This is a genomic window from Burkholderia sp. WP42, from assembly GCF_000745665.1.
In the GTDB taxonomy this organism is placed as follows: domain Bacteria; phylum Pseudomonadota; class Gammaproteobacteria; order Burkholderiales; family Burkholderiaceae; genus Burkholderia; species Burkholderia vietnamiensis.
Map to the genome: position 1 here is coordinate 170,533 of NZ_JQJT01000003.1, position 41,925 is coordinate 212,457.

41 protein-coding genes and 1 pseudogene (1 of these 42 only partly in view) are annotated in these 41,925 nt (G+C 69.3%); 23 read left to right on the forward strand and 19 right to left on the reverse strand.

Annotation, left to right across the window (positions count from 1 at the left end; translation table 11 throughout):
- The 6 genes in view from EX20_RS00785 to fliF are tightly spaced (at most 31 nt apart) and all read right to left on the reverse strand, a layout consistent with a single transcriptional unit that may run on beyond the window.
- Positions 1 to 560, reverse strand: the start of a protein-coding gene (locus EX20_RS00785) for a flagellar hook-length control protein FliK (protein WP_034192473.1). Its footprint begins 859 nt before the window's first position; only the first 560 of its 1,419 coding nucleotides appear in the window; it begins with the start codon at positions 558 to 560; the stop codon falls past the left edge of the window.
- A gap of 31 nt (positions 561 to 591) precedes the next feature.
- Entirely contained in the window at positions 592 to 1,050 is a 459-nt protein-coding gene (fliJ, locus tag EX20_RS00790; protein ID WP_034192474.1) for a flagellar export protein FliJ, read from the reverse strand.
- Positions 1,051 to 1,055: 5 nt separating this feature from the next.
- Positions 1,056 to 2,585: a flagellar protein export ATPase FliI gene (fliI, locus tag EX20_RS00795; RefSeq protein ID WP_034192475.1), complete on the reverse strand. Its 1,530-nt coding sequence runs from the start codon at positions 2,583 to 2,585 to the stop codon at positions 1,056 to 1,058.
- On the reverse strand, positions 2,579 to 3,259 hold the full coding sequence (fliH, locus tag EX20_RS00800) for a flagellar assembly protein FliH (RefSeq protein ID WP_011886304.1): 681 nt from the start codon (positions 3,257 to 3,259) through the stop codon (positions 2,579 to 2,581). The genes fliI and fliH overlap by 7 nt, the downstream gene beginning before the upstream one ends.
- A complete protein-coding gene (fliG, locus tag EX20_RS00805; protein WP_011886303.1) occupies positions 3,252 to 4,247 on the reverse strand; it encodes a flagellar motor switch protein FliG in 996 nt (331 codons plus the stop codon). Before fliG ends, fliH begins: the two co-directional genes overlap by 8 nt.
- Positions 4,237 to 6,000, reverse strand: a complete 1,764-nt coding sequence (gene fliF / locus EX20_RS00810; RefSeq protein ID WP_034192476.1) for a flagellar basal-body MS-ring/collar protein FliF — start codon at positions 5,998 to 6,000, stop codon at positions 4,237 to 4,239. The genes fliG and fliF overlap by 11 nt, the downstream gene beginning before the upstream one ends.
- A gap of 248 nt (positions 6,001 to 6,248) precedes the next feature.
- Here fliF and fliE point away from each other — a divergent pair, with 248 nt between their 5' ends.
- The 6 genes from fliE (at position 6,249) to EX20_RS00840 (ending at position 10,303) form a co-directional block, all read left to right on the forward strand.
- Positions 6,249 to 6,593: a flagellar hook-basal body complex protein FliE gene (gene fliE, locus EX20_RS00815; protein ID WP_011886301.1), complete on the forward strand. Its 345-nt coding sequence runs from the start codon at positions 6,249 to 6,251 to the stop codon at positions 6,591 to 6,593.
- A gap of 133 nt (positions 6,594 to 6,726) precedes the next feature.
- Positions 6,727 to 7,161: a flagellar export chaperone FliS gene (fliS, locus tag EX20_RS00820; protein ID WP_011886300.1), complete on the forward strand. Its 435-nt coding sequence runs from the start codon at positions 6,727 to 6,729 to the stop codon at positions 7,159 to 7,161.
- On the forward strand, positions 7,158 to 7,490 hold the full coding sequence (locus EX20_RS00825; RefSeq protein WP_011886299.1) for a flagellar protein FliT: 333 nt from the start codon (positions 7,158 to 7,160) through the stop codon (positions 7,488 to 7,490). Before fliS ends, EX20_RS00825 begins: the two co-directional genes overlap by 4 nt.
- An 82-nt stretch (positions 7,491 to 7,572) precedes the next feature.
- Positions 7,573 to 8,961: a flagellar hook-length control protein FliK gene (locus tag EX20_RS00830; protein WP_034192477.1), complete on the forward strand. Its 1,389-nt coding sequence runs from the start codon at positions 7,573 to 7,575 to the stop codon at positions 8,959 to 8,961.
- The gene (locus EX20_RS00835) at positions 8,958 to 9,281 is read left to right on the forward strand and encodes an EscU/YscU/HrcU family type III secretion system export apparatus switch protein (RefSeq protein WP_014723834.1); all 324 of its coding nucleotides are present in this window, start codon (positions 8,958 to 8,960) and stop codon (positions 9,279 to 9,281) included. The genes EX20_RS00830 and EX20_RS00835 overlap by 4 nt, the downstream gene beginning before the upstream one ends.
- 287 nt (positions 9,282 to 9,568) lie before the next feature.
- Positions 9,569 to 10,303: a PepSY-associated TM helix domain-containing protein gene (locus EX20_RS00840; protein ID WP_034192478.1), complete on the forward strand. Its 735-nt coding sequence runs from the start codon at positions 9,569 to 9,571 to the stop codon at positions 10,301 to 10,303.
- Positions 10,304 to 10,361: 58 nt separating this feature from the next.
- Here the strand turns inward: EX20_RS00840 and EX20_RS00845 are convergent, their stop codons facing one another.
- The 4 genes from EX20_RS00845 to rqpS form a co-directional block, all read right to left on the reverse strand.
- Entirely contained in the window at positions 10,362 to 11,387 is a 1,026-nt protein-coding gene (locus EX20_RS00845; RefSeq protein ID WP_014723832.1) for an XdhC family protein, read from the reverse strand.
- A gap of 319 nt (positions 11,388 to 11,706) precedes the next feature.
- Positions 11,707 to 13,113, reverse strand: a complete 1,407-nt coding sequence (locus EX20_RS00850; RefSeq protein WP_011886294.1) for an amino acid permease — start codon at positions 13,111 to 13,113, stop codon at positions 11,707 to 11,709.
- A gap of 301 nt (positions 13,114 to 13,414) precedes the next feature.
- Positions 13,415 to 14,071 (reverse strand): response regulator transcription factor RqpR, encoded by a 657-nt coding sequence (gene rqpR, locus EX20_RS00855; RefSeq protein ID WP_011886293.1) that lies wholly within the window; start codon positions 14,069 to 14,071, stop codon positions 13,415 to 13,417.
- Positions 14,072 to 14,078: 7 nt separating this feature from the next.
- Positions 14,079 to 14,894: a quorum system sensor histidine kinase RqpS gene (rqpS, locus tag EX20_RS00860; protein WP_034192479.1), complete on the reverse strand. Its 816-nt coding sequence runs from the start codon at positions 14,892 to 14,894 to the stop codon at positions 14,079 to 14,081.
- Here rqpS and EX20_RS32410 point away from each other — a divergent pair.
- Entirely contained in the window at positions 14,878 to 15,141 is a 264-nt protein-coding gene (locus EX20_RS32410) for a hypothetical protein (protein WP_131753889.1), read from the forward strand. The genes rqpS and EX20_RS32410 overlap by 17 nt on opposite strands.
- Before the next feature lie 169 nt (positions 15,142 to 15,310).
- Here the strand turns inward: EX20_RS32410 and EX20_RS00865 are convergent, their stop codons facing one another.
- The 4 genes from EX20_RS00865 to EX20_RS00880 all read right to left on the reverse strand — a co-directional run bounded on the left by EX20_RS00865 (position 15,311) and on the right by EX20_RS00880 (position 18,554).
- Positions 15,311 to 16,081, reverse strand: coding sequence for a ferredoxin--NADP reductase (locus EX20_RS00865; RefSeq protein ID WP_011886291.1), 771 nt, complete (start codon positions 16,079 to 16,081; stop codon positions 15,311 to 15,313).
- Positions 16,082 to 16,370: 289 nt separating this feature from the next.
- Positions 16,371 to 17,186, reverse strand: a complete 816-nt coding sequence (locus tag EX20_RS00870; RefSeq protein WP_011886290.1) for an endonuclease/exonuclease/phosphatase family protein — start codon at positions 17,184 to 17,186, stop codon at positions 16,371 to 16,373.
- A gap of 5 nt (positions 17,187 to 17,191) precedes the next feature.
- Positions 17,192 to 17,680 carry a hypothetical protein gene (locus tag EX20_RS00875; protein WP_034192480.1) on the reverse strand — a complete coding sequence of 163 codons (489 nt, stop codon included), beginning with the start codon at positions 17,678 to 17,680 and terminating at the stop codon, positions 17,192 to 17,194.
- Between the two features lie 145 nt (positions 17,681 to 17,825).
- The gene (locus EX20_RS00880) at positions 17,826 to 18,554 is read right to left on the reverse strand and encodes a nitroreductase (protein WP_034192481.1); all 729 of its coding nucleotides are present in this window, start codon (positions 18,552 to 18,554) and stop codon (positions 17,826 to 17,828) included.
- Between the two features lie 236 nt (positions 18,555 to 18,790).
- On the opposite strand from EX20_RS00880, the gene EX20_RS00885 reads away from it, so the two are divergent.
- The 10 genes from EX20_RS00885 (at position 18,791) to EX20_RS00930 (ending at position 30,294) form a co-directional block, all read left to right on the forward strand.
- Positions 18,791 to 19,771, forward strand: a complete 981-nt coding sequence (locus tag EX20_RS00885) for an AAA family ATPase (RefSeq protein ID WP_011886287.1) — start codon at positions 18,791 to 18,793, stop codon at positions 19,769 to 19,771.
- Between the two features lie 109 nt (positions 19,772 to 19,880).
- Positions 19,881 to 20,990 (forward strand): NAD(P)/FAD-dependent oxidoreductase, encoded by a 1,110-nt coding sequence (locus EX20_RS00890; protein ID WP_011886286.1) that lies wholly within the window; start codon positions 19,881 to 19,883, stop codon positions 20,988 to 20,990.
- Positions 20,991 to 21,174: 184 nt separating this feature from the next.
- The gene (locus EX20_RS00895) at positions 21,175 to 21,486 is read left to right on the forward strand and encodes a high-potential iron-sulfur protein (RefSeq protein ID WP_011886285.1); all 312 of its coding nucleotides are present in this window, start codon (positions 21,175 to 21,177) and stop codon (positions 21,484 to 21,486) included.
- 194 nt (positions 21,487 to 21,680) lie between these two features.
- The gene (locus tag EX20_RS00900; RefSeq protein WP_034192482.1) at positions 21,681 to 22,988 is read left to right on the forward strand and encodes an MFS transporter; all 1,308 of its coding nucleotides are present in this window, start codon (positions 21,681 to 21,683) and stop codon (positions 22,986 to 22,988) included.
- 343 nt (positions 22,989 to 23,331) lie between these two features.
- Positions 23,332 to 24,960, forward strand: a complete 1,629-nt coding sequence (locus tag EX20_RS00905; protein WP_034192483.1) for an ABC transporter substrate-binding protein — start codon at positions 23,332 to 23,334, stop codon at positions 24,958 to 24,960.
- A 119-nt stretch (positions 24,961 to 25,079) separates the two neighbouring features.
- On the forward strand, positions 25,080 to 26,090 hold the full coding sequence (locus EX20_RS00910; protein ID WP_011886282.1) for an ABC transporter permease subunit: 1,011 nt from the start codon (positions 25,080 to 25,082) through the stop codon (positions 26,088 to 26,090).
- A 4-nt stretch (positions 26,091 to 26,094) separates the two neighbouring features.
- Entirely contained in the window at positions 26,095 to 27,012 is a 918-nt protein-coding gene (locus tag EX20_RS00915) for an ABC transporter permease subunit (RefSeq protein WP_011886281.1), read from the forward strand.
- A gap of 132 nt (positions 27,013 to 27,144) precedes the next feature.
- On the forward strand, positions 27,145 to 28,143 hold the full coding sequence (locus tag EX20_RS00920; RefSeq protein WP_034192484.1) for an ABC transporter ATP-binding protein: 999 nt from the start codon (positions 27,145 to 27,147) through the stop codon (positions 28,141 to 28,143).
- On the forward strand, positions 28,140 to 29,156 hold the full coding sequence (locus tag EX20_RS00925; RefSeq protein ID WP_034192485.1) for a peptide ABC transporter ATP-binding protein: 1,017 nt from the start codon (positions 28,140 to 28,142) through the stop codon (positions 29,154 to 29,156). Before EX20_RS00920 ends, EX20_RS00925 begins: the two co-directional genes overlap by 4 nt.
- On the forward strand, positions 29,149 to 30,294 hold the full coding sequence (locus tag EX20_RS00930) for a TraB/GumN family protein (protein ID WP_011886278.1): 1,146 nt from the start codon (positions 29,149 to 29,151) through the stop codon (positions 30,292 to 30,294). Before EX20_RS00925 ends, EX20_RS00930 begins: the two co-directional genes overlap by 8 nt.
- Positions 30,295 to 30,864: 570 nt before the next feature.
- Here EX20_RS00930 and pxpA read toward each other — a convergent pair.
- From pxpA to pxpB, 3 genes are read right to left on the reverse strand one after another with little or no spacing between them, the layout of a single operon-like run.
- Entirely contained in the window at positions 30,865 to 31,629 is a 765-nt protein-coding gene (gene pxpA, locus EX20_RS00935; RefSeq protein WP_011886277.1) for a 5-oxoprolinase subunit PxpA, read from the reverse strand.
- A gap of 55 nt (positions 31,630 to 31,684) precedes the next feature.
- Positions 31,685 to 32,752, reverse strand: coding sequence for a 5-oxoprolinase subunit C family protein (locus tag EX20_RS00940; RefSeq protein ID WP_034192486.1), 1,068 nt, complete (start codon positions 32,750 to 32,752; stop codon positions 31,685 to 31,687).
- Positions 32,749 to 33,405, reverse strand: a complete 657-nt coding sequence (gene pxpB, locus EX20_RS00945; RefSeq protein WP_011886275.1) for a 5-oxoprolinase subunit PxpB — start codon at positions 33,403 to 33,405, stop codon at positions 32,749 to 32,751. Before pxpB ends, EX20_RS00940 begins: the two co-directional genes overlap by 4 nt.
- 148 nt (positions 33,406 to 33,553) lie before the next feature.
- Between pxpB and EX20_RS00950 the strand changes: the two genes are divergently transcribed.
- Positions 33,554 to 34,066, forward strand: a complete 513-nt coding sequence (locus EX20_RS00950) for a winged helix DNA-binding protein (protein WP_014723821.1) — start codon at positions 33,554 to 33,556, stop codon at positions 34,064 to 34,066.
- Positions 34,067 to 34,131: 65 nt separating this feature from the next.
- Here EX20_RS00950 and EX20_RS00955 read toward each other — a convergent pair whose 3' ends face one another.
- Positions 34,132 to 34,740: a 5-formyltetrahydrofolate cyclo-ligase gene (locus EX20_RS00955; protein ID WP_046423598.1), complete on the reverse strand. Its 609-nt coding sequence runs from the start codon at positions 34,738 to 34,740 to the stop codon at positions 34,132 to 34,134.
- An 8-nt stretch (positions 34,741 to 34,748) separates the two neighbouring features.
- On the opposite strand from EX20_RS00955, the gene EX20_RS00960 reads away from it, so the two are divergent.
- From EX20_RS00960 to EX20_RS00975, 4 genes are all read left to right on the forward strand, one after another.
- Positions 34,749 to 36,701, forward strand: a complete 1,953-nt coding sequence (locus EX20_RS00960) for a lytic transglycosylase domain-containing protein (RefSeq protein WP_034192487.1) — start codon at positions 34,749 to 34,751, stop codon at positions 36,699 to 36,701.
- Positions 36,702 to 36,862: 161 nt separating this feature from the next.
- Positions 36,863 to 37,822: a complex I NDUFA9 subunit family protein gene (locus tag EX20_RS00965; protein ID WP_034192488.1), complete on the forward strand. Its 960-nt coding sequence runs from the start codon at positions 36,863 to 36,865 to the stop codon at positions 37,820 to 37,822.
- A gap of 55 nt (positions 37,823 to 37,877) precedes the next feature.
- Positions 37,878 to 38,525, forward strand: a complete 648-nt coding sequence (locus EX20_RS00970; protein WP_011886270.1) for a glutathione S-transferase family protein — start codon at positions 37,878 to 37,880, stop codon at positions 38,523 to 38,525.
- The gene (locus tag EX20_RS00975; protein ID WP_034192489.1) at positions 38,522 to 39,763 is read left to right on the forward strand and encodes a multifunctional CCA addition/repair protein; all 1,242 of its coding nucleotides are present in this window, start codon (positions 38,522 to 38,524) and stop codon (positions 39,761 to 39,763) included. Before EX20_RS00970 ends, EX20_RS00975 begins: the two co-directional genes overlap by 4 nt.
- Positions 39,764 to 40,081: 318 nt before the next feature.
- On the opposite strand, the gene EX20_RS00980 is transcribed toward EX20_RS00975, so the two are convergent.
- A complete protein-coding gene (locus EX20_RS00980; protein ID WP_034192490.1) occupies positions 40,082 to 40,882 on the reverse strand; it encodes a helix-turn-helix domain-containing protein in 801 nt (266 codons plus the stop codon).
- Positions 40,883 to 41,228: 346 nt separating this feature from the next.
- Between EX20_RS00980 and EX20_RS33230 the strand changes: the two are divergent.
- Positions 41,229 to 41,882: pseudogene (locus EX20_RS33230) on the forward strand (aminopeptidase P family N-terminal domain-containing protein); the annotation flags it as partial.
- Between the last annotated feature and the right edge of the window lie 43 nt (positions 41,883 to 41,925).

Here is a 41,925-nt window from a genome sequence, read left to right on the forward strand (position 1 = left end):
GCTGCGGGCGCGACCGGCGTGGCGGCGGCATCGGTGCCGGCCTGATGTGCGAGCGCGGCCGTCGCGTCGGGCTGGCCCGCTGCGACCGCCGTGCCGGCGAGCGCGGCGGCGCCGGCAGCCGTCGCCGCGGCATCCGCTGCGGCCGCCGCCGGATTGTCCACGCGCGCCTGCAACTGCGCCTGCATGGCGACGGCCGCGGCCAGCGCGGCCGCATCCGGGTTCGGCGTCGCGTTCGCGTCGTCGGTGGACTTGTCGTCGTGGTTGCCGGACGGCTTCGACGGGTTCGTGCCGGCGGCCGAGGTCGACGAATTCGGCGCCGACGTCGACGCGGCCGATGAAGTCGCGCCATCCGACGTGTCGCCGCTGGCGGCGTCGTGGCGGCTGGCGACGCTTTGCTTGAGCGTCTGCGCGAACGGCACGGCGGCCGGGCCGCTGGCGGAATCGTTGCCGGCCGACGCGGCCGGCGTGGCGGATGCGGCCGACGAGCCCGAGTTGCGAACGGCCTTGATGGCGGCGCCGGCGGTGTCGATCAGGGCGCCGAGCAGGGGAAGAGGGAGCATGACGATTCTCTGGTTCGAAAGCGTTGAGCGGTTAGGCCGAACGGGCCGCGTCGGCCCGCATGCGCAGAATCTTCGCGGCGTGTTCGTCGGCGTCGCGCTGTTCGCGCTTCGCGGCGCGCTGCGCGTCCTGCGCGACGCCGCGCGCCTGCAGGATCTCGTACGAGCCGACGGTGCGCTTCTTCTGCTGCCAGTTCGGGCGTGCCTCGTCGATGCGCACTTCGGCCGCGGCCAGCACGCCGCGCTGCTGCGCGATCGCCGCGTCGAGCGTATCGATGAACGCCTGGAAATTGCGCCAGTTGCCGGCCGGCATGCCGTGCTGCGCCGACTGCGAGAAGCGCGCGTGGTATTCGTCCCGATAGCGCAGCAGCGCGTCGAGCTGTTCGGCGGCCGCGCTGCGATCGCGCTGCGCGGTGCCGAGCTGCTTGGCCGCGGCGTCGAGGTCTTCCTGCGCGCGGTCGAGCAGCAGTTGCAACGGAAATCCATGTGCCATCGGCGTCAGCCTCCGTATTCGTCGAACAGCGCATCGAGCGCGGCGAGGCTCGATGCGAACGGCGCGCATTCGCGAAAGCCCTGCTGCAGGAACGCTTCGATGCGCGGGTAGAGCGCGATCGCGCGGTCGAGCTGCGCGTCGCGGCCCGGTGCATAGGCGCCCACCGCGATCAGGTCGCGATTGCGCTGGTAGCGCGACAGCATCTGCTTGAACTGCCGCACGCGGTCGAGATGCCCTTCGTCGATCAGCGCGGTCATCGCGCGGCTGATCGACGCCTCGATGTCGATCGCCGGATAGTGGCCGGCCTCGGCGAGCGAGCGCGACAGCACGATATGGCCGTCGAGGATCGCGCGCGCGGAGTCGGCGATCGGGTCCTGCTGGTCGTCGCCTTCGGTCAGCACCGTGTAGAACGCGGTGATCGAGCCGCCGCCTTCCGGCCCGTTGCCGGTGCGCTCGACGAGCGCGGGCAGCTTCGCGAACACCGACGGCGGATAGCCCTTGGTCGCGGGCGGCTCGCCGATCGCCAGCGCGATCTCGCGCTGCGCCATCGCGTAGCGCGTCAGCGAATCCATCAGCAGCAGCACGTGCTTGCCCTGGTCGCGGAAATATTCGGCGAGCGAGGTCGCATAGGCGGCGCCCTGCATCCGCAGCAGCGGCGACACGTCGGCCGGCGCCGCGACGACGACCGAGCGCGCGAGGCCGTCCTCGCCGAGGATCTGCTCGATGAATTCCTTCACTTCGCGGCCGCGTTCGCCGATCAGCCCGATCACGATCACTTCCGCGCTCGTGTAGCGCGCCATCGTGCCGAGCAGCACCGACTTGCCGACGCCGGAACCCGCGAACAGGCCCATGCGCTGCCCGCGGCCGACGGTGAGCAGGCCGTTGATCGCGCGTACGCCGACGTCGAGCACGTGATGAATCGGTTCGCGATCGAGCGGGTTGATCGACGGCGCGGACAGCGGCGCGTCGACCTTCGCCGCGAGCGGGCCGAGGCCGTCGAGCGGGCGGCCCGACGCGTCGACGACGCGCCCGAGCATTTCCCAGCCGACCGGCAGCCGTTTCGCGCCCGCGAGCGGATCGGCAACGGGGGCGGCTTCGAGCGGCCACACGCGCGCGCCGGGCAACACGCCGGCCACGTCGGTGGTCGGCATCAGGAACAGGCGCTCGCCGGAGAAGCCGACGACTTCCGCTTGCGCGTACGGCAGCGTGCTGCCGGGGGGCAGCTCGATCGTGCATTCGGCGCCGACCGACAGCCGCAGGCCGATCGCTTCGAGCACGAGCCCCGCCGCGCGCGTGAGGCGCCCGCAGGGCCGCAGCGGCAGCGCGCGCTGGCTGCGCGTCGCGAGCGTGTGCAGATGCGTGCGCCAATGTTCGAGGTGCGGATTGTGCGGCGCGTGCCGCGTGTCGGCCGGCGCGCTCGCGGCGGCGGGCTCTGCGCCCGGCGCGCCTTCTGGCCCGAACGACGCGAGCGCGAGTTCGCGCTCGAGCGGCGTCAAGCCGTCGTGCGCGAGCTGCTCGGGCGAGCGCGTCACCACGTGCTCACCTTGCCGATCGCGGCGGCGACGCGCTGCCAGCGGGTGGGCAGCGTCGCGTCGACCTCGCCGGTGGCGGCGTGCGCGCGGCAGCCGCCGCGTTCGATCGACGCGTCGGTGCGCACGCTCCAGCCGAGCGTGTCGAGATCGTCCTGCAGATAGGCTTCGACGACGGGCAGGTCGGCCGGATTCACGACGAGATGCGGGGCGCCGGACAGCGCCGGTTCGGCGGCGAGCACGTCGCGCACGGCCGCGACCAGCGCGGCGGGATCGTGCTTCACGTGCTGACGCACGACCTGCTGCGCGATGTCGAGCGCGAGCTGCGCGAGATCGGACGCGAGATCGTGCTCGGCCTGCGACACGGCCTCGCGAAACGATACGGCCAGCGCGGCAAGCTGCGCGGCCTGCTCGCGGGCTTCGGCCTGGCCGGCCGCATAGCCCTGCTCGCGGCCCTGCTCGAAGCCGGCCTGGTAGCCGCGCGCCTGGCCGTCGACGTGGCCGGCCGCGTGGCCTTCCGCATGGGCGGCGTCGCGCACGCGCTGCAGTTCCTCGGCGAGCGCGGCGGCCGCGGCGGCCGCGTCGTCGGGCGGCGGAGGCGGCGGGGGCGGGTCGAACGACGCCATCTCCCACCGCTGGTACGCGGTGAGCGTGGCGCGATCGCGCGCGGCATCAGACATATGCGTCTTCCGCCTTGCCGCCTAGCACGATCTGGCCGCTCTCGGCGAGGTTGCGCACGATCTGCAGGATGCGGCGCTGCTGCGTCTCGACTTCGGACACGCGCACCGGGCCGCGCGCGTCGAGATCCTCGGCGAGCAGCTCGGCTGCGCGCTGCGACATGTTCGCGAGGAACTTCTGGCGCAGCGCGGGCGGCGCGCCCTTCAGCGCGATGATCAGCGTCTCGGATTCGACTTCTTTCAGCACCATCTGGATCGCGCGATCCTCGAGGTCGAGCAGGTTCTCGAACACGAACATCTGGTCGACGATCTTCTGCGCGAGATCGGCGTCGTACTGGCGCACGTTTTCGAGCACGCCTTCCTCATGATGGCTCGTCATGAAGTTCAGGATCTCGGCCGCGGTGCGGATGCCGCCCATCGGGCTGCGCTTCAGGTTGTCGCTGCCGGACAGCAGGCCGGTCAGCACGTCGTCGAGCTCGCGCAGCGCGGCCGGCTGGATGCCGTCGAGCGTCGCGATCCGCAGCAGCACGTCGTTGCGCAGCCGTTCGGTGAAGCACGACGCGATTTCCGACGCCTGGTCGCGGTCGAGGTGCACGAGGATCGTCGCGATGATCTGCGGATGCTCGTTCTTGATCAGCTCGGCGACGGCGGCCGAATCCATCCACTTCAGGCCTTCGATGCCGCTCGTGTCGCTGCCCTGCAGGATCCGGTCGATCAGCACGCCGGCCTTGTCCTCGCCGAGCGCCTTGGTCAGCACCGAGCGGATGTAGTCGCCGGAATCGAGCGACAGCGCGGTGTGCTGCTCCGCTTCGCGCGCGAACTCCTGCAGCACTTCCTCGACCTGCTCGCGCGTGACGTTCTTCAGCGCGGCCATCGCGGCGCCGATCTTCTGCACCTCGCGCGGCGCGAGGAACTTGAATACTTCAGCGGCCTCTTCCTCGCCGATCGACATCAGCAGGAGCGCGCTCTTGTTCAGGCCTTCAGCGTTCATCGGACACCCAGTTCTTCACGACGGTGGCGACGATCTTCGGATCCTGGCGGGCGATCGTGCGCGCGTAGTCGAGGTTGCGTTCGTAGCGGTTCTTCTCGTTCTCGAAGCCGAGCAGCATCGGATCGGGCTCGGCGGCCGCCTCCGGCGCGGGCAGGCCGTCGAGCACGACCGTGTCCTCCGGCGCCGCGAGCGCCGGCGCGGGCGGCTCGGGCGGCGGGAACGCGCGGCGCATCGCCGGGCGCACGAACATGAAGTAGAGCGCCGCCGCGGCCGCCGCGATGCCGAGCCACTTCGCGGCTTCCTTCGCCATCTCGATCATGTCCGGCTGGCGCCACCACGGCAGGTCGGCGTACGGGTCGTTCGCGGTCGAGAACGCGCTGTTCACGACGTTCACCGAGTCGCCGCGCTTCTCGTCGTAGCCCATCGCGTCCTTCACGAGCTGCTCGATCTGCGCGAGCTTCGCGGGCGGCAGCGGCTGCATCGTCACGTGGCCCTTCGCGTCGGCCACCGGCTGATAGTTGACGACCACCGCGACCGACAGCCGCTTCACGCTGCCCATCGGTTGCTCGACGTGGCGGATCGTCTTGTCGAGCTCGTAGTTGGTCGTCTGGTCCTTGCGGTCGCTCACCGGCGTCGACTGCGGCCCGCTCTGGCCGTTGCCCGCGACGATCGGCGCGGACGCCGGTTGCGGCGGCGTGTTCGACAGCGCGCCCGGCACGCCCGACGCGCCGCCCTGCGCGAGTTCGGTCGCGCTGCTGGTCTGCTGGCTGCGGATCGCGGCCTGCTGCGGCGTGCCGTTCGGGCCGTAGCTTTCCGAGGTCTGTTCGAGCTTCGAGAAGTCGATGTCCGCGCTGACCTGCGAGCGCGCGTTGCCGGTGCCGAAGATCGGCGCGAGGATCGAATCGATGCGCTTCTGCGTGTTGCGCTCGACCTGCTGCACGTACTTGAGCTGGCTCGCGTCGAGGCCGGACGCCGAGGCCGGCTGCGTCAGCAGGTTGCCGTCCTGGTCGACGATCGTCACGTTCTTCGCCGGCATGTCGGGCACGCCCGACGACACCATCCGCGTGATCGCCTGCACCTGGCCCTCGTCGAGCACGCGGCCGGGGTAGAGGTCGATGAACACCGACGCGCTCGGTGCTTCCTTGTCGCGCACGAACACCGACGGCTTCGGGATCGCGAGATGCACGCGCGCGCCGCGCACGGCGTTGATCGATTCGATCGTGCGCTGCAGCTCGCCTTCGAGCGCGCGCTGGTAGTTCACCTGCTCGGCGAACTGGCTGATGCCGAATTTCTGGTTGTCCATCAGCTCGAAGCCGACCGAGCCGCCCTTCGGCAGGCCCATCGCCGCGAGCTTCAGCCGCGTTTCGTGCACCTGGTTCGACGGCACCAGGATCGCGCCGCCGGCGTCGGCGAACTTGTAGGGAACGTTTGCCTGCTGGAGCGCGGCGATGATCGCGCCGCCGTCACGGTCGGACAGGTTGCTGTAGAGCACGCGATAGTCGGGCGTGCGGCTCCACAGCACGAGGGCGGTAATCGCGGCGATCGCAAACGCGACGGCGATCAGGAACGGCAGCTTCGGGTTGCCCTTCATCCGTGCGATGCCCGGAATCCGTTCCGCGAAGCCGCCGAACCCGAAGTCAGCGCCGGCAGCGCCCGCGCCCGGCAACGCGGCGGCCGCGGTTGCGCCTGGCACCGGGCCGGCGAGGCCCGTGCGAGCGTCGGGGTTGATCAGCGAGTTGGCCTGCGAATCCATGCGAGGAGTTTCTCCGGAGCGGGACGACTGAGCCGCTCAGGCGAGCGGACGGACAATGACACGATGCGATTATCGGGACCGGAGCGCGACTCCGATCGCCCGAAAAGAGCCGGGTTTCCCCCGTACTTTCTCGGCTTTGGCGCGGGCCGCGCTGCTATCCTTTTTCGCTATCCGGCATGGTGCGCATGGTGCGGCGCCGGCGGGTCGCCCGGGACGTCCGGGTCTCTTCTCTTGTGTCTGGGGACAGCATGGTTGCCAACGTCAGCGGAATCGGGTCGGTATTGCAACAAATGCAGGCGATGGCCGCGCAGGCGAACGGCGGCGTGGCCAGCCCGGCGGCGGCGCTCGCCGGCTCGGGCGCGGCCACGGCGGGGACCTTCGCGAGCGCGATGAAGGCGTCGCTCGACAAGATCAGCGGCGACCAGCAACATGCGCTCGGCGAGGCCCGCGCGTTCGAGGTCGGCGCGGCGAACGTGTCGCTGAACGACGTGATGGTCGACATGCAGAAGGCCAACATCGGCTTCCAGTTCGGCCTCCAGGTCCGCAACAAGCTGGTGAGCGCTTACAACGAGGTCATGCAGATGTCGGTGTGACGTCCCGCGGGCGGGGCGGCCGCGTGCGCGCCTAAAGGTTTTCAATTCCCTTCCGATAACTCCGGAACAGGGCCGCGTCGTGCGATGCAGGGCGGCGGCTACCGCATAGCCAACGCATCACAAGGAGAAGCGCATGTTTTCGCCAGGGCACGCTGGAGCCAGCGCATACGCGCGCGTCGGCGTCGAGACGGGCGTGATGGGCGCGTCGCCGCACCGGCTGATCGCGATGCTGTATCAGGGCGCCCGCCAGGCGATCGCACTGGGGCGCATGCATTTGCAGCAGGGCAACGTGGCCGCTCGCGGCGAAGCGATCGGCAAAGCCATCTCGATCGTCGAGAGCGGGCTGCAGGCGTCGCTGAACCGCGACGTCGGCGGCGAGATCGCCGCGCGGCTCGACGCGCTGTACACCTACATGGGCCGCCGGCTGCTGCAGGCCAACGCGCAGGGCAGCGACGCGATGCTGGTCGAGGTCGACGGGCTGCTCGCCACGCTCGAGGAAGCGTGGACGGGCATTGCGCCCGAAGTCGCCCGGATGGCCGCGCAGCAGGCTGCGGATGCGGCCAGATGAACGGCAAGGCCCAATACTTCGCTAGCTACGAGGCGCTCGCGGCCGTGTCCGGCCAGATGCTGAGCGCTGCGCGCGCTGCCGACTGGAGCGTGTTGCCGGCGCTGCAGGTGGAGTTCCTGCGCCTCGTCGACGAGTTGAAGGAGGCCGCACCGGGCGTTGCGCTCGACGAGCCCGAGCGGGGCCGCAAGCTCGAATTGATTCGCCGCATCCTGGCCGACGACGCCGCGATCCGCGATCTTGCCAGCCCGGACATGGCCCGGCTGTCGGGGCTGTTCGAGGCGCGCCGCTCGAGCCGCGTATTGACCGATCTGTATCGCGCGCGCGGGTAAGGCCCGTTTGCCGGGGCGGCGCTTGCCGCGGGCCCCGATTCCGGATTTGCAACGAAGTGGCTGAGGTGAGCAGGCTCCGATCATGACCGGTATCGACCCCGTTGCGGCCGCCTTGCTGACGAGCCGCATCGACAGCCTGCTGACCACCGTGACGGCGCCCGCCGGCAGCGGCGCCGCGCAGGTCGGCACGCCGGGCGCCGGCGTGGCGTCGGCGGCGCCTGCGCTCGCGCAGCCGGCCGCGCCGCCCGCTTCGGCCCAGACCGCGCTGTCCGACGTCGCGCTGGTGCTCGATGCGATCTCGCGTTCGGGCGGTGTCGCGACGCCCGCGATCGCCGGGCGCGCACCGCTGCTGGCCGATCCGACCGTGCTGCTGAATGCGCTGACTGCGTCGCCCGACGGCGCGCAGCCGGGCGTGGCCGCTGCGGCGGCGTCTGCGCCTGCTTCGTCTTCTTCTCCTTCTTCTTCAACGCCATCGGCCGCGACCGCCGCGAACGCCGCCGCGGCCGTGCGCGATACGCCCGCCGCGCCGCCCACGGCGGCGCTGCGCGCGGCGCTCGCGCAGGCCGTGAGCGAAAGCGGCCTGTTCTACGAATCGCATCTCGCGCAGTGGCTTGCCGGCCAGCGTCCGCTCGCCGCGCTGATGCGCGAACCGCAGGCGCGGCTCGCGACGGTGCCGGTGCAGACGGCCGCCGACGCCGCGCAGCACGACGCACCCGACCCGCTCGACGAACTGCTCGCGCAGCGCGCGCCGCTGCCGGCTGCGTCGCGCACCGCCTTGCCGGCGGGCGCGTCGGCGACGGGCAGCGCCGCGCCGCATGCATCGATGCCGAACGCGTCGGCGGCCGCGCGCGGTGGTGCGCCGGGCGCGGCCGGCATGGCCGATCCGCTCGGCGAACTGCCCGACGCGCACTGGGCGACACCCGCGCGCGCCGCGCTGGCCGCCGCGTCGGCCGATCCGCAGGCGCAGCCGCAGTCGTCGGCGGCCGTGCATCCGGCGGCCGTCGCGATCGTGCGGCAGCAGCTCGATGCCCTCGCGACCGACCAGTTCCGCTGGACCGGCGAAGCATGGCCGGGCGCGCGGCTCGACTGGACGATCGAGCCGAACGACCCGGGCGGCCGTGCGCCGCGCGGCGGCGACGGCGACGCGGGCGACGGCATCGCGTGGCGCACGCGGCTCACGTTGACGCTGCCGTCGCTCGGCACCGTCGACGCCGAACTGGTGCTGAACGGCGCGCAACTGGTCGCGCGCCTGCGCGCGAATTCGGCCGGTGCGGGCCGGCTGACGCGTAACGAGGCCGCGCTGCGGCAGCGCTTCGAAGGCTCGGGGCTGCGGCTCGGCGGCCTGTCGATCCGCGCGGTCGGCGACGCGCCGGACGGCTTCGACGCGTTCGTCGCGCAGGCCGCCGCCGCCGCGTATGCGCGGGGCGGCGCGGGCGGCACGCCGGACGTCGACGAAACGGTGCCGCGATGAGCATGGGTTCCCGCAAGCGCGCGGCCGCGCTGGTCTACGATCCGAAGGGCGGGGACGCCGCGCCGCGCGTCGTCGCGAAGGGCTACGGGCTGGTCGCCGACATGATCGTCGAGCGCGCGCGCGATGCCGGCCTGTACGTGCATACCGCGCCGGAGATGGTGTCGCTGCTGATGCAGGTCGACCTCGACGACCGGATTCCGCCGCAGCTTTACCAGGCCGTCGCCGATCTGCTTGCCTGGCTGTACGCGCTCGATCGCGCCGAGCCGGAGCGTGAGCCGGACGGCGCCGCGCACTTTCCGCTGCCGGCACTGCGACGCTGAGCGTCGCGCGGGTTCGCTCGTTCGTTTCGTTGCTTGCCTGCGCTGTTGCGTCGGTGTCGGCTGGCGCGGGCTTTCTTCCCGTATCTCGCCGTAAATCTGCCCGATCAGCCGCCGATCGGTGGGCATTCCCGTCTATTCGCTCCTCGTTCCGCGCGCGCCGTGCGATGCAGACGGATTGAGCTGCATCCCGCTTTATGTAATGATATCCATTCTCATTATCATATTGACCGGGCGGCGCACGTTCCACGTGGCGCCGCTCGTCGTGTCGAACGAATGGAAGCTATTGCGTGAACGCGCCTGAAACGATCGCCCCGCCGCGGGCCGACCAGCCCGCCGCGGGCGTCACCGTGCTGCGACCGGCCGTGCGTCCGGCGAGCGACGCCGAGCTGGCGGCGCGCCGCCGCCGTTCGCGCCGCGCGACCTTCATCAAGTGGCTGCGCAAGGTGCACGGCTGGGTCGGACTGTGGGGCGCGGTGCTCGGCCTGCTGTTCGGCGTGACGGGCGTGCTGCTCAACCATCGCGCGGCGCCGTTGAAGATTTCCACCGGCGAGCCGCAGGTCGAGCAGCTGCAGCTCGCGCTGCCGGATCCGGCGCCGCGCTCGCCCGCGGCGATGACCCGCTGGCTGCAGCAGGAACTGCACTTCGAAGGCCGGCCGGGCCGTGTACGCAAGGAGCCGGCGCAGGCGGTCGCGTGGGGCGACCGGCGCGTGATGCAGCCGGAGCACTGGCAGATCGGCGTGTTCGGACCGCACCAGAACGTGCAGGCCGACTACTGGGTCGGCAACGGCTACGTGTCGGTCAAGCGCACCGGCAATACGTTCGTCGGCACGTTGAGCAGCCTGCACCGCGGCGTCGGCATGGGCATCGGCTGGGTGTTGCTGATGGACACGATCGCCGGTTCGCTGATCCTGCTGTCGCTGACGGGCGTGCTGCTGTGGACCGAGCTGAACAAGCGCCGCACGGTCGGCGTCGTGCTGGTGGCCGGCTCGGTTGCCGCGGCGCTCGCCGCGGGATTCGCGTAAGGCGACCGGATCGACGCTGCAGCGCGTGCGCGCACACCGCCCATCGCGCCCGCCGGCGTCACGACCCGCAGGTCGCGCCGCTGCTCGCCGCGAGTTCGCGCGCGGCCTTCGCGCCTTCCACCTGCAGGATCGTCGGCAGCGATACGTTGTTCTTCGCGGCCGTCACCTCAGCGAGGATCGAGATCGCGATTTCCGGCGGCGTGCGGCTGCCGATGTAGATGCCGGCCGGCCCGTGCAGCCGCGCAAGCTCGGCCTCGCTCAGATCGAATTCGCGCAGCCGCTCGCGCCGCGCCGCATTGTTGCGGCGCGAGCCGAGCGCGCCCACGTAGAACGCGGGCGTCTTCAGCGCCTCCATCAGCGCGAGATCGTCGAGCTTCGGGTCGTGCGTGAGCGCGATCACGGCGGAGCGCGCGTCGAGCTTCATGTCGAGCACCGTGTCGTCTGGCATCGTCCGCACGACCCGCGTGCCCGGCACGTCCCATCCATCCGTGTATTCGTCGCGCGGATCGCAGACCGTCACCTGATAGTCGAGCCCCGCCGCGATCTGGCACAGGTAGCGCGACAACTGCCCCGCGCCGATCACGAGGATCCGGTAGCGCGGCCCGTGGATCGTCACGAGCCGTTCGCCGTCGAACGCGAGCGCGTCGGCGGCTTGCGCCGGCGACAGCGACGCGTGGCCGGTCGCGAGCGTCATCGTGCGCGTGACGAGGCGGCCGGCCTCGACCTGTGCGCACAGCTCGGCGATCCCGCTGTCGCGCGTGAGCGGCTCGAGCACCAGCTGGATCGTGCCGCCGCACGGCAAGCCGAAGCGATGCGCTTCTTCGGCGGTGACGCCGTACTTCACCGCCTCCGGCCGCGCGTCGGCCGCGATGCCCGCGGCATGAACGCGCGCGATCAGATCGTCCTCGATGCATCCGCCGGACACCGAGCCGACCACCAGCCCGTCTTCGCGCACCGCGAGCATCGCCCCCTCGGGGCGGGGCGACGAGCCCCAGGTCTTCACGACCGTCACGAGCAGCACGCGGCGCCCGTCGGCGAGCCAGCGCGCGCTGGATTTCAGTACATCGAGATCGACGCTGTCCATGATGTTTTCCCGTTGCCGGACGGTCTGCGGCTCCCGACCGTCGTTCGATGGCGGGATTATGAACCGCACCGCGCGCGCGTGCTGCCAGCGTGCGCGTGTGGGGCGCAAATGGCGAGGATCGGGCAAGAGATCGGGACGATCAGGCAGCGCCGGCGCGCGGCAATGGCGCGGCGCGGTTGTGGCGGAAGCGGAGGCGGCAGGCGGAGGCGCTGCGCGCCGCACGGGGCAGGGCGGCCCGGCGCGGCGTTGCAGCCGCGCGCGCGGCGTCGGCGCGCGGCTGCACCTGCAATTTCACGTGCGAACGCACGTGCGCGTGGCGTCAGTGCGCGTCGTGCTGGCCGCGCGCGAGCTTCGAGTGGTGGCGCGAGTACAGGAAGTAGATCACGAGTCCGATCACGAGCCAGATGCCGAACGCGGCCCACGTGATGGGCTGCAGGTTCAGCATCAGGAACAGGCATGCGCCGACCGCGAGGATCGGCACCACCGGCACGCCGGGGCAGCGGAACGCGCGCGGCAGCTCGGGGTGCGTGCGGCGCAGCACCAGCACCGCGATCGACACCATCGAGAACGCCGCGAGCGTGCCGATGTTGATCAGCTCGGCGAGCACGTTCAGCGGCACGAGCGCCGCGATCAGCCCGAAGAACAGGCCGACCAGCCAGGTCGTCAGGAACGGCGTCGCGTAGCGCGGATGCACGCGCGACAGCATCGCCGGCAGCAGCCCGTCGCGCGACATCGCGAAGATGATCCGCGTCTGGCCGTAGCTCATCACGAGGATCACGGTCAGCATGCCGAGCACCGCGCCGAGGTCGATGAAGCCGGCCACCCACTTCTCGCCGGCGATCTGCAGCGCATACGAGATCGGGTGCGACACGTTCGCGTACTGCGCCGACGGCACGATGCCGGTCGCGACGGCTGCGACCGTCACGTACAGCACCGCGCACACGGCCAGCGACGCGATGATGCCGATCGGCAGGTCGCGCTTCGGGTTCTTCACTTCCTCGGCCGCCGACGACACCGCGTCGAAGCCGATGAACGCGAAGAACATCACGGCCGCCGCGCCGAACACGCCGTTCCAGCCGTGCGGCATGAACGGCTTCCAGTTCGCGGGCGTCACGTGGAACAGGCCGACGGCGATCACGAGCAGCACCACCGACACCTTGATGAACACCATGACGTTGTTGATGCGGGTCGATTCGCGGATGCCGATCGACAGCAGCGTCGTGATCACCAGCATCACCAGGAACGCGGGCAGGTTGAACCACGTGACGGTGCCGGGGATCGCGCCTGGCGCGGCGGTCAGCACGGTCGGCAGCGACAGCCCGAAGCCCTGCAGCAGCGACTGCAGGTAGCCCGACCAGCCGACCGACACGGCCGATGCCGCGAGGCCGTATTCGAGCATCAGGTCCCAGCCGATGATCCACGCGACCAGCTCGCCGAGCGTCGCGTACGAATAGGTGTAGATCGAGCCGGCGACCGGAATGGTCGACGCGAACTCGGCATACGACAGCGCCGCGAGGCCGCACGCGATCGCGGCGATCACGAACGACAGCATCAGCGCGGGGCCGGCCTGCACGGCGCCGGTGCCGGTCAGCACGAAGATGCCGGTGCCGATGATCGCGCCGATGCCGAGGAAGGTGAGATCGATGGCGCCGAGCGCTTTCTTGAGCCCGGCGGCGTGTGCGCCGGCGATCATGCGATCGACGTTTTTCTTGCGGAAGAGGGACATTGCGGGGTAGGTCTCCAGCGCGCGCGAACACGGCCGCGCCGACTGAGTGAAAAACCCGGAATTTTAGCCGATTTGGCGCAGAAGACCCGTTGCGGCGCAGCGGCGCGCTGCGAAATCGTCCGATAAAACAAGCGCTTGCGCGCTGCGCGGGCGGGGCGTCGCCGGTGTGGGGAAGGCCGCGGCGCGGGTCGAACCTGCGCCGAGCGGGTGAAGCGGGTAAAACGTTCGGCGTGCCCGAGATCCCGCGGAACGAAGCGAAGCGCCCGATGAAGCGCCCGCCAAGCGGCAGTCGCTCAGCTACTCAGCCGCCCGACGCGGGCGCCATGTCGACGAGCCGGTTGCTCATCACGTAGAACGTCAGCTCCGCGTTGTTCGACAGCCGCATCTTCTCGAGCAGCCGCGAGCGGTACACGCTCACCGTCTTCACCGACAGCGACAGCGTGTTCGCGATGTCGGTGAGGCGCTTGCCCGACGCGAGCATGCAGAGCGTCTGGTATTCGCGGTCGGACAGCTTCTCGTGCGGCAGCGGCTCGTTCTCGAACGACACGTATTCGGCGAGCGCCTCGGCCATCGCCGGGCTCACGTACTTGCGGCCGGCGGCGACCTGCTGGATCGCGCCGATCATCTGCGCGGCGTTCACCGTCTTCGACAGATAGCCGGCCGCGCCGGCTTTGAGCGCGCGCACCGCGTACTGATCCTCGCGGTACATCGAGAACATCAGCACGGGCGCGTTCGGCAGCTTGCGCTTGATGCGCTTGAGCACCTCGATGCCGTTCGTATCGGGCAACGAAATGTCGAGCAGGATCACGTCGAAGGTCTGGCGGTCGACGGCGGCCATCGCGTCGCTGCCGGTCTCGGCTTCGGTGACCTCGCGCGCGATGCCGCGATCGATCAGCAGGTGGCGGATCCCTTGCCGGACGATCGCATGATCGTCGACGAGCAGGATGTTCAAGCTCATGTCGACCTCACGAACGCGACGCGCGGCGCGCGACGGCGGGCACCGCGAACAGCGAATCCCATGCGAAGCGCGCGACCACGCGCGTGCCGCGGCCCGACGCCGGCTTGCCGGCGTCGAAGCTGCCGCCGAACGCTTCGCAGCGCGCGCGCATGCCGGCGAGGCCGTAGCCGACGCGCCGGCCTCGCGCGAAACCGCGACCGTCGTCGCTGACGATCAGGGCCAGATGGGTAGCGTCGGTGTCGATGCGCACGTCGGCGGACGTCGCGCGTGCATGCTTGGCGACGTTCGACAGCGCTTCCTGCGCGACGCGAAAGATCGCCAGCGCGCTCGCGCCCCCGAGCTGGGTGAGGCGGCCGTCGGCCGCGCACACGAAGCTGGTGCGCAGCCCGGTGCGGGCCGCATGGCTGTCGACCCACGTCGACAGCGCGCCGACCACGCCGCCATCGAGCGGCGGCGTGTCGCGTTCGTCGATCAGCCGGCGATTCGCGTCGGTCGCGGCGTCGAGCGCGCGCTGTGCGAGTTCGACCGCGCGCACGCAGCCTTCCGGCGCATCGGCCGGCAGCCAGGTCAGAACGTTGGCGAGCGCGAAACGCGCGGCGGTGAGTTCGGCGCCGAGCCCGTCGTGCAGCTCGCCGGCCAGATAGCGGCGGGCGGCTTCGTCGGCGGCCATCAATTGCGTGGACAGCGCCGCGATCCGTGCAGCAGATGCGTCGCGTTCGGGGAGAGTGTCAATCATCGGATCGGCAGCGGCGTCGCGGGGCGCGAACGGCTGCGACTGGAACGGGGCGTGAGCGCCGGAGGGCGCATTGAGCAACGTATCCATGATTCTCCCTGCTGTCAGAAGCGGTTCAGACACCGGCTGGCTGAGTGGCCCGATTGCCGTTTCCATGACGGTCGCCGCCAGAGAATCGCCCATCGCCGAAGTAACAAAAGTTACAACTCGTAACGTTTTTGTCCGACCCTTTCATGACCCTCCGAACAGCAACCGCTCGGGCCGCATCATATCTCAAAATTTTCGAAAAATTCATGACAGGCGGACATTTAAGGGTAAATGTGCACAATCGGCTTGAAGGTGTTGTAGGAAAAACACCGACGGGAAAATACCGGTTCCACCCGTATCGAAATGTAACTATTTCGGGATGAATAGTCTCAGTTTGTTACGAATTCGCCAAGTGGGGACAAAAAAAAACCGGAGCCAAAGCTCCGGTTTGTTGACCGCGGACAATTTCCGGGGACCGATCAGTCCACGAAGGCGCGCTCGATCACGTAGTGTCCGGGCGCGCTGTTCTTGCCCTCGACCAGGCCGGCCTGCTTCAGCAGGTCGGTGGTGTCCTTCAGCATCGCGGTGCTGCCGCACAGCATCACGCGGTCGTGTTCCGGCGAGAACGGCGCCACGCCGAGATCGGTGAACAGCTTGCCGGTCGCGATCAGATCGGTGATCCGGCCTTCGTTGTCGAACGCTTCGCGGGTGACCGTCGGGTAGTAGACGAGCTTTTCCTTGATGATGTCGCCCAGGTACTCGTGGCCCGGCAGGTCGTGCTTGATGTAGTCCATGTACGCCAGCTCGCCCTTCAGGCGGCAGGTGTGCGTCAGGATGACCTTGTCGAAGCGTTCGTAGATGTCCGGATCGCGAATGATCGACATGAACGGCGCGAGGCCCGTGCCCGTCGACAGCATCCACAGCGTCTTGCCCGGCAGCAGGTTGTCGGCGACCAGCGTGCCGGTCGGCTTCTTGCCGATCAGCACCGTGTCGCCCACCTTCAGATGCTGCAGGCGCGACGTCAGCGGGCCGTCCTGGACCTTGATGCTGAAGAACTCGAGGTGATCCTCGTAGTTCGGGCTGACGATCGAGTAAGCGCGCGCGAGCGGCTTGCCGTCGACCTCGAGGCCGACCATCGTGAATTCGCCGTTGTTGAAGCGCAGGCTCGGTTCGCGGCTGCAGGTGAAGCTGAAAAGCGTGTCGGTCCAGTGGTGGACGGATTGGACGGTGGCGGTGTCGTATTTGCTCATGGCTTTGAAAGCGGACGCGCGTCGCTAACGCGTGTAACGAGCCCAAAAACGGGCAAAAAAACCGAGTGCAGCGGCCCGATCGCGGATCGGCCGGCCGGCGCGTCGGACACGCGCCTTCTCGATGACAGACGTTTGAGTAACTCGGTATTTTACCCTGCTTGGGGCAGATGCGGGCTTGACCCGCGCGGCTGCGCGGATTTGGCGCAACGAATCATTTCATCCGGCTTGCGCCGGGCGGCCCCGCGCGCGGCGCTGCGCGCGGGCGCGCGCGTCACCGCGGTTACCGCCGTTACTGCGGATCGAGCCGCAGCCGCGCGATGTAGGGCAGGTGGTCGGACAGCCAGGCCGTCTCGCCGGACGGCGCCTGCCATTCGAGCGGCGTCAGCCCGCGCACGAACATCTTGTCGAGCGCGAGCGCCGGCGAGAATGCCGGGAACGTGCGGCCCGACTCGCCGAGCAGCGTCGCGACCTCGGACAGCCCGATCTCGCCGAACAGCGCCACCGAATCGTTGCGCCAGTCGTTGAAGTCGCCGGCCAGCACGAGCGGATCGTCGCCCGCGTTGCGCACGATCCAGTGCGCGATCCAGTGCATCTGGCGCAGCCGCGCGGCGCGCGTGAGCGCGAGGTGCGCGCACAGCAGCGTGACGGGCCGCGCGCCGGCGAGCGTCGCGCGCGCCACCAGCAGCCCGCGGCGCTCGAAGCGGTGCGCGGAGATGTCCCAGCGGCCGCCGAGATCGAGCGGATGCGGCGACAGGATCGCGTTGCCGTGCCGCCACGACGGTTTGAACACGTTCGGCCCGAGCGCGATCTGCCAGTCGAGCGCCTGCGCGATCTCGGTGGCCTGGCAGTGCCAGACGTCGTCGCCGGCCTCTTCCATCGGCGCGCCGAAGCCCGGTGCGAGCATCGGGCGCGGCATGCGGCGGGCCATCGCTTCCTGCAGGAAGTACACGTCGGCGTGCGTCGACTGCATCCAGTTGCGCATCGCGTTCCACGCGGTGAAGCCGAGCGGCGAGCGGCCCTTGTGCAGGTTCCAGCTGACCGCGGTGATTTCGTCGGGCGCCGCGTGCGGTTCGGCGAACGGCAGGGATAGTGCGTCTGCGGACATGGCGTTCAGTCCCTGGCGACGTGCCCACGCACGCGATAGACGAGATGCGGATGCTGGTCGACGAGCGTCCAGTCGGTCCATGCCTCGCCGCCGACCGCGAGCCCCGGATGACTCGCGGCGATCTGCCGCGGCGACGCGGGCACGCACGGATCGCCGCGCGGCGTGTCGTCGTCGTCGAGGGTCTCCTGCACGTCGAGCGCGAGCGAGACGGTGTGCGCGGCGTCGTCGACGGACAGCGGCGCGACCGTGACCGCGCGCGAGCGCTCGGTCGGCACGACGCGCGCGGCATTGCCGCAGCCGACGGGCACGGCGGACGGATAGCGATGGGTATCGGTGCGGGTTTGACCGACGGTGGTGCGCTGCTGGAACGTGTCGATGGTCTGACCGTCGCGCACCACCTGGATCTCCCATGCGACGACGGCCGGTGCGGGGCTTTGCGCATGGGCCGCGAGCGCGCAGCTCGCGAGCAGGACGGCCAGGCCGTGCTTCAGCATGAAACTTCTCCGGAAAACGCGGGTAGCGTGGAACGGACGCACATCTTACGCCCGATCGATCGGCGCGGTCGCGCGAGCGAATGCACCGTCCGGGGGCGCAGCACGATCCGGTCCTGATCGAAAGGTAGGTGCGGGCCGCGTGTTTTCAAGCGAAAAAGCGGGTGAACTCGGCGACGCTCGCACGCTCGGTGACGAGACGGTTCTCGATCGCGTGCGGGTCCGCGTGGCCGAGCGACATTCCGCAGACGAGCTGCTCGTTGGCCGGTATCCCGAGGTGCTCGGCGACGATCCGGTGAAACGGCACGAACGCGGCCTGCGGGCAGGTGTCGAGACCGCGTGCGCGCGCGGCCGTCATCACGGCCTGCACGAACATCCCGCAGTCGAGCCACGCGCCGAGCGCCATCACGCGATCGAGCGTGAAGAACAGCGCGACCGGCGCATCGAAGAAGCGGAAATTGCGCGCGTGCTGCGCATGCATGCGCGCCTTGTCGTCGCGGCCGATGTTCAACAGGCCGTACAGGTCCCAGCCGACCTTGCGGCGCCGGTCGACGTACGGCGACACCCATTCGCGCGGGTAGTAGTCGTACTCGGCGACGTATTTCTCGTCGCGCGCCGGATCGTCGTACGCGGCGGTGAGCGCCGCCGCGAGCGCGTCGCGCGTCGCGCCGGTCGCGACGTATACGCGCCACGGCTGGATGTTGGTGCCGGACGGCGCGCGGCTCGCGGCTTCGAGGATCGCCTCGAGCGTGTCGCGCGGCACCGGGGTCGGCAGGAACGCGCGTATCGCGCGGCGTGACTTGAGCGCGGCATCGACCGCGTCCACTGTGCGGAGCGCGTCGGCGTCGACGCGCGAGGCGGCATCGGGACAGGACATCGGCAACCCTTCGGAACGAAACGCGCCGCGTCGTGCGGGCGCGATGCGTGAGGACGGCGAGGACGGCGAGGCGGCCCGTGAACCGTCGATCATACGCCGCGGCGCGCGCCGCTGCAGCGTGCGCGCGTGTTAGCAGCAGAGCGCGGCGGCTGCTTGCTTGCGCGCCGACGCGGGATCGTTACACTGAAATCGTCGGGGTCCGATGGCCGGGCGACGGCAGCACGAGCGAGGTTGGTATGACGACGGCGATGGTGAAACAGGAACTGGCGGTGGCGTCCTTCAGCACGGTGTACGACCTCGAGCAGGTCGAGACCGCGCTGAACGATCTGAACGAGAGCGCGAGCGATGCGCTGCGCGCGACCTACGAGCGGATGCTCAAGACCGGCAATCTGCGCTTTTGCGTGAAGCCGAACCGGATGCCGTCGTTCGACGCGCTCGGCGAAGCGCTGCCCAATTTCACCGAGCCGCTCGACGACATGCGCAAGCAGGTCGCGCTGTGTCTCGAGACGGACGACCGGCTCGAGCTGATGCCGATCCTGCTGCTCGGCCCGCCGGGGATCGGCAAGACCCATTTCGCGAAGGCGCTCGCGCAGCTGCTCGGCACCGCGTATCACTACGTGCCGATGAGTTCGCTGACGGCCGGGTGGATTCTGTCGGGCGCGTCGTCGCAATGGAAGAACGCGAAGCCGGGGAAGGTGTTCGATGCGCTCGTCAACGGCAGCTACGCGAACCCGGTGATCGCCGTCGACGAGATCGACAAGGCCGGCAGCGACGCGCAGTACGATCCGCTCGGCGCGCTGTACGCCTTGCTCGAGCACGACACCGCGCGCGCGTTCGTCGACGAATTCGCCGAGGTGCCGATCAACGCGGGCAACGTGATCTGGATCGCGACCGCGAACGACGCGCATGCGATTCCCGAGCCGCTGCTGAACCGGATGAACGTGTACGAGATCGCGCCGCCCGACGCGGCCGGCGCGCGCCGCATCGCGCAGACGATCTACGACGAGATCCGCACGTCGCATGGATGGGGACGGCGCTTTCCCGAGACGCTCGATGCCGACGCGCTCGACGTGCTCGCGGCGACGCCGCCGCGCACGATGCGCCGCGCGCTGCTGCATGCGTTCGGCGCCGCGCGGCTCGACGGGCGCGACGTGATCGCGCCGGCGGACATCCGCGCCGACGAGGGCGCCGCGAAGCGCAGGCCGATCGGCTTCTGAGTCGGCGGCGGCGCGCGGCCGGCCACGACGTGTGCGCGGCCGGCACGCGCGCGAACCGGGACGTACAATCGCCGTGTGTTCCCTCGACGCGTGAGCGACGCGAAATGCCATGGAGCAGACGGATTGTGTGGTGATCGGCGCGGGTGTCGTCGGTCTGGCGATCGCGCGCGAGCTTGCCGCGCGCGGCCGCGAGACGATCGTGCTCGAAGCGGCCGATGCGATCGGCACGGGCATCAGTTCGCGCAACAGCGAGGTGATCCACGCGGGGCTCTACTATCCGCGCGGCTCGCTGAAGGCGACCTCATGCGTGCACGGGCGCGATCTCCTGTATCGATTCTGCGAGACGCATCACGTGCCGCACCGGCGCGTGGGCAAGCTGCTGGTCGCGACGAGCGCCGCGCAGGTGAAGCAGCTGAAGGCGATCGCGGCCCGCGCGGCGGAAAACGGCGTGCTCGACCTGTTGCCGCTCACGCGCGCCGAAGCGCAGACGCTCGAACCGGCGCTCGAATGCGTGGAAGCGCTGTTCTCGCCCGAGACCGGCATCGTCGACAGCCATCAGCTGATGCTCGCGCTGCTCGGCGACGCGCAGCGCGACGCCGCGACGTGCGCGTTGCAATCGCCGGTCGAGTCGATCGACGTGTTGCGCGGCGGGCGCTTCGTCGTTCGCACCGGCGGCGCTGCGCCGACCGAAATCGAGGCCGCGTGCGTCGTCAACAGCGCGGGGCTCGGCGCGCAGGCGCTCGCGCGCCGCACGCGCGGGCTCGACCCGCGCTGGGTGCCGCCGCTCTACCTCGCGCGCGGCCACTACTTCAGCCTCGCCGCGCGCGCGCCGTTCTCGCACCTCGTCTATCCGATGCCCGATCGCGCCGGGCTCGGCATCCACTTGACGCTCGACCTGGCCGGACAGGCGCGTTTCGGCCCCGACGTCGAATGGGTCGACGCATTGCGCTACGACGTCGATCCGGCGCGCGCGCAGGGGTTCTACGCATCGATCCGCGCATACTGGCCCGGCCTGCCCGACGGCGCGCTGCAGCCCGCGTACGCCGGAATCCGGCCGAAGCTCGCCGGGCCCGGCGAGCCGCCGGCCGACTTCGTCGTGCAGGGGCCGGCGCAGCATGGCGTGCGCGGGCTCGTCAATCTGTTCGGCATCGAGTCGCCGGGGCTGACCGCGGCGCTCGCGCTCGCGCAGCGCGTCGGCGACATCGCGTCGCGCACCTGACGCGCACCTCACGCGCACCTCACGCGTAGCGTCCGCGCGCGGGCCGCCCGACGCGGCTTCGCTGCGCCTGCGAAATCCGTTATCTCCGGCATTTCGGCGCGCACATTTGTTCGCCGCGCGGTTATTCTGTCGAGCGGCCGTCGCCAGAACGGCTTTCAAACCGATAACGTTGGAGCGAGTCCCCATGAAAGCAACCCGTCGGAGTTTCCTGATCACGAGCATCGGCGCCGTGTCCGCGCTTGCGCTGTCGCGCGAAGCGCTGGCCGATGCGCCGATGCTGTCGGAAACCGATCCGACCGCGGTGGCGCTCGGCTACAAGTCCGATGCCACCAAGGTCGACAAGGCGAAGTATCCGAAATACGCGGCGGGCCAGGATTGCGCGGCCTGCATGCTGTATCAGGGCAAGAAGGGCTCCGCGTCGGGCCCGTGCGGTGCGTTCCCCGGCAAGCAGGTGTCGGCGAAGGGCTGGTGCAGCGCATTCTCGAAGATGGGCTGACGTCGGTGGCGGCATCGTGCGATGCCGCAATGTGGCGAAAACCGCAAAACGCCCGCCATCATCCGATGGCGGGCGTTTTTATGCTTGAAATCGGTTTCTTCGCTTTCTACACTCGCTGCACACCAGCGCGCCGCGAACGCTCCCGTGCGATCCGCGACCGCCCGACACGGCGAATTCACGAGGACGAGGCACGCATGGCGACGATTGCGAATTCAACCAAGACGGTCCGGCCCGAGCGTGCGCTGAACCGGCGCGCGGTCGCGGCGGCCGTGATCGGCAACGCGCTCGAGTGGTACGACTTCACCGTGTTCGGCCTGATGACGGTCGTGATCGCCGAGCTGTTCTTCCCGACTTCCAGTGAATACGCGTCGCTGCTGCTGACGACCGCGACGTTCGGCGTCGCGTTCTTCATGCGCCCGGTCGGCGGCATCGTGCTCGGGCTGTACGCGGACCGCGCGGGCCGCAAGGCCGCGCTGTCGCTGGTGATGCTGCTGATGACGGCCGGCATCTTCCTGCTCGCCGCCGCGCCGCCGTATGCGGCGATCGGCATCGGCGGCCCGCTGCTGATCGTGCTCGGCCGCCTGTTGCAGGGCTTCTCGGCCGGCGGCGAATTCGGCAGCGCGACCGCGCTGCTGATCGAAGCCGCGCCGTTCTCGAAACGCGGCTTCTACGGCAGCTGGCAGATGGCGAGCCAGGCGGCCGCGCTGCTGATCGGCGCGCTGGTGGGCGCGGCCGTCACGCGCGGGCTGTCGCACGACGCGCTGCACAGCTGGGGCTGGCGCGTGCCGTTCGTCCTCGGGCTCGTGATCGGGCCGATCGGTTTCTATATCCGCCGTCATCTCGACGATTCCGAAGCATTCCTGCATGCCCAGCAGAGCGCGCGCCGCGCGACGCTCGGCGAAGTCTTCACGCGCCATCCGCGCGAGGTGCTGTGCGGGCTCGGCTCGGTGATCGCGCTCACCGTGACCATCTACGTGCTGATCATCTATCTGCCGACCTTCGCGGTGAAGCAGCTGAAGCTGCCCTATGCTCAGTCGTTCTACGCAGTGATCATCGGCAACCTGCTGCTGATGGTGCTGTCGCCGATCGCCGGCGCATGGTCCGATCGCATCGGTCGCAAAGGGCTGTCGCTGTGGTCGCTCGTGCTGACGCTCGCGTTGATGTATCCGCTGTTCGTGTGGCTCGACGGGGCGCCGAGCATCGGCCGGCTGATCGTCGTGCACGCGGTGCTGGCGGTCACGCTCGCGGGCTACTACGGGCCGTTCGGCGCGATGATCGCCGAACTGTTTCCCGCCAACGTGCGCTCGACCGGGCTGTCGATCGCATACAACATCGCGGTGATGCTGTTCGGCGGCTTCGGCCAGTTCATCGTCACGTGGCTCATCAAGACGACCGGCTCGCCGCTCGCGCCGACCTACTACGTGATGGCCGGGCTCGCGCTGTCGATCGTCGCGGTCGCATTCGTCCCCGCGCGCAGCGCCGACCTCGACGCACCCGCCTGACGATGCGCTGCAACACGCGCACCGGCGCCGTTCCGGGCGTGCAGCCATGCGCGCGCGGAGCGCAACGAGCGCGATGAGCACGATGCGCATGACTTCGACGTGACGGCCCGTCCGCGCACGCAGCCGAATTGTTTAGTTGTAGAAGGAAACAGGCGCACGATTGGCGCATCCGCCGCTCGCGCATGCGGCGCGACCGTTCCGCGCCCGCGCTACCCCGGCAAAAAGCCGCGCGCACGCAACTAAAAGAGTTTTTTCTCCAGCTTGTTGCGCAATCCATAGCTCAAGTAATATCCGCGTACCCGGCCCATGGGGACCGGTTCCGATCTGGAGACCTGGAGGAAACATGGAATACAACCGTCTGTTGCACAGCCTGCGTGTTACCGCCATTGCAGGCGTGGCAGCAGCATCGCTCGGCGTCGCGGGTTCTGCCTTCGCGCAGATTCCGAACAAGACGCTCGTCTACTGCTCAGAAGGCAGCCCGGCGGGTTTCGATTCCGCGCAATTCACCACCGGCGTCGATTTCACCGCCGCCACGTTCACCGTGTACAACCGTCTCGTCGAATTCGAGCGCGGCGGCACCAAGGTCGAGCCGGGCCTCGCGGAGAAGTGGGACGTGTCGTCCGACGGCAAGGTGTACACGTTCCACCTGCGTCACGGCGTGAAGTTCCACACGACCGACTTCTTCAAGCCGACGCGCGAGTTCAACGCGGACGACGTCGTGTTCACGTTCGAGCGCATGCTCGATCCGAACCAGCCGTTCCGCAAGGCGTACCCGGTGTCGTTCCCGTACTTCACCGACATGGGCCTCGACAAGCTCGTCACGAAGGTCGAGAAGGTCGATCCGTACACCGTGAAGTTCACGCTCGCCGAGCCGAACGCGCCGTTCATCCAGAACATGGCGATGGAATTCGCGTCGATCCTGTCGGCCGAATACGCGGATCAGCTGATGAAGGCCGGCCGCGCCGCCGACATCAACCAGAAGCCGATCGGCACCGGTCCGTTCATCTTCCGCAGCTACACGAAGGACGCGACGATCCGTTTCGATGGCAATCCAGACTATTGGAAGAAGGGCGCGGTGAAGCTGTCGAAGCTGATCTTCTCGATCACGCCGGATCCGGGCGTGCGCGTGCAGAAGATCAAGCGCAACGAATGCCAGGTGATGAGCTATCCGCGTCCGGCCGACATCGCGACGCTGAAGGCCGACTCGGGCATCGACATGCCGTCGCAGCCGGGCTTCAACCTCGGCTACCTGGCATACAACGTCGAGCACAAGCCGGTCGACAAGCTCGAAGTGCGTCAGGCGCTCGACATGGCGATCAACAAGAAGGCGATCCTCGAATCGGTCTACCAGGGCGCCGGCCAGGCCGCGTCCGCACCGGTGCCGCCGACCCAATGGTCGTATGACAAGAACCTGAAGATGGCCGCCTACGACACCGCGAAGGCGAAGGCGCTGCTCGCCAAGGCAGGCTTCCCGAACGGTTTCGAGATCACGCTGTGGGCGATGCCGGTGCAGCGCGCGTACAACCCGAACGCGCGGCTGATGGCCGAGATGATCCAGGCCGACTGGGCGAAGATCGGCGTGAAGGCGAAGATCGTCACCTACGAATGGGGCGAGTACATCAAGCGCGCGCACGCGGGTGAGCAGGACACGATGCTGATCGGCTGGACCGGCGACAACGGCGACCCGGACAACTGGCTCGGCACGCTGCTCGGCTGCGAGGCGATCAAGGGCAACAACTTCTCGCACTGGTGCTACAAGCCGTTCGACGAGCTGGTGCAGAAGGGCCGCACGACGACGGGCCAGGACGCGCGCACGAAGATCTACATGCAGGCGCAGCAGATCTTCGCGCAACAGCTGCCGTTCTCGCCGATCGCGAACTCGACGGTCTACCAGCCGGTGCGCAAGAACGTGGTCGACATGCGGATCGAACCGCTCGGCTACGCGCGCTTCGACGGAGTCGGCGTGAAGTAATACGGCCCGTATAAGCTGTCCAGAAGACCGAGACCGGCTCATACCTCATCCGGCGGCGGGAAGCCAAAAGCTTCCCGTCGCCGGTCGCACATTTCCCACAAGAAAATACGAGACGCATCATGTTCACATTCGTGTTGCGCCGCGTGGGGATGGTGATCCCGACCTTCATCGGCATCACCATCCTGGCGTTTGCGCTGATTCACCTGATACCGGGCGACCCCATCGAAGTGATGATGGGCGAGCGCGGCGTCGATCCCGCGATGCATGCAGAGGCGATGAAGCGCCTCGGGCTCGACCAGCCGTTGCCCATGCAATATCTGCACTACATCGGCCGGGCGCTGCATGGCGACCTCGGCACGTCGATCATCACCAACACCAGCGTCGCGGGCGAATTCTTCGCGCGCTTTCCGGCGACCGTCGAACTGTCGCTGTGCGCGCTCGTGTTCGCGCTCGTGGTCGGGCTGCCGGCCGGCGTGATCGCCGCGCTGCGGCGCGGCTCGGTCGTCGATCACGGCGTGATGGGCACCGCGCTCACCGGCTACTCGATGCCGATCTTCTGGTGGGGGCTGATCCTCATCATGGTGTTTTCGTCGTATCTCGGCTGGACGCCCGTGTCGGGCCGCATCGCGGTCGAATACGACTTCCCGCATCCGACCGGCTTCATGCTGATCGACGCGCTGCTCGCGCCGGACGAAGGCTCGTTCAAGTCGGCGGTCAGCCACCTGATCCTGCCCGCGATCGTGCTCGGCACGATCCCGCTCGCGGTGATCGCGCGGATGACGCGCTCGTCGATGCTCGAAGTGCTGCGCGAGGATTACATCCGCACGGCGCGCGCGAAAGGGCTGTCGCCGGCGCGCGTGGTGGTCGTGCACGCGCTGCGCAACGCGCTGATCCCGGTCGTCACCGTGATCGGCCTGCAGATCGGCACGCTGCTTGCTGGCGCCGTGCTGACCGAGACGCTGTTTTCGTGGCCCGGCGTCGGCAAGTGGCTGATCGATGCGATCGGCCGCCGCGACTATCCGGTCGTGCAGGGCGGCATTCTGCTGATCGCGACGCTCGTGATCGTCGTGAACCTGGTCGTCGACCTGCTGTACGGCGTGCTGAATCCGCGCATCCGCCACACGAGGTAACTCCATGAGCAATCTGCAAAATACCCTGCCGACCGAATCCGCGCCGGCCGGCGGCCGCGCGCTCGCGTTGCGCGAGTTCTGGGCCAACTTCTCGCGCAATCGCGGTGCGGTCGGCGCCGGCCTCGTCGTGCTCGTGCTGATCCTGGTCGCGCTCCTCGCGCCGCTGATCGCGCCGCACAGCCCGGTCGAGCAATACCGCGACTACGTGAAGATTCCGCCCGCGTGGCTCGCCGGCGGCAACTGGCAGTTCATCCTCGGCACCGACGAAGCCGGGCGCGACATCCTTTCGCGCCTGATGTTCGGCGCGCGCATGTCGTTCTGGATCGGCTTCGTGTCGGTCGTGCTCGCGCTGATCCCCGGCATCGTGCTGGGCCTCGTCGCCGCGTTCTTCCAGAAATGGGCCGACACGCCCGTGATGCGCATCATGGACGTGCTGCTCGCGCTGCCGTCGCTGCTGCTCGCGGTCGCCGTCGTCGCGATCATCGGGCCGGGCCTCACCAACACGATGTTCGCGATCGCGATCGTCGCGCTGCCGGCCTACGTGCGCCTCACGCGCGCGTCGGCGCTCGGCGAGCTGCAGAAGGAGTACGTGACGGCGTCGCGCGTGGCCGGCGCCGGCACGCTGCGCCTGATGTTCTCGCAGGTGCTGCCGAACTGCACGGCGCCGCTGATCGTGCAGGCGACGCTCGGCTTCTCGTCGGCGATCCTCGACGCGGCCGCGCTCGGCTTCCTCGGCCTCGGCGTGCAACCGCCGACCGCCGAGTGGGGCGCCATGCTCGCGTCCGCGCGCGACTACATCGACAACGCATGGTGGATCGTGACGATGCCGGGCCTGTCGATCCTGATTTCGGTGCTCGCGATCAACCTGCTCGGCGACGGGCTGCGCGACGCGCTCGATCCCAAACTGAAACGGATGGCCTAAGATGAAACGAACCCCACGCTTGCTTCGTTCGCTGCCGACCGGAGTTGGCGCTTCGGCGCTTACTCCGCTCCCATGCACGGCGCCCCCCAAGGGGGCGGTCATCCTCTTTGGGGCGGCCCGGCGGAGGACGACATGAGCAACCCGCTCCTGACCATCCGCAATCTCGCGGTGAATTTCAACGGCCTGCCCGCCGTCGACCGGATCAACCTGTCGATCGCGCCGGGCGAGGTGGTGGGCGTCGTCGGCGAATCGGGCTCGGGCAAGAGCGTGACGATGATGGCGCTGATGGGCCTGATCGACGCGCCGGGCAAGGTGACGGCCGACGAGGTCACGTTCAACGGCGTGGATCTCTTGAAGGCGTCGCCGAAGGCGCGCCGCAAGATCGTCGGCAAGGACATCGCGATGGTGTTCCAGGACGCGCTGACGAGCCTGAACCCGAGCTACACGGTCGGCTACCAGATCAAGGAGGTGCTGAAGCTGCACGAAGGGCTGCGCGGCGACGCGCTGCACCGGCGCGCGCTCGAACTGCTCGACCAGGTCGGCATTCCCGATGCGAAGAACCGGATCGCGGCGTTCCCGCACCAGATGTCGGGCGGCATGAACCAGCGCGTGATGATCGCGATGGCCGTCGCGTGCAATCCGAAGCTGCTGATCGCCGACGAGCCGACCACCGCGCTCGACGTGACGATCCAGGCGCAGATCATGGATCTGCTCGTCAAGCTGCAGAAGGAGCGCGGGATGGCGCTGGTGCTGATCTCGCACGATCTGGCCGTGGTGTCGGAGGTCGCGCAGCGCGTGGCGGTGATGTACGCGGGCGAGATCATCGAGACCAACCGCGTGCCGGACATCTTTCGCGCGCCGCATCACCCGTACACCGAAGCGCTGCTCGCGGCGATTCCCGAGCACAATCAGGGGGCGCGTCGCCTTGCCGCATTGCCCGGCATGGTGCCGGGCCGCGATGATCGCCCGTCCGGATGCCTGTTCGCGCCGCGCTGCAAGTACGTCGTCGACGATTGCCGCAAGGCGCGCCCGGCGCTCGATCCGCTCGTGGCCGGCAACGATGCGATGCGCGCGCGCTGCATCAAGCCGCTCAATGTTTCCAGCTTCGACCTGACGGGAGGCGCACGATGAATGCTGTCAACGAAACGCGCCGCGCGTCGCCCGACGGGCAGGCCGTGCTGGTTGCCGACCAGCTCGCGAAGCACTACACGGTCAGGCGCGGGATGTTCGGGCAGGGCACCGTGAAGGCGCTGAACGGCGTGTCGTTCACGCTCGAGCGCGGCAAGACGCTCGCGGTGGTCGGCGAGTCGGGCTGCGGAAAATCGACGCTCGCGCGCCAGCTCACGATGATCGAGACGCCCACCTCGGGCAGCCTGATGATCGACGGCAACGACGTGGCCGGCGCCGGCCGCCACACCGTCGCCGACCTGCGCCGCCGCGTGCAGATGGTGTTCCAGAACCCGTTCGCGTCGCTGAATCCGCGCAAGACCGTCGAGCAGACGCTCGCCGAGCCGCTCGAGATCAACGCGGACCTGTCGGCGGCCGAACGCGCGGCGCGCATCGCGCAGATGATGCGCACCGTCGGCCTGCGCCCCGAGCACGCGAAGCGCTATCCGCACATGTTCTCGGGCGGCCAGCGCCAGCGCGTCGCGATCGCGCGCGCGATGATCCTCGAGCCGCGCATCGTCGTCGCCGACGAGCCGGTGTCCGCGCTCGACGTATCGATCCAGGCGCAGATCCTGAACCTGTTCATGGATCTGCAGGAGCAGTTCAACACGAGCTACGTGTTCATCTCGCACAACCTGTCGGTGGTCGAGCACGTCGCGGACGACGTGATGGTGATGTACTTCGGCAGCGTCGCCGAACTCGGCGACAAGGCGACGATCTACGCGCGGCCGCGCCATCCGTACACGCGTGCGCTGATGTCGGCGACGCCGGCGATCTTCGAGGAAGACCGCCGCGTGCAGATCAAGCTGCAGGGCGAACTGCCGTCGCCGCTCAATCCGCCGTCGGGCTGCGCGTTTCACCAGCGCTGCCCGTACGCGGTCGAGCGCTGCCGTGTCGAGGAACCGCAGCTGCGCGACGTCGACGGACGTCGCGTGGCCTGCCATCGCGCCGAGGAGGTGGGGGAGGCGAATGCCTGACGGGTTGGCGGCGCGCGCGCCTCGCGTGCGCCGGTCGGGAGCCGGCCGCGCGCGCATGCTGCGCGCGTGCCGCAACGCAAGACGCTGGAGCGTGCGCACGGTCACGGGCGCGGCGCTGGCCGGCGCCTGCGTGGCCGCGAGCGTGCTGGTGCCGGCCGCGGCCGCGCGCGCGCAGGAGCGCATGCCGAGCAGTTCGCCGATTCATCGGGCGCAGGCGCCGTCGCCGGGCATGACGCTGCCGGGCTTCCACGCGCCGTCCGTGTCGAACGGCACGGTCGCGCGCGGCACGGTGCGCGTGCAGCCGGCCCGCATGCCGTTCTACGTCGCGACGCGCGGCAAGGTCACGCTGTACGTGCTCGGCACGCTGCATACGGGCGACCCGTCCGACTACCCGAGCGCGCAGCCGTTCCGGCCCACCATCCTCGCGGCGCTCGCCGCCTCGCCGACGCTCGCGCTCGAGCTGTCGCCGGACGATCTGCTGGAATCGCAGGACGACGTGTCGAAGTACGGCGTCTGCCGCTACCCGTGCCTGCAGCGCCTGCTTCCCGAGCCGTTGTGGCAGCAGCTCGCCGCGCGGCTGCGCGGCAACCCGGCCGCGCTCGCCGAAATCCGCCGGATGCGGCCGTGGCTCGCCGCGCTGGTGGTCGAGACGTACGACTCGTTGTCGGCCGGCCTGCAGACCGAGTACGGCACCGAGGCGCAGCTGCAGAACGTATTTCTGAAGAAGAAGGGCGGCCGCGTGATCGGCCTGGAGACGCTCGCCGAGCAGATGCGCGCGTTCACCGGCCTCACGCTCGCCGAGCAGCGCGAGATGCTCGCGCAGGACATGGTGCAGACGCCCGCGCAGAACGCCGCCGACATCGGCGCGCTGCACCGGCTGTGGCGTATTGGCGACGCCGACGCGATCTCCGCATGGGCGGTCGCGAAGAGCGAGCGGCTCGCACGGTCGAAGGCGCTGTCGGCGTCGATCGACAACAAGATCCTGTACGAGCGCAACCGGCGCTTCGTTGCACGGATGACGGCAATCGCGGCGCCGAACCGGCCGGTGTTCGTCGCGATCGGCGCGCTGCACCTGGGTGGCCAGCGCGGCGTGCTCGAATTGTTGCGCCAGCAAGGGTACCGGGTCGACGCGAACTGAGCGCGCCCGACGCCGCCCGCCGGTCCTCCGCCATTCGATCGGCCGCGCGCTTGCGTGTCGATGCGCGTAAGCGGCCGCGTGAGCCGATAAGGAAAACCCTCGAACCGTCTGGAAATAGCGTTTAAAGCCATTGACATCCGGTTCTGCCAATCTCTATTCTTCACCCCACAAGTTGAAAAAATGCAAAGAATAGAAAAGTTCTACGGGGTAGCAGAAAACAAAGCGCGGGGTTGGCGTAGCCGGCACGTAATCAGCGTGCCGGCCGCGGAGTGTCTGCATGCACGGCGGGGCCAAACATCGTCGTACAGCACATGCATGTGGCAGACTTAGCGGTATAAGCGACGTTCCGTCGTCCGACCGGGGGAAGCAGCAATCGGGCGGCGGCGGACGTTTTTTCATCCGGAGCAGCGTTCCGGTCACCGTCGCAAGGCGGTTTCGGGAGGCGAATCGACAGACGGCGAAGCCGCGGCGATTGCGCCAACAGTGAAGCGCCACGAGGGCGCTTTTTTCTTTGGTGCGGCCGATCGGATGCGGCACGCGATGCGTGCGCGTGAGCGAGGGCGTGCCGCGTTACGCGTCTTCGCCGGCCTGCAGCGCGCCGGGCGCGATCACGTCGATGCCGGCCGTCTCGAGCGCCGCGCGAATCCGCTTCGCGAAGGCGAGCGCATGCGGGCCGTCGCCGTGCAGGCAGACGGTCTGCGCATTGAGCGGCACCCACTCGCCCGTCACCGCGCGCACCTGCCGCTCGCGCACCATGTCGAGCGTGCGCGCGAGCACCGCATCTTCGTCGTCGATCAGCGCGCCGGGCTGGCTGCGCGGAACCAGCGTGCCGTCCGCGCGGTAGCCGCGATCGGCGAACACCTCTTCGATCGCGACGAGGCCCGCATGCCGCGCGGCCGCGACGAACACGCTGTTGGCGAGCCCGAACACCGACAGCGACGGATCGAAATCGTGGATGGCCGACACGACCGCGTCCGCGATCGTCGGATCGCGCGCGGCCTGGTTGTACAGCGCGCCGTGCGGCTTGACGTGCGCGATGCGGCCGCCTTCAGCCTGCGCGATCGCCGACAGCGCGCCCAGCTGGTACAGCACGCCGGCATAGATGTCGCCGGGCGGCAGTTGCATTTCCTTGCGGCCGAAATTCTCCGGATCGTGAAAGCTCGGATGCGCGCCGATCGACACGCCCTTCTGCACGGCCCAGCGCACGCAGTCGCGCATCGCATTGGCGCCGCCTGCATGCCAGCCGCATGCGATGTTCGCCGACGTGACGAGGTCGAGCAGCGCCTCGTCCGATCCGCATCCTTCGCCGAGATCGGCGTTCAGATCGATTTCCATGATGTTCCTCGCCCGCGGGCTGCGCGGGCCGTGTTGCGTACTGCTTGCGCCATTGTCACGCTGCGCGCGATTGCGCGCGGCGACGCGTCTCGTCGCGCATCTCGATCGCGACGTCGATCTGTCTCAGATATGCGCGTTCCGCGTTCAGCGCGGCGCGCGCGGCCTCGGGCGTCGTGCGCACGAAGCGGATCGGCAGGTTGAGCCGCGCCTGCGCGAGTTTCCACAGGTCCGCGCGAATCACCGTGCCGATCTTCGGATAGCCGCCGGTGGTCTGCGCGTCGTGCATCAGCACGATCGGCTGGCCGTTCGGCGGCACCTGGATCGTGCCGGGCAGCACCGCGTGCGACAGCAGCTCGACCGGCCGCTCGCGCACGAGCTCGGCGCCGGCGAGCCGATAGCCCATCCGGTTGCTGTTGGCGGTGACGAGCCATTCCTCGTCCCAGAGCGCCTGCTGCGACTCGGCCGAGAACGACGCGTAATCGGGGCCCGGCAGCACGCGCACGGGCATCGCCCACGGCGCATGCGCGGGACGGTGGCGGCGCGGCGGTTCGTCGACGCGCACGAACGCGCACCACGCCGGCGCCTTCACGCCGAACTCGGGCGCATCGGACGCGAGGCAGCCGGCGCCGGCCGGCGGCACGCCGACCGGCAGCCGGTCGCCGTCGCGCAGCGCGCGGCCGCCGAGGCCGCCGAAGCGCGCCGCGAGATCGGTGCTGCGCGAGCCGAGCACCGGCAGCACGTCGATGCCGCCCGCGATGCACAGGTAGCCGCGCATCCCGCGTTTCGCGGCCGGCAGCACGAGCGTCTGGCCGGCGTCGACCGGCAGGCTCCACCACGAATACACCGGCTTGCCGTCGAGCGTCGCGCCGAATTCGGTGCCGGTGACCGCGATGCGCGTGGCGCGCGTGAAGCGGAACGCGGCCGGGCCGATCGTGATTTCGACGGCCGCCGCATCGGGACGGTTGCCGACCAGCCGGTTGCCGACTTCGAGCGCGAGGCCGTCGAGCGCGCCGCCTTGCGCGACGCCCAGATGGCGCATCCCGCGGCGGCCGAGATCCTGCACGGTGGACAGCGGGCCGGCGCGCACGACCTCGATCGTGCCGGGGGCGGTTTTCTGGGTCATGTCGCGTCGACTCCGGCAATGGTGAAGCGCACGCGGTCGCCGGGCAGCAGCAGCGTCGGCTGCGGCCGGGCCGGATCGAACAGCACCTGCGAAGTACGGCCGATCAACTGCCAGCCGCCCGGCGCCGTGGCCGGATAGATGCCGGTTTGCGCGCCGCCGATGCCGACCGAGCCGGCCGGCACCTCGAGCCGCGGCGCGGCGCGGCGCGGCGTGTGCAGCGCCGGGTCGAGGCCGCCGAGATACGCGAACCCCGGCTGGAATCCTACGAAGAACACGACGTATTCGCCGCCCGCGTGGCGCGCGACCACTTCGTCGGCCGACAGCCCGGTGTGCGCGGCGACGGCCGCCAGATCGGGGCCGGCGGCACCGCCGTACTCGACCGGGATCTCGACGTCGCGGCCCGGCACGGGCGCGACGTCGGCGCTGTCCCACGCGTCGCGCAGCGCCGGGGTGAGCGACTCGGCGGTTGAGGCGAGCGCGTCGAACACGATCGTCAGATTGTTCATGCCCGGCACGACGTCGATCACGTCGGGCCACGCGCGCGCGGCTTCGGCGACGGCCCACACGCGGCGCTGGCAATCGAGCGTGGCGGGCGCCGGCATCTCGCAGACGAGGGCGGCATCGCCGAGTGGATAAATGCGGGGTTGCGTCATCGGACTGGCACGGTTCGGACGGCAATGTTAGCGTACATTCTCAATAAAATATCGAGAATTTCCCAATAAGCGTTTTCGCCTAGCTCTTATACAGAGGCTTCTGTCGTACACTCGGCACACCCTGACATCCTGCTTGCGCTGCCCTTCCATGAAGCGTTCTCCGACCAAGATCGTGTCATCCGAACACCTCGTTTCCGAGTCGAGCGTGGAGCTGTCGGAGCTCGAATACGGGCTCATCATGGCCGGCAACGCGTTCAACCGCTGGATGGTGCGCTGCATGTCGGCCGCCGGCGCGAAGGACATGACGGCCGTCGAGGTGTCGCTGCTGCATCACGTGAGCCACCGTGAGCGCAAGAAGAAGCTCGCCGACATCTGCTTCGTGCTCAATATCGAGGATACGCACGTCGCGACCTATGCGCTGAAAAAACTGATCGCGCGCGGCTATGTGAAAAGCGAGAAGAGCGGCAAGGAAGTGTTCTTCTTCGCGACCGATGCGGGCCGCGCGCTGTGCATGAAGTATCGCGAGGTGCGCGAGCACTGTCTGATCGAGACGCTGAAGGACAGCGGCCTCACCAACGAGCAGATCGGCGACGCCGCGCAACTGCTGCGCAACGCATCGGGCCTGTACGACACCGCCGCGCGCGCGGCCGCCTCGTTGTAAACGATTGCGGCTCGGACGCCGAGCGCGGCGACGCGCGGGATGCCGGCGCGGCGTCGCGCGTCGCGTCATCCGGCGTCCGGGTAGAGCGCGCGGTCGGTGACGATCCAGCCCATCGCCAGATCGTGCGCCTCGGCCGGCAGCGCGTCGACGCGGCACGCGTCGTACGCGATGCCGACCGTCACCGGCAGCGTGTCGCCCGGCCATGCCGCGAGCGTGCGGTCGTAATAGCCGCCGCCGTAGCCGAGCCGGTAGCGCTGCAGATCGAATCCCACACACGGAATCAGCAACAGGTCGGGCACGACCGCGATGCCCGACGCGGGCTCCGGAATCCGGTGATGCCCTTCGCGCATCGGCGTGTGCGCATCCCATGCATGGAACGCGAGCGGCGTGTGCTTCTCGCCGATCACCGGCAGCGCGGCGCGGCGGCCGGGGCCGGCGGCGGCCCACGCGAGCACGGCGTCGCGCGCGTCGAATTCGCCGGGCAGCGGCCAGTAGAAGCCGACCGTGCGCGGCGCGAGCCGTTCGAGCAAGCCGCGCAGCCGGGCCTCGAGCGCGGCGTTCGCGGCCGGCTGCGACGCGGCGTCGCGACGCGCGCCGGACAGCGTTCTGCGCAGTGCAACCTTCGGGTTCGGCACAGGGTTGCATGCTATGCTTTCGCTCACTTCGTGCTCCATTCAAAACGATGTCGAACAGCCTTTTCCGAGTATATCGCGCGGTCGCGCTCACGCTTTCGGCCGCCGCGCTCGTGGCGGGCACGAGCGCGTGCGCCGCACCGGGCGACGACACGCTCGCCGGGGACGATCAGATCTTCGTGCAGTTGCGCGAAGCCGCGCGCCGCAACGATGCCGCGAAGGCCGCGCAGCTCGCGTCGATGATCCCGAACTATCCGGTGCCGTCCTACGTCGAGTATTTCCAGATCAAACCGCAGCTGTTCGATTCGACCGGACGCGCGCGCGTCGATGCGCCGGACGCGCCGGTGCAGTCGTTCCTGCAGCGCTACGACGGCCAGGCGATCGCCGATCGCCTGCGCAACGACTACCTGCTCGTGCTCGGCGCGCGCCACGACTGGCGCGGCTTCGACGATCAGTACAAGCGCTTCGTGCTCGACGACGACACGCAGGTCAAATGCTATGCGCTCGAATCGCGCGCGGCGCGCGGCGAGAACGTCGCCGATGCCGCCCGCGCGCTGCTCGTCGAGCCGAAATACTACGGCGACGCCTGCGTCGACCTGATCACGGCGCTCACCGTCAACCAGCAGTTCACGAGCGACGACGTGTGGCAGCAGGCGCGCCTCGCTTTCGAGCAGAACTACACGACGCTCGGCGGCAAGATCGTCGACGCGCTCGGTCCGCGCCCGGCCGGTTTCGACCAGGCGACGAGCGCGCCGCCGCTGTACCTCGCGCGCGGCGTCGGCGCGGACGCCGCATCGCACCAGCTCGCGCTGATCGCGCTCGGCCGGATGGCGCGCAACGATCCCGATGCGGCCGCCGGAATGCTCACCTCGCTCGCCGGTTCGCTGACGAAGCAGGAGCAGGCGATCGCGTGGGGCGCGATCGGCTACCAGGCCGCCATCAAGCGCTCGGCGCTCGCGTCCGACTGGTATGCGAAATCCGCCAACGCGCCGCTGTCGAACCCCGGCTACGAATGGCGCACGCGCGCCGCGCTGCTGGCCGGCAACTGGCCGATGGTGCGCTGGTCGATCGAGCAGATGCCGCCGTCGCTGCGCAGCGATCCCGCATGGATCTACTGGCACGCGCGCGCGCTGAAGCAAAGCGGCGACACGCTGCAGGCGAACCAGGAATTCGAGCAGGTGGCCGGGCAGTACAACTTCTACGGGCAGCTCGCCGGCGAGGAGCTGGGCCAGCGCACGTCGGTGCCGCCGCGCACGAAGGTGAGCGACGCCGAGATCGACGCGATGAGCAAGATTCCGGGCTTCGCGCTCGCGCAGCGCTTCTACGGCCTGAACCTGCGCCTCGAGGGCAACCGCGAATGGAACTGGCCGCTGCGCGGGATGACCGATCGCCAGCTGCTCGCCGCCGCCGCGTACGGCAAGCGCATCGAGCTGCTCGACCGCACGGTGAATACGGCCGACCGCACGAAGGCCGAGCACGACTTCACGCTGCGCTATCCGTCGCCGTACCGCGACATCGTCGAGCGCTATGCGCAATCGACCGGGCTCGACGTCGAATGGGCGTACGGGCTGATCCGCCAGGAGTCGCGCTTCATCACGAACGCGCGTTCGTCGGTCGGCGCGGGCGGGCTGATGCAGCTGATGCCGGCCACCGCGCAGCTCGTCGCGAAGAAGCTCGGGATGGGCACGATCACGCGTGCGCAGATGCACGACATCGACACCAACATCCAGCTCGGCACCTGGTATCTGGCCGACATCTACAACAACTTCGACAGCTCGCCGGTGCTGGCGACCGCCGGCTACAACGCCGGGCCGGGACGGCCGCGCCAGTGGCGCCAGGTGCTGACGCGGCCGGTCGAAGGCGCGATCTTCGCCGAGACGATTCCGTTCAACGAGACGCGCGAGTACGTGAAGAACGTGCTGTCGAACACGGTCTACTACGCGGCGCTCTTCGAGGGCAAACCGCAGTCGTTGAAGAAGCGCCTGGGCACGATCTCGCCCTGATCCGCAACCTTCGTGCTGCACGCGCGCCGCGCGGCAGCGTGAAGGGGCCGTTCACGCGAATGGCCGGCTCGCGAACGCCCGGTGCACGCCGTTTCGTGCGCGCGCGTGCCACGCGCCACGCACGCCGTCATCGGCGTGAACCGTCCATCGGAGGACCGAACATGGAACGCCAGACCGTCGCGCTGCTGGGCGGCACCGGCTTCATCGGCAGCCGGCTCGTCAATGCGCTGATCGAAGCCGGCAAGCACGTGCGGGTCGCCACGCGGCGGCGCGAGCATGCGCGCCACCTGCAGATGCTGCCGATCGAGATCGTCGAGCTCGACGCGCTCGATGCGCGCACGTTGACCGGCTTCGTCGCCGGCGCGCATGCGGCCGTCAATCTGATCGGCGTGCTGCACGGCGGGCGCGGCTCGCCGTACGGGCCGGGCTTCGAGCGCGCGCACGTCGCCGTGCCGGCCGCGCTCGGCGCCGCGTGCGCGCAGGCCGGCGTGCGGCGCGTGCTGCACATGAGCGCACTCGGCGCCGATTCGAACGGCCCGAGCATGTACCAGCGCTCGAAGGGCGACGGCGAAGCCGCGCTGCGGGCGGCCGCGGCGGCCGGCCCGCTCGCGCTGACGATCTTCCGCCCGTCGGTCGTCTTCGGCCCCGGCGATGCGTTCCTCAATACGTTCGCGAACCTGCAGCGCACGCTGCCGGTGCTGCCGCTCGCGATGCCGGACGCGCGCTTCCAGCCGGTGTTCGTCGGCGACGTCGTGCGCGCGTTCGTCAACACGCTCGATCTGGCGGCCGCGCACGGCAAGACCTACGAGCTCGGCGGCCCGACGGTGTACACGCTCGAGCAGCTGGTGCGCTATTGCGGCACGCTGGTCGGCCGGCACGCACGCATCGTGCGGCTGCCCGATGCGCTCGCGCAGCTGCAGGCGCGCGTGTTCGAATGTCTGCCGGGCGAGCCGGTCATCACGCGCGACAATCTCGCGTCGATGTCGCAGCCCAACGTGCTGTCCGGGCCGCTCGCGCCGGAACTCGGGCTCACGCCCGCGAGTCTCGAAAGCATCGCGCCCGCGTACCTCGGCGCCGCCGCGCAGCGCTCACGCTTCGACTGGTTCCGCGCGCGCCGCTAGGCGCCGCCGGCCGTCGCTTTCCGTCGTCCAACCTCGCGCTAATCGGAACACCGCCATGAAACTCGTCATTGGAGACAAGAACTACTCGTCGTGGTCGATGCGGCCCTGGCTGCTGCTCGCGCATTTCGGCATCCCGTTCGACGAGATCGCGATCGAACTGCGCCGCGACGACACGGCCGCGCGGATCCGCGAGTATTCGCCGACCGGAAAGGTGCCGTGCCTGATCGACGATCACGGCTTCGCGATCTGGGATTCGCTCGCGATCGCCGAGACGCTCGCCGAGCGCTATCCGCAGTTTCCGATGTGGCCGGCCGATCCGCTCGATCGCGCGCACGCGCGCTGCATTTCGGCGGAGATGCACGCCGGTTTCACCGCGTTGCGCACGGAAATGGTGATGAACGTGCGCGCGTCGGCGCCCGGCCGCGGCGCGACGCCCGACGCGCTCGCCGACGTCGCGCGCATCGACACGCTGTGGGGCGCCTGCCTGGCGGCGTCGGGCGGCCCGTTCCTGTTCGGCGAATTCGGGATTGCCGATGCGATGTATGCGCCCGTCGTGATGCGCTTCAACACCTATGCGCCGGAGCTGTCGCCGGAGGCGGCCGGGTATGCCGCGCGCGTGACGGCGCTGCCGGCGGTGCAGCGCTGGATCGAAGGCGCGCGGCGCGAAACCAACGTGATCGCCGAGTACGAATCGACGCCATGAACATTTACGCAGTAGGCGGAGCGATCCGCGACGCATTGCTCGGCGTGCCGGTGCAGGACCGCGACTACGTGGTGGTGGGCGCGACGCCCGAGCAGATGGCCGCGCAGGGCTTCCGGCCGGTCGGCAAGGATTTCCCGGTGTTCCTGCATCCGGACACGCAGGAGGAGTACGCGCTCGCGCGCACCGAGCGCAAGACGGCCGCGGGCTATCACGGCTTCCAGTTCTATTACGCGCCCGACGTGACGCTCGACGAGGACCTCGCGCGGCGCGACCTGACGATCAACGCGATGGCGCGCGAAGTGAGCCCGGACGGCACGCTGGTCGGGCCGGTGATCGACCCGTTCGACGGGCAGGCCGATCTGCGCGCGCGGGTGTTCCGGCACGTGAGCGACGCGTTCGTCGAGGATCCGGTGCGGATTCTGCGGATCGCGCGCTTCGCCGCGCGCTTCGCGGATTTCACGGTGGCCGACGAGACGCTCGCGCTGATGCGGCGCATGGTCGACGCGGGCGAGGCGGACGCGCTGGTGCCCGAGCGCGTATGGCAGGAAATCGCGCGCGGGCTGATGGAGGCGACGCCGTCGCGGATGTTCGACGTGCTGCGCGAATGCGGCGCGCTCGCGCGCGTGCTGCCCGAGGTCGATGCGCTGTGGGGCGTGCCGCAGCGCGCCGATTACCACCCGGAAGTCGACACGGGCGTGCACGTGATGATGGTCGTCGACTACGCGGCGAAGCAGGGCTATTCGCTGCCGGTGCGCTTCGCGGCGCTCACGCACGATCTCGGCAAGGCGACGACGCCGGCCGACGTGCTGCCGCGTCATGTCGGCCACGAAGGCCGCAGCGTCGAGCTGATCAAGCCGCTGTGCGAGCGGCTGCGGGTGCCGAACGAATGCCGCGACCTCGCGCTGGTGGTCGCGCGCGAGCACGGCAACCTGCATCGCGTGATGGAGATGGGCGCGGCCGCGCTGGTGCGGCTGTTCGAACGCAGCGACGCGCTGCGCAAGCCGGCGCGCTTCGCCGAGATGCTGCAGGCGTGCGAATCGGATGCGCGCGGCCGCCTCGGGCTCGACACGCAGCCGTATCCGCAGGCCGAGCGGCTGCGCGTGGCGCTGGTCGCGGCGCGCAGCGTCGATGCCGGCGCGATCGCGCGCGGTATCGGCAACGATGCGATGCAGATCAAGGACGCCGTGCATCGCGCACGGATCGACGCGGTCAAGCAGGCGCTGGCGATCGCGGAATAGGCGAGGGGCGGTTGGTGGGGTGGGGGCCGCGTGGCTTGTCGCGGCGGGGATCGCGGCCGGGCCGATTACGGCGCGGCCGATTACGCCCGGATGAGCGCGGCGCGGCTTGTTGAGGCCCGGCCCGTCTGGGTCATGCGTGTGTTGGCCCGACGGATCACGACCCGGCGCATCCTGGCCCAACGAATTTCGACCCGTTGAATCCCAGCCCGCCCAATCCCGGCCCGGCCAATCGTGGCCCGGTTAATCGCGGCCCGGCCAATCGCGGCCCATCCAGTCACGGCCGGCTTGTCGCGTCTCGTCAATCCCAGCCCGGCCGATTCACTGCTTCGTCCGCGCGCGTGCCGCGGCAACCCGGCCCTTGCCCGCGGCCGCGCGTGGTTTCCCGCCGGCCGGCTGTGTCGTGCCACGCGCCGGTGTGCCAGCGGCTGAGGCGGCCGGCTCGTCCTCGGCCCGCACGCCATTCGACACCGATTCGCGCCGGCTCACGCGCGGCTCGCCGGGCGTCGCGCCGGCCTCGCGCGCGAGCAGCCTGATCTTCATGGCCGCCGAGCCCAATTCCGCACCGTCGTCGAACAGCGGCAGCGTGCCGACCGCGATCAGCTCGGCCGGCCCGTCGCCGACATTGGCGACGCGATGGCGCTTCCTCGCATCGAAATGCAGCGAATCGCCGGCCGACAGCGGGTAATCGCGCTTGCCGATCGTGTAGCACACGCGGCCGGCGAGCACGTACACGAACTCGTCGCCGCCGTGCGCGACCCACTCCGACCGGTAGCCCTCCATCATCCGCACCTTCAGCGCATTGATCTGGCTGCCGTCGAAGGTCGTCGACAGCCGCTCGTACCACTGCGACGCCGCGTCGAGCGCATAAGGCTCGCGGCGGCCCGCGTGCGAATCGGGCTGTGCCTGGCGCGGCTGGTCGATCAGCGTGCCGAGCGGCACCTTCAGCGCGTTCGCGACGTTGACCAGCGACGACAGCGAGATGCCGGTCAGATTGCGCTCGACCTGCGACAGGAAGCCGACCGACAGGTGCGCTTCGGTCGCGACTTCCAGCAGCGTCTTCTTCGCTTCCCGGCGCAGGCGCCGAATGCGCTGGCCGATACGCATGATGTCTGAATCCATGAATCTCTTTCGTGGCAACGAACCGGAAAGCGCGCAACACGCGGCGGCCGCGCCCCAGCATGCCGAGCATCGCCCGCGGCACGGCCGTCGGGCGGCGATGCCGGCGCATTGTACCCGTGGCACCGTGACGCCGCCCGTAGCCGTCGGTGGTCGCCGAGCGGGCCGCCGCGTCACGATCGGTAATTTTAGCCCTACGAAAATTTGCGCTTGACCGCCCTGTATGCGTGCTCTAGATTTTGTCCCTCATCAAACAAAGTTAAGTGGGACAAAAAATTGAGCCGCAGCGTCGGGGCGTTCGCCGCCACGCCGTCGCCGGCCGTCGACAACAATCAATGACGGGTATCCGATGATCGATCGACTCCAATTCAGCTTCTCCGGCCTTGCCGCGTACGATGCGCGCGTTGCCGACACGCAGGCCGGCCTGTCGCGCCTGCTCGACGCCGCGCGGCTCGATGCGGTCGTGGTCACGTCACAGGACGAGTACATCACCGAATACCTGCCGCGCTGCAACAACCCGCGCTATGCGCTGTCGGGCTTCGACGGCTCGGCCGGCTGCGGAATCTTCCTGAGCGCGGCGACGGCGCACGCGCTCGGCATCCCGCCGTTCGTGCTGTTCGTCGACGGCCGCTATCACCTGCAGGCCGAACGGCAGTGCGACCCGGCGCGCGTGCAGGTCGTGAAGCTCGGCATCGACGTGACGATCTGGCAGGCGCTCGCCGGCTGGCTGGTCACGCACGCGGCGCGGCTCGCGCGGGTCGGCTACGACGCGTGGCGGATCAGCATCGCGCAGCGCGACCGGCTGCTCGCGCAGACGCAGCCCGCGTCGCTCGACTGGGTGAGCCTCACGTCGCGCGAAATCGATCGCGCGATCGCGCTGCCGGGCTGGGTCGTCGAACGGCCGATCTTCGGGTTGCCGGAGGCGACGACCGGCGTGAGCGTCGCGCAGAACCTCGACGCGCTGAACGGCCGGCTCGCCGCGCACACCGCCACGGCGAGCGACACGGCGAGCGACACGGCGAGCGACACGGCGAGCGACACGGCGA

Coding starts and splice junctions, on each gene's coding strand:
- EX20_RS00865 (WP_011886291.1), bottom strand. CDS start 16,081: ATGAGCAAATACGACACCGCCACCGTCCAATCCGTCCACCACTGGACC.
- EX20_RS00920 (WP_034192484.1), top strand. CDS start 27,145: ATGAGCAACCCGCTCCTGACCATCCGCAATCTCGCGGTGAATTTCAAC.
- EX20_RS00915 (WP_011886281.1), top strand. CDS start 26,095: ATGAGCAATCTGCAAAATACCCTGCCGACCGAATCCGCGCCGGCCGGC.
- EX20_RS00975 (WP_034192489.1), top strand. CDS start 38,522: ATGAACATTTACGCAGTAGGCGGAGCGATCCGCGACGCATTGCTCGGC.
- EX20_RS00950 (WP_014723821.1), top strand. CDS start 33,554: ATGAAGCGTTCTCCGACCAAGATCGTGTCATCCGAACACCTCGTTTCC.
- EX20_RS00955 (WP_046423598.1), bottom strand. CDS start 34,740: ATGGAGCACGAAGTGAGCGAAAGCATAGCATGCAACCCTGTGCCGAAC.
- fliG (WP_011886303.1), bottom strand. CDS start 4,247: ATGAACGCTGAAGGCCTGAACAAGAGCGCGCTCCTGCTGATGTCGATC.
- EX20_RS00910 (WP_011886282.1), top strand. CDS start 25,080: ATGTTCACATTCGTGTTGCGCCGCGTGGGGATGGTGATCCCGACCTTC.
- EX20_RS00940 (WP_034192486.1), bottom strand. CDS start 32,752: ATGACCCAGAAAACCGCCCCCGGCACGATCGAGGTCGTGCGCGCCGGC.
- pxpB (WP_011886275.1), bottom strand. CDS start 33,405: ATGACGCAACCCCGCATTTATCCACTCGGCGATGCCGCCCTCGTCTGC.
- EX20_RS00925 (WP_034192485.1), top strand. CDS start 28,140: ATGAATGCTGTCAACGAAACGCGCCGCGCGTCGCCCGACGGGCAGGCC.
- EX20_RS00895 (WP_011886285.1), top strand. CDS start 21,175: ATGAAAGCAACCCGTCGGAGTTTCCTGATCACGAGCATCGGCGCCGTG.
- EX20_RS00845 (WP_014723832.1), bottom strand. CDS start 11,387: ATGGACAGCGTCGATCTCGATGTACTGAAATCCAGCGCGCGCTGGCTC.
- fliH (WP_011886304.1), bottom strand. CDS start 3,259: ATGTCTGATGCCGCGCGCGATCGCGCCACGCTCACCGCGTACCAGCGG.
- fliF (WP_034192476.1), bottom strand. CDS start 6,000: ATGGATTCGCAGGCCAACTCGCTGATCAACCCCGACGCTCGCACGGGC.
- EX20_RS00870 (WP_011886290.1), bottom strand. CDS start 17,186: ATGTCCGCAGACGCACTATCCCTGCCGTTCGCCGAACCGCACGCGGCG.
- EX20_RS00825 (WP_011886299.1), top strand. CDS start 7,158: ATGAACGGCAAGGCCCAATACTTCGCTAGCTACGAGGCGCTCGCGGCC.
- EX20_RS00850 (WP_011886294.1), bottom strand. CDS start 13,113: ATGTCCCTCTTCCGCAAGAAAAACGTCGATCGCATGATCGCCGGCGCA.
- rqpR (WP_011886293.1), bottom strand. CDS start 14,071: ATGAGCTTGAACATCCTGCTCGTCGACGATCATGCGATCGTCCGGCAA.
- EX20_RS00880 (WP_034192481.1), bottom strand. CDS start 18,554: ATGTCCTGTCCCGATGCCGCCTCGCGCGTCGACGCCGACGCGCTCCGC.
- EX20_RS00830 (WP_034192477.1), top strand. CDS start 7,573: ATGACCGGTATCGACCCCGTTGCGGCCGCCTTGCTGACGAGCCGCATC.
- rqpS (WP_034192479.1), bottom strand. CDS start 14,894: ATGGATACGTTGCTCAATGCGCCCTCCGGCGCTCACGCCCCGTTCCAG.
- fliJ (WP_034192474.1), bottom strand. CDS start 1,050: ATGGCACATGGATTTCCGTTGCAACTGCTGCTCGACCGCGCGCAGGAA.
- EX20_RS00930 (WP_011886278.1), top strand. CDS start 29,149: ATGCCTGACGGGTTGGCGGCGCGCGCGCCTCGCGTGCGCCGGTCGGGA.
- EX20_RS00960 (WP_034192487.1), top strand. CDS start 34,749: ATGTCGAACAGCCTTTTCCGAGTATATCGCGCGGTCGCGCTCACGCTT.
- EX20_RS00980 (WP_034192490.1), bottom strand. CDS start 40,882: ATGGATTCAGACATCATGCGTATCGGCCAGCGCATTCGGCGCCTGCGC.
- fliE (WP_011886301.1), top strand. CDS start 6,249: ATGGTTGCCAACGTCAGCGGAATCGGGTCGGTATTGCAACAAATGCAG.
- EX20_RS00970 (WP_011886270.1), top strand. CDS start 37,878: ATGAAACTCGTCATTGGAGACAAGAACTACTCGTCGTGGTCGATGCGG.
- fliS (WP_011886300.1), top strand. CDS start 6,727: ATGTTTTCGCCAGGGCACGCTGGAGCCAGCGCATACGCGCGCGTCGGC.
- EX20_RS00965 (WP_034192488.1), top strand. CDS start 36,863: ATGGAACGCCAGACCGTCGCGCTGCTGGGCGGCACCGGCTTCATCGGC.
- EX20_RS00900 (WP_034192482.1), top strand. CDS start 21,681: ATGGCGACGATTGCGAATTCAACCAAGACGGTCCGGCCCGAGCGTGCG.
- EX20_RS00875 (WP_034192480.1), bottom strand. CDS start 17,680: ATGCTGAAGCACGGCCTGGCCGTCCTGCTCGCGAGCTGCGCGCTCGCG.
- EX20_RS00905 (WP_034192483.1), top strand. CDS start 23,332: ATGGAATACAACCGTCTGTTGCACAGCCTGCGTGTTACCGCCATTGCA.
- EX20_RS00835 (WP_014723834.1), top strand. CDS start 8,958: ATGAGCATGGGTTCCCGCAAGCGCGCGGCCGCGCTGGTCTACGATCCG.
- pxpA (WP_011886277.1), bottom strand. CDS start 31,629: ATGGAAATCGATCTGAACGCCGATCTCGGCGAAGGATGCGGATCGGAC.
- EX20_RS00885 (WP_011886287.1), top strand. CDS start 18,791: ATGACGACGGCGATGGTGAAACAGGAACTGGCGGTGGCGTCCTTCAGC.
- EX20_RS00890 (WP_011886286.1), top strand. CDS start 19,881: ATGGAGCAGACGGATTGTGTGGTGATCGGCGCGGGTGTCGTCGGTCTG.